A 55,066-nucleotide genomic window follows, 5' to 3' on the forward strand; every position below is an offset into this window, starting at 1 on the left:
CCACGTTCGCCTCGGTGGAAAAGTCGTGGGCCTACCGCCAGGACCAGCTCCCCACGACCCACCCGATCTTCGCCGAAATCAACAACCTGCATGACGTCGAGGTGAACTTCGACGGCATCACCTACGCCAAGGGCGCCTCCGTGCTGCGGCAGCTTGTGGCCTGGGTAGGGCCGGACAAGTTCATGGCCGGCGTGCGCGAATACTTTGCCAAGCATTCCTGGCGGAACACCGAGCTCGGCGACCTGATGATCGAGCTGGAGAAGGCCAGCGGACGCGACCTGGACCAGTGGGGCCGCCTGTGGCTGGAAACGGCCGGCGTGAACTCGCTCAAGCCGGAGCTGGCAGTGGATGCGGACGGCACCATCACGTCCTTCGCCATCCTCCAGTCCGCGGTTGCCGAGCAGCCCACCATCAGGCCGCACCGCCTGGCAGTGGGGTTCTATGACCTCACCGACGAGGGCACGCTGGAGCGGGTGCACCGTGAGGAGTTGGACGTCGACGGCGAACGCACCGAAGTGCCGGAACTGGCCGGCCTCAAGCGGCCGGACCTGATCCTGCTCAACGACGATGACCTCGCCTACGCCAAGGTGCGCCTGGACGAGCAGTCCCTCGCCACGGCCACGGCGCACCTGAAGGACTTCCGGGAGAGCCTGCCGCGGACCCTGGTGTGGGGCTCGGCCTGGGACGCCGCACGGGACGGGGAAAGCCCCGCCCGCGGATACGTGGACCTGATCCTGGCCAACATCGCCTCCGAATCTGATTCCTCGGTGATCCTGGTGCAGCTGCGGCAGCTGGCCACGACGCTCACTTTCTACGTGGCTGAGGAGCACCGCGAAGCCACCACCGTTGCCGCCGTCGACCGTCTTTGGGAACTGGCAAGGGACGTGCCGGGCGGGTCGGACGCCCAGCTCCAGTTCGTCAAGTCGTTCGCGCTCCTGGCCCGCAGCGGGCAGCAGCTGGACCAAATCGCCGGGCTGCTGGACGGCTCGGTCACCCTGGCCGGGCTGACCGTGGACCAGGATCTCCGGTGGGAGCTCGTGGCTGCCCTCGTGGCCGGCGGCAGGCTGGACCAGGCGGACATCGACGCGGAACTGGAGCGGGACAACACCTCCAGCGGTCAGAACGCGGCTGCGCTGGCCAAGGCTGCCATCCCCACCCCGGAGGCCAAGGCGGAGGCCTGGGAGTCGATCGTGGTCAAAGGCGATCTCTCCAACGCCATCCAGGCCTCGGCCGTCGCCGGCTTCACGCGGGTGCTGGACACAGCACTGCTCGAGCCGTACTCGGAGAAGTACTTCGAGGCCGTGCCCGGGATCGTCGCCGAACGGACACATGCGCTGGCCCAGCAGATCGTCATCGGGCTGTACCCGGCGCAGCTGACCAGCCAGGCCACCGTGGACCGGACCGACGAGTTCCTGGCGTCCCTGCCGGAGGAGAGCGCTGCGCTGCGCCGGATGATGCTCGAAAACCGCGACGGCGTGGTCCGGGCGCTGCGGGCCCGCGCGGCGGATGTCTAGGACGGAACCAATGGCTCTCGACGAACACCACTACGCGTTAACGGTCCGCTGGACCGGCAACCTGGGAAACGGCACGTCGTCCTACCGGGACTACTCCCGCGACCACGACATCGAGATTCCCGGGCTGCCGGTCCTGCAGGGCTCGGCCGACCCCACCTTTCATGGGGACCGCTCCCGGTACAACCCCGAGCAGCTGCTGCTGGCCGCGCTGGCACAGTGCCACATGCTCTCCTTCCTGCACGTCGCGGTGAGGCATGGGGTGGTGGTCCTGTCCTATGAGGACAACGCCACCGGCACGATGCGGCTGAACCGCGACGGCAGCGGCCAGTTCGAAACCGTCACCCTCCGCCCCCAGGTGACGGTCGCGGATCCCGGGCACGTTGCGTTGGCGGAGCAGATGCATCATGAGGCCAATCAGGTGTGTTTCATTGCCCGTAGCGTAAATTTCCCCGTACTGCACGCTCCCGTTACCACAGCCGGAAGTCCTTAGCCAGCGGCAGACCCGGCTAGGCTTAAAGGTGACCAAAGAGCGCCCGGCTTCCCCGGTAAGCGAGGAAACCGGCCGCCGCCGGACAGCAGCAAGGAGCCTTCCTGCAGATGTACAGCATGTTCACAACGCCCTCGGCCTCACTGGAGCCCACCGGACTTGACCTGGCCGGCGTGGCCATCAGCCTCGGCGCAGGCATCGTCCTGTGGCTGATCGCGAGTTTCCTGATCGCCAGGATCACCCGGCGCGTGGCGAACGGCACGACACTGTTCAAGAAGCCGCACTTCCGCTGGGTGGCTCCAGCGTTGCGCGCCCTGGACCATGAGCGGCGCGTGCAGCGGGCCCAAACGATTGGCTCGCTGCTGAAGAGCGGCATCGGCGTGGTCATCGCGGTCATCACCAGCATCTACATCCTGAAGAATCTCGACGTCGACGTGGCGCCGCTGCTGACCAGCGTGGGAATCCTCGGTATCGCCATCGGCTTTGGCGCCCAGCAACTGATCAGGGACTTCCTCGCCGGGATCTTCATCACCATCGAGGACCAGTACGGCATCGGCGACACCATTGAAACCAGCGAGGTAGTGGGCATCGTGGAGTCGATCGGGCTGAGGATCACGCGCGTCCGCGACGAAAACGGCGCCATCTGGTACCTCCGCAACGGTGAGATCCTCCGCGTAGGCAACCGGTCGCAGGGCAACTACGTGCCCCCGGCGGAGCCAGAGGAAACAGCCGTGGAAGCCGAGCACGCACCCCAGCAGAAGGCCGGAGAGTAGCCATGACCATTCCATCCCTTCCCACCCCGCCGGAGCCGGGCGTCCGCAAGCCGCTGATGCGCAACGACCCCTTCAGCCAGCCGGGTTACACGGACAACTTCTACGACGCCGTCGGCGGCCACGAGACGTTCGTGAAGCTCATCGACGTCTTTTACGACGGCGTCGCCACCGATCCGCTGCTGCGCCCCATGTATCCGGAAGAGGATCTGGGCCCGGCCAAGCGGCGGTTCCTGATGTTCCTGGAGCAATACTGGGGCGGCCCCACCACTTACGGCGAGGAGCGCGGCCATCCCCGGCTGCGGATGCGCCACATGCCGTTCCGGGTGACGCCCGAGGCCAAGGACCGGTGGCTGCACCACATGCGGACGGCGGTCGATTCCCTGGACCTGCCGCCGCTGTATGAGGGCACGCTGTGGGATTACATGGAACGCGCGGCTCTGTCCATGGTGAACAGCCCGTCCGACGCCCAGGGCTAGCGCCGGCGGCTACTCCCGGCAGCCTAGAGCAGGCCGGCGCCCGTCCGCGCCAGCACGTGTCCGCGGCTGCCGCTGAGCCGGAACCAGCGCCCGGAACGGTACAGCTTCTGTTCGCCCTCGCCCAGGAAACCCAGGGCGAGGGCGGCGAACGCCGCTCCCGCCGGCACGCCGTGCCGTCCCTCCAGCCCGCGTCCCCAGACGGCGGCCCGGGCATTGTTCACGATCATGGCTCCGGGCTTGTCGGGGACAATGCCTGCCACTTCGGCGATGCCGGCTTCGGCAACCTGCCGCAGTTCGGCATCGGGCACGGTGTCCACCAGTTCCCAGCCGCTGCGCGGCGCGCCCACGCCGGCCCATGATTCGGTAACGGTCGACGGCGGGACCGGAAGATCGGCGTCGTTCTCCCCGGCGCGGGCCAGCCGGTCCAGGACGGCTGCGAGCGGAACCGTGACGTCAACGGCGGACGCCTCGGCCAGTCCCATGGTACGCAGGCCGAGAATCGTGGGGGTGGACTCCCCCAGGATCCGGGGGCGCAGAATGCAGACGTAGGCTGCCAGTACCGTGCCGGCCGCCTGCAGCCGGATGGCGCCGTCATCGATGGCCTTGGCGCGGGTGACAAAGGTCTTCAGATCGGCGAGGTCGCGGGGGTCGGCGAAGCGGAAGGACTGGGTTAGAAGATCAGACACGTTAAGAACACTACCGGCTGGGGCTCGGTTGAGCGGTGCCGGGGCGCCGTCTAGAGTCAAACCATGACTGAAGCGGACGCCGGATTACAGGCCTTGCCCACGAATGACCCCACGAACTCCCTCCTGGAACTGCTTGACCTCGGCGAGCTGGAAGGCGCCCGCACCGACGAGGACATTTTCATGGGTCCGTCGCAGCGCCAGCCGCACCAGCGCGTCTTCGGCGGCCAGGTCCTGGCCCAGTCGCTGGTCGCGGGAATGCGTACCGTGGACGAGGACCGCACCGTCCATTCCATGCACGGCTACTTCCTCCGGCCGGGCGATGCGAACAAGCCCATCACTTTCGGCGTCCAGCGGCTGCGGGATGGCCGCTCGTTCTCGGCCCGGCGCGTGCACGCCTACCAGGACGGCACGCCGATTCTGTCCATGATCGCCTCCTTCCAGGCCGGGGATGACGGCATTGAACACCAGTCCGAGATGCCTGCCGGCATTCCCGATCCGGACACGCTGCCCAGCACGGCTGACCTGCTGGGCAAGTTCGACCACCCCGTCGCCCGGCACTGGGCGTATGAACGGCCCTTCGACATCCGCCATGTGGATCCCGCACTGTATGTGGCGGCCACGGGGAAGAAGGAAGCGCGCAACGCCGTGTGGATGAAGACCTTCAGCCCCATGCCGGACAACGCCAACACACACCGTGCCGCCCTGGCCTACGCCAGCGACTACACGCTGCTGGAGTCGATTCTCCGCAAGCACGGGCTGAGCTGGATCACGCCGGGCATGAGCGTGGCGAGCCTCGACCACGCCATGTGGTGGCACCGTCCCGTGCGCGTTGACGAGTGGCTCCTCTACGTGCAGGAATCGCCCAGCGCCCAGGGAGCGCGGGGCCTGGCGACCGGCAAGATCTTCAACCGGGAGGGCCTGCACGTGGCATCCGTAGCGCAGGAGGGCATGGTCCGGGTGCCGACGGACATCAAGAGCAAGGTGGCCGGCGCCGTGCAGACCAAGATCCTGCAGCACCAGATGCGCAAGGCCTGACGTACTCCGCATACGAAAAGGCCGGCCCCGGGTTTGATCTGTTCAACCAGATCAGCCCGGGGGCCGGCCTTTTCATGCCCAGCGCGTGATTAGTCGCGGGTCAGGCGGCGGTGCGTGACGCGGTGCGGCTTGGCAGCGTCGGGGCCGAGGCGCTGCACCTTGTTCTCCTCGTAGGATTCGAAGTTGCCCTCAAACCAGTACCACTTCGACGGGTTCTCCTCGTCACCTTCGTAGGCGAGGATGTGGGTGGCCACCCGGTCCAGGAACCAGCGGTCGTGGGAGACCACGACGGCGCAGCCCGGGAACTCCAGCAGCGCGTTTTCCAGGCTGCTGAGGGTTTCGACGTCGAGGTCGTTGGTCGGTTCGTCGAGCAGGAGCAGGTTTCCGCCCTGTTTGAGGGTCAGCGCCAGGTTCAGGCGGTTGCGCTCACCACCGGAGAGCACGCCTGCCTTCTTCTGCTGGTCCGGTCCCTTGAACCCGAACGCCGCAACGTAGGCGCGGGACGGCATTTCAACGTTGCCCACCTGGATGAAGTCCAGGCCGTCGGACACGACCTCCCAGAGGGTCTTGTTGGGGTCGATGCCGCCGCGGCTCTGGTCGGCGTAGGAGATCTTGACCGAGTCGCCGATCTTCAGCTCACCGCCGTCGAGGGGCTCAAGGCCCACGATGGTCTTGAACAGCGTGGACTTGCCCACACCGTTCGGGCCGATGACGCCGACGATGCCGTTGCGTGGCAGGGAGAAGGACAGGCCGTCGATCAGGGTGCGGTCGTCGAAGCCCTTCTGCAGGTTCTTGGCTTCCAGGACCAGGCCGCCAAGGCGCGGTCCCGGCGGGATCTGGATCTCTTCGAAGTCCAGCTTCCGGGTGCGGTCAGCCTCGGCAGCCATTTCCTCATAGCGGGCCAGACGTGCCTTGGACTTGGTCTGCCGGCCCTTGGCGTTGGAGCGGACCCATTCGAGTTCCTCGGAGAGCCGCTTGGCCTGCTTGGCGTCCTTCTTGCCCTGGATTTCGAGGCGGGCGCGCTTCTTCTCCAGGTAGGTGGAGTAGTTGCCCTCGTAGGGGTACAGGTGGCCGCGGTCCACCTCGGCGATCCATTCGGCGACGTGGTCCAGGAAGTACCGGTCGTGGGTGACGGCGAGGACTGCGCCCTCGTAGGAGGAGAGGTGCTGTTCCAGCCACAGCACGCTCTCGGCGTCGAGGTGGTTGGTGGGCTCGTCAAGCAGCAGGAGGTCCGGCTTCTGCAGGAGCAGCTTGCAGAGCGCCACGCGGCGGCGCTCACCGCCGGAGAGCAGGGTGACATCCGCGTCGGCCGGCGGGCAGCGGAGGGCGTCCATGGCCTGCTCGAGCTGGGAGTCCAGGTCCCAGGCGTCGGCGGAGTCGATGGCTTCCTGCAGGTGGCCCATCTCCTCGAGGAGTGAGTCGTAGTCTGCGTCCGGGCTGGCCATCTCCTCGGAGATGGCGTTGAAGCGCTGGATCTTGGCGTAGATCTCGCCCACGCCTTCCTGGACGTTGCCCAGGACGGTCTTCTCCTCGTTCAGCGGCGGCTCCTGCAGCAGGATGCCCACGGTGTAGCCGGGGCTCAGCCGGGCTTCGCCGTTTGAGGGGGTGTCCAGGCCGGCCATGATTTTCAGGATGGTGGACTTACCGGCACCGTTGGGGCCGACTACACCGATCTTGGCGCCCGGGAAGAAGGACATGCTTACGTCGTCGAGAATAAGTTTTTCGCCAACAGCCTTTCGGGCCTTGGTCATTGTGTAGATAAATTCCGCCATGGTTCCAAATCTAGTGGGTTGGCGGGCATATCTCACATTCGCGTCAGGCCGGGGCGCCTACGAAGCACTTCCCGTTCGACAGTGCCGGCAGCACGGCCACGGTCACCTTTCCATCCCGGATCTGGCCGATCACACATTCCTTGCCCTGGACCGCCGCCGCTTCCATGGAATCCACGTCGAGTCCGGTAGGTGTGCGCCCCGCCGATACCTCAAGGTTCCGCGCCGGAACACCCGCCGCTGTGAGGGCCGAGGTGATGTCCGCCGTCGCAGGTTTGGAATTGGCCGCGACAACGCTTCCCAGGACGTCGGTCATGGTCTGCTGCAGCTTGGCCGTGGTCTCCGCAGCCGCGGACGCTTTGGTGGCCGCCGCAGATGCCGGCGGTTTTGCCGGCGCCGAGGCCGATGCCGCCGTGGCTGACTGCCCGGCCGCCTGATCCCCTGGTGCCGTGCAGGCGGCGAGCGCCGACAGCAATACAGCCGCCAATGCGAGCCGGCCGGCAACGCCCTTGGCATTTCCCCGGGCACCGGTTGCCTCGCCGCGGAATGCCCTGTTCCGCCGGAGTGTCATCGCTCGCATCACGCTGCCATTCTGCCATGCGGCACCGCCAGGGGGTGCGGTGCCGCACGCCACCGGCGCTCAGGCAGCCGCTCCAGTGAGTTCGCCCGTTTCCGCATCGAGCCGCAACTCGTCGCCGGCACCGTCCACGAAGATGCCTGCTGCGGCCGGGTCTTCATCGGATTCGTCATCTTCCTCCCGGTCCTCGTCGGCTCCATCCCCATCCACAGCCGAGGACCCGGAAGCGCTGCGGTCGCCGTTAGCGGGACCAAAGGCGTCGGCGGCCTGCGGGTTGCCGGAATTGCGGATGAAGTTGGCGGTGCCCCATTTGAGGTCGTGGCCCACGGCGTCGGCGTCGATTTCGGCATCGTGGTAGATGCGGCCGTCCTTCTCCCAGCTGCGCATTTTCAGCTTGCCCACGATGATGACGCGCTGGCCCTTCTTGATGCTGCAGCCCATGTTTCCGGCCAACTGCCTGTACCCCTGGACGGTGAACCAGTTGATGTTGCCGTCCACCCAGGCGTTGGCGGCGCGGTCGTACCGCCGTTCGGCAGAACCGAGGCGGAACGAAGCGGTGGGGACGCCCCCTGGAGTGGTGGAACTGCGGATCTCCGTGGCAACGAAGCCGCGGACAGTAATGGTGTCGGTCATCTTGGTGTCCTGTCTCGAATTGTCGTGCCCCTTGCAGGCATTCCAAGCATCAACCGGCAGCAGCGGGACAGCGAGAGCCGATGTTCCGTATGTGGAAAACCGGAACGGCAAGTCCCGGGGCGCAAAGGGGAATCAGCGGGGCGCCTGACGCTGCTGGCGCGCAAGTCAATGTAGACTTTTTACGCGCCAGCAATGTGCCGGCCAGCCATTGCCCCAGTAGCTCAGGGGATAGAGCAGCGGCCTTCTAATCCGCCGGTCGGGGGTTCGATTCCCTCCTGGGGCGCAGAGAAAAGCGGCCCTGACCTGCGAAAACGCTTGTCAGGGCCGCTTCTCCTTTTTGCCTATCATTTCAGCAATCCACCGCTTACCCACCGCTGGGTGAGCCTACAAGAGACCCCGAATCGTCTCCAGTGCCTCCGCGTGCGCCGGCCCCCACGTCCCCAGTTCGATCCTCTGGCGCCTCCGATAGCCAGAAGGCAACGGGGCGGTGCAACTCCAACGTATGGTTGAATCCCGTGGAACTGGTGAGCAGTCACGTCTATGGCCAGATCCCCGTCCTCCAGCCAGTCGTGCCCCTGGATTCCACTCGGGCCGCTCGCGTTCACAATGTGCCAGCCAGCCTGCGGTTCGCGCTCGGCCAGCAAGTGCCCCAGGGCGAAGGATGCCCAAGTGCATAAGCCTCGAGGAAATTTGAAGGACCCGGCATGCGCCTTGGCCTCTGGCAACTCGGCGATCACCAGAAAGCGCTCAACGAGCTCGCGGATCCATTCCTCCCGCTTCGAGCTCATTGCCCACCGAACGCTTGAAGAAGCGCGGTCATGTCCGGGGCCTCGTGCGTCTTCTGGACGTAGTGTCGGCTTGTGATCTGCTCATTCGAGTGGCCCAGCTGCGCGGAGGCCGACGCCATACCCTCGGCGTTGGCCAAAAGGATGCCGACCGACTTGCGGAACGTGTGCGGAGGAACCCACTGGAATCCGATGTCATCACGGGCCGAGCGCCATTGCTTGCGGAAGTTGCCAGGGTCCCGCAAGGTGCCCGTGGACGAAGGGAAGACCACGTCCCATGGGTTTGCCCCGAGCTGTTGGACTTGACGACGCATGAGCATCTCCACGGCGAAGGGCGGCAGGAAGTATCGTTGCCGTGAGTTGGTGGACTTTGGGTGCTCTTGAATTGTCACCCCCTCCCCCGGCACATCGATGACGGTTCCTGTGACGGTGAGCGTTGGGCGCTCAGCCCTTAGATCGACGTCCTTCCACCTGAGCGCCAGGGCTTCGCCAATACGGGCGCCAGTGCCGAGCATGACGTCGACGACATCAAGCAGGTCATTCGGCCGCTTTCGGCCGCGGGGACTAGAGTCGAGCCGCCATTGGTAGAGGCCGGCCCGCAGCGCGGTCGCCTCTTCATTCGAGTGGTCATTCCCTAGTCGAAGGCGTCGGCGGCGGCGAGGCCACTGTTCTTCCCGATGCGAGGGTAGAGCACTCAGAGCTCGATTGCCCAGCCTTCCTGGTAGTCGGGGTGGTCCCTGTACGGCGAGGCCATGCACATGAGGACGAATTCGCTGGTTCCGCCAACCTCGCTGTCGATATCAGTAACGAGCGGGATGTTGGCCAGCATCTGCCGCTTGGCCACACATTCAGCAAGGATCCGGCCGGGGTTAAACTGGGCGATGTAGAGCCGGTCTTCGGGTTTGCAGGCGAGGTACCCGGGTGCGTGGTCTGCGTAGGCGTCGAGAACAGCTTTCTCGTCCGCCGAATAGAGCGCTGACGCGGGGGTTCCTGCTTCCCCGAACCATCCCCAGGGCGCAGGGGAAGCTGCCTGGGCGACAGCTTCGTCTTCACTGATCCGGGCTTCCAGGAAACCAATGATGTCCATGCCTTCATCCTGCCACCCAATAGGGTGCGGTGGCCCGCTCATTCCCCCAGACAGGAGCGGGCCACCCACCGAAGCCGTAGATACATCGAGACCCGTTACGGCGACGGTAACCGGATGATACGACAGGCTGATGAACAGCCGGATAACTGACCAGCAGGCTTATCAAGTTGAGTGACTAACTGAGAGCTGGGTAGCGTTATCAGTGGCAACCTCCGCAATTGCCCCCCAGCTGCGGAGGTTGCTTATTTTTTGGCCCCAGTGGGACGGAGGCATAACGCTAAGATCCAGGGCCCATGGACGACGAGGTTTTCGCCGTCAAGGAAGTGGCGGAAATGTTCAAGCTGTCGCCGAGCACCATCTATGCTCGCGTCTCAGGGTGGTCGCATCTCAGGATCACCCCGACCGACATCCGGTTCAGCAGGGCAGACATTGGAGAGTTCAAGGCAATGTCGCGCAAGACGCCGTCAGTGCCTGTGACGCAGGCAAGGAGTGCCCGGATAGGGACGGAGAGGCAGAAGGCCAGAAACCCTCAGGAACGGCCTCAAAGAGCCACCAGCGCCCCGCTAAGGAGTGGTGGCCCGCCCCGATTGGGGGCAGAGCGGGCCACCTACCGAAGCCACAGAAGGCGTGTAGTGGCGCCCGGCTCAAAGGACTATACGCACCTCATATCAAGGAAACCTCAAGTTTTCCGCAGCAAGAAGCCCCGGACCAGTTCACACTGGAGGGGGCTTCTCAGTTCTCAGCGGAGGCTTAGGCCTTCCGGCCGGCAAAGGCTTCCCCCATGCATCGGATCATCAGGGACACCCCGGTCTTCGGACCGGGGTGTTTTTCTTTGCCCATCAGTAATTGCAAAGCATGCTTACTATTAGGCGCAGACTGTGCCTATGATCGGACTGGGCGCCGGCGATGCGCACAGGCCGGCCAACCTGGACCAACAGTCGAGGAAGGAACACCCACATGCAGCACAGCCAGCCGGGCGACAGCCCCGCCAATCCGGAGACGCCCCGGCCCTCGAGCCCCGCGGCAGGTCAGCCAGGCTCCGCAGTGCCCCCTGAAGCGGCACCGGCAGGAGCGGCCGCAGGTACCGGCGCGGCGGGCCGCCATCCCGGCACCGCCGCCATCCCGGGTTACAACGGAACCACGCCGCCGCAGCCCGGCGCGGCCGAGCCCGATCGGCGCGTGACCCGTGCCGGGATGATCTGGGCGGCAGTGGCCTCGGCGCTGGTGGTCCTGGTGCTGCTGATCGCCTTCATCCTGCAGAACCAGGAACTCGTCCAGGTGAAGTTCTTCGGCCTGGAGGGAGCAGTGTCGCTAGGGATGTCCCTCTTCATCGCCGCAGTGGGCGGAGGTGTGCTCGTCGCGATGGCCGGCGCAGCCCGGATCATCCAGTTGCGCGCTGCAGCGCACCGGCGCAGGGTGCAGGCCGGCCGACAGCGGTAGAGCGGCAAGCCCCAGACCACGCAGTCAGTCCGCCAGGTACTCCTTGAGGTTGCCAAGCACCATGCCCCAAAGTTTTTCCGACTCCGCGGCCTCGCCATCACTCTTGTTGTTGCCCTGGGTGATGCTGACCCGCGTGCCCTCCGCCACGGGCTCCAGGCTGTACTCCACGGTGTGATAGTTGTCCGGCTCGTCGGGCAGACCCGACAAGGGGCTGTAGTGGGTGATGCGCAGAAGTTCATTGGGGCGGACTTCCAGCACGGTCCCCTTGTCCCGGTAGGACTTGCCCTGCCACTCCCCCTGGAACGTCACAGGTTCACCTTCCCGCCAGCTGGATGTGACATGCGTGCCGAGAAAGTATTCCTTGACGTCGGCCGGCTCCGTCAGTGCCTGCCAAACCCGCTCCGGCTGTGCGGCGACAACAATGTTCGCCTCGGCGTCCCTGAATTGTTTGTCCATGCTTTCCCCTCCTGGCGCCACCCTACCCGCGGACAGACACCGAAGTAAGGGCACCAGCAGTAAGGGCACAGTGGCCGAGGGCCAGACAGGGCGAGGTCCGGTCCCGTGTCGGGGACCGGACCTCTGCTTCTGCCAGGTTCTTGCCGGGGTTTAGGCGAAGGGCTGCACCAGTTCGGCGTACCGGTCCTTCATCCTGGCCAGGACCGCGTCGCCGTCGGCGTCCCAGATCTCCTGGTTGAAGATTTCCACTTCGATGTCGCCGGTGTAGCCGGCGTCCCGGACCCAGGTGCTGATCGTGGCGAAGTCAATCACGCCGTCGCCCATCATGCCGCGGGAAAGCAACGCGTCCGCCGCGATCGGAAGGTTGAAGTCGCACACCTGGTAGGAGGCGATCCGGTTCTCCCTGCCGGCGCGCTCGATCTGGGCTTTCAGTTCCGGGTCCCACCAGACGTGGAAGGTGTCGACGGCGACCCCCACAGCCCGGGCGTCGTACGGCGCCGCCAGGTCCAGCGCCTGCCCCAGCGTGGAGATGAGCGCGCGGTCGGCGGCGTACATGGGGTGCAGGGGTTCCAGCACCAGCCGGACGCCGTGCTCAACGGCGAACGGGACGAGGTCCCCGAGCCGGTCGGCCACGCGCTGGCGGGCAGCCACGACGTCCTTCTCCCCCGCCGCCAGACCCCCGACCACGAGGAACAGTTCCTGTGTGTCGAGCGCAACGGCCTCGAGGATCGCGGCCCTGTTGTCGGCGAGCGCTGCCGCCTGCCCGTCGGCGTCCGGAGCCGTGAGGAACCCGCCGCGGCACAGCGAGGAAACCCGCAGCCCGGCGTCCCTGATCAGCTTCGCCGCCTTGTCCAGCCCGGCGTCGGCCACGACGTCCCGCCAGGGCCCGATGGCGGGAATGCCTGCACGGGCACAGCCGTCAACGGCCTCGGCGAGCGTCCACTTCTTGGTGGTGGCGCTGTTGAGGGACAGCCGTGAAAAAGGGGACGGTTCTGAATTGAAGGTCATACTCCCACTCCGTTGATGCGAAGGAAATCGGACATCCGGAACGCTGCGAGGGCGGGGTCCTTCAGCAGCCCGGCTTCGTCGGCCAGTTCGAAGGTCTTCGCCAGGTGCACCACGGAACGGCCCGAGTGCAGCCCGCCCACCATCTGGAATCCCGGCTGCTTGCCGTTGAGCCAGGACAGGAAGGCGATCCCGGTCTTGTAGTAGAACGTGGGGGCGCTGAAGATGTGCTTGCCAAGTTCCCGGGTGGAGTCCAGGATGGCACGCGCTTTGGCGGCATCTCCGGCGTCGTAGCTCTGCAGCGCCGCGGACGCGGCCGGATAGATTGCCGCGAAGATCCCCAGCAGGGCGTCTGAGTGGAGGGTGCCGTCGCCGTCGATCAGTTCCGGGTAGTTGAAGTCGTCGCCGGTGTAGAGGCGGACACCCTCGGGAAGGGCTGCCCGCAGCGCCACCTCATGCGATGCGTCCAGCAGGGAGACCTTGACGCCGTCCACCTTGTCCGCATTCTCGCGGATGAGCGAAAGGAAGGTCTCCGTGGCCACGGAGACGTCGTCCGAGCCCCAGTAGCCGGCCAGTGCGGGGTCGAACATGGTGCCGAGCCAGTGCAGGATGACGGGCTGGTCGGCCTCCCGCAGCAGCGTGGAGTAGACCTTCAGGTAGTCCTCGGGACCGCACGCCACCCGGGCCAGTGCCCGGGAGGCCATGAGGATCACCTTGGGCCCGGCCTCGCTGACGACGGCGACCTGCTCGCGGTAGGCGGCGAGGACAGCCTGCAGGCCGGCTTCGCCGGACGGCAGTGTGGCGAGATCCAGCTGGTCGGTGCCGGCACCGCAGGCCACGAGGTCCCGGACAGTCATGCCGGCCGTGGCGGTCCCGCCGGCGGAAACCACGGAGGCCGCCTCCGCCCCGGTGCGCTTGATCAGCTGCTGGGTGGCGGGCCAGTCCAGGCCCATGCCGCGCTGGGCGGTGTCCATCGCGTCGGCGACCCCCAGCCCGTAGGACCAGAGCTCGTGCCGGTAGGCCAGGGTGGCCTCCCAGTCGAGACGTGCCGGGGCGCCGGGGGTGTTGTCGGCGGTGACCTCGGGGATGACGTGGGCGGCCGCGTACGCCCGGCGTGATGTCAGCGGTGCCGTCGGTTTGGCCCAGGTGGTGGCGGAGCGGAGGCGGTACTCCCGGGTTCCGCCGTCGGACGTGGGAAGGATCAGTGACGTCATCAGAGCGTGATCTCCGGGATGTCGATGGTGCGGCGTTCGTCGCTGGACTGCAGGCCGAGTTCGGCTAGCTGCACGCCGCGGGCGGCGGAGAGCAGCCCGAAGCGGTGCTCGCGGCCGGCGACGACGTCGCGCAGGAACTCTTCCCACTGCAGCTTGAAGCCGTTGTCCAGCTCAGCGTTCGCCGGGACTTCCTGCCACTGGCTGCGGAAGGATTCGGTGACCGGAAGGTCCGGGTTCCAGACAGGCTTGGGCGTGTGGGCCCGCTGCTGCGCAACGCACTTGTTCAAACCGGCGACGGCGGAACCGTGCGTGCCGTCGATCTGGAACTCCACCAGTTCGTCACGGTAGACCCGGACGGCCCAGGAGGAGTTGATCTGGCCGATGACGTCGTCTCCGCCCGGGGTAACCAGTTCGAAGATGCCGTACGAGGCGTCGTCAGCAGTTGCCTTGTACTCGTTGCCGGCCTCGTCCCACCGCGTAGGGATGTGGGTGGCGGTCTTGGCATTGACGCTCTTGACCTTGCCGATGATGCCTTCCAGGACGTAGTTCCAGTGGCAGAACATGTCCGTGGTCATTCCGCCGCCGTCCTCCTTGCGGTAGTTCCAGGACGGGCGCTGGGCCGCCTGCACGTCGCCTTCGAAGACCCAGTAGCCGAATTCGCCGCGGATGGACAGGATCCGGCCGAAGAACCCTTCGTCCACAAGGCGGCGCAGCTTGACCAGGCCGGGGAGGTAGAGCTTGTCGTGCACGACACCGGCGGTAACCCCGGCTTCCTTGCCTATGCGGGCCAGCTCGATGGCCTCCTCCAGGGTTTCCGCCGTCGGCTTCTCGGTGAAAATGTGCTTGCCGGCCGACATGGCCTTCTTCAGGGTCGCCGCCCGCAGGCTGGTCATGGAGGCATCGAAGACGACGTCGACAGTGGGATCGTTGATCACGCCGTCAAGGTCGGTGGTCCATTCCGAAATCTTGTGGAGCTCTGCGAGTTCGCGGATTTTCGCTTCGTTGCGACCGACGAGGATCGGCTCGACCTGGACTTTGGTGCCGTCCTCCAGGGTGAAGCCGCCGGCGTCGCGGATCGGGAGGATGGAGCGCAGCAGGTGCTGGCGGTAGCCCATCCGGCCGGTGATGCCGTTCATGGCGATACGGATCGTCTTTGTTTCGAAACCCATGAGTCCTCATTCTTTCGTGGTGGATAGCAAATCGGGAAAGCGCGTTCCCGCTGCTTCTATAGTGCAGAACCGGAGCCAATCTGGCAAGCGCTTTCCAGACTTTTCTGCAACTGCGATAATGTGGGCACCAGCCGAGTTTCCCGAAGCTGGGGCCTGTTGAAGAGGAGTTGCGCCTGTGGCTGCAAGCACGCTGACCGAAGTAGCCCGCCTGGCCGGAGTCTCCCCTGCCACCGCCAGCCGGGTCCTGAACGGTTCGGCCAGGACCCCCGGGCCTGACATCGCGGAGCGTGTCCGGAAGGCGGCGGACTCCCTGGGCTACATCCCCAACGCCCAGGCCCAGGGCCTCGCCAAGTCAAGCTCCGGCCTCATCGGGCTCATCGTGCACGACATTGCCGACCCCTACTTCTCGGCCATCGCCCGCGGCGTCCAGACCGCCGCCCGGCACCAGAACAAGATGGTGCTGCTGGCCACCACGGCGGGCAGCCCCGCCGACGAGCGGGCGGCCGTGGCAGCGTTTGCCGCGCGCCGGGCCGACTCGATAGTGATCGCCGGGTCGCGGTCTGCCCGGACGGCCGACAGGCAAGGCAACGCCGAACTGGCCGCCGAGCTCGACCGCTACTGCCGGAACGGCGGCCGGGTGGGCGTGGTGGGCCACGCCGTGGTGGGCGCCGAATCCGACGAGGGCTATCACGTGGTTGAGGTTCCCAACGAGGATCTCGCGGCCGCACTCGCCCGGGAGCTGGCCGCCTCGCACGCCGGGGAGTTCGTGATCGTCGCCGGTCCGGAGGGGCTCCTGACCTCCGACGACCGGGTTCGCGGCTTCCAGCGCGGCCTGGCGGATGCGGGGCTGCCGCCGGCGGACGTCCTGCACACGGGATTCGACCGCACGGGCGGTTACGAGGCGGGCCTGAAACTCGCAGCCCGCATCGGCGCGCCCGGCGGCAGCGGCGAGGCCGGTCCTGACGCCAGACAGGCGCGGCTCTGTATCTTCGCCGTCAACGACGTCATGGCGATCGGGGCCACGGCCGCGCTGCGTTCCCAAGGGCTGCGGATCCCCCGGGACGCCGCCATCGCCGGGTTTGACGACATCGAAACCCTGCGCGACTTCCGGCCGGCCCTCTCCACTGTCCGCCTGCCCCTGGAGGAGATCGGCAGGCTGGCAGTGCCCGGCGCGGGTCCCGGCCAAACGGCCGCCGCCACCGTCGGGGTCACCGGCGAAGTGACACTCCGCCGGAGCACCGAGCCGGCCGGCGAACCGGCTTCATAGATTCAGGAAAGACAGTCCCGCAGCTGGACAGTCCCCGGCGGCAAGGGAAGGCGGCCATGACAGACCCCGCACAGGAGGCAGCGGGCGGCATCACCACCGCGGCCGCCGAGTGGCCCGCTGTGGAGCAACTGTTCGGCGTCCGCGGTGAGCCCTCACGCTGCTGGTGCCGGTTCTTTGCCCTGCCGGGGGCCGGCTTCGCTGCCACGCCTCCCGCTGGCCGCAAGGCACAGCTGAAAGACAAGTTCGACGGCGGCGGGCCGGCACCGGGGGTCCTGGCGTACCGCGGTGGTTCCGCCGTCGGCTGGTGCGCCGTGGAACCGCGCGGGTGCTACCCGCGGATCCTCCGTTCCCAGGTGTTCAAGGCTGCTGGCGCGGCAGTCACAGAGGATGACAGCGGCGCAAAGAGTGTGTGGTCGGTGAGCTGTTTCGTCGTCGCCCCCGGCCACCGGCGCAGCGGCGTGGCCGCCGCCCTGCTCGCTGCCGCCGTCGACCACGCACGGGCCAACGGTGCCGCTGTCGTGGAGGGGTATCCGGTGGATCCCGCGCAACGGCCGAAGGCCGGGCCGGCGGACCTCTACCAGGGGACGCTCGGGCTGTTCCTGGCCGCCGGCTTCGAGGTGGTCAGCGACGCTGTACCCGGGCGCGCCGTTGTGCGCCTGCAGGTGGGATGACGCGGACGGCAGCGGCAACCTCGGCCCCGGGCTCCGCACTCCGGGTTTCAAGGACCGGCTATCTTGGCAGCATGGCAAATGAAGCGGTCCTGGCGTTGATTCGCTCCGAACTGCGGGCGGCGGCAGACCCCGGACGCGGCGCCGCGGCGCAGGCCTACATGAAGTCCGCAACACCATCCCTTGGCGTCCGTGTGCCGGAGGTGCGCCGAACAGCCAAGGCCGTGGCCGCCGCCCATCCCTTTGAAACCGCCGACGACCTGCGGTCAACGGTGCTTGTCCTGTGGCGTGACGCCCTCTACCGCGAGGAACGCTATGCTGCGATCGACCTGACCGGGCTGCGAAGCGTGGCCGGAGACCCGCTGATGCTTCCGGTGTATGAGGAGATCATCCGAACCGGATCATCCTGGGACTATGTGGACGGGGTGTCCCATCGGATCGGCGCCCTGCTCAAGGCCCACCGGGAGGAACTAACCCGCGTACTGCTCCAGTGGAGCGTCGACCGGGACTTCTGGATCCGGCGGGCGTCGATCACGGCACAGCTGGGAGCCAAAGTCCAGACGGACACCGGCCTGCTCACTGCCGTGATCGAGGCGAACATGGCCGACAAGGAATTCTTTATCCGCAAGGCCATCGGGTGGGCGTTGCGTGAGTACGCCAAAACCGACCCGGAATGGGTCCTGGAGTTCGTGGCACGTAACGGCCCGTCGCTCAGCCCGCTCTCGCGCAGGGAAGCCCTGAAAAACCTTCAGGTCATATAACGGGGCGTACCGTGACAGGCTGGTCCGCCTTGCTGAAAAGCAGCTTGGTGCTGCGGTCCAGAAAGATCAGGTACAGCGCAAACAGCAGGGCGATGATGGCGGCTGCGTTGCGGGCCAGCGCCAGGGCGAGGCCCAGGTCGTCTGTCTGCAGGTAGGGAAAGACCTCCAGCTGGTCCGAGATGGCATAGACCATGAAGAAGGAAACGATGAAGTACAGGGCCTTGACCTGCCAGTCGTCGCGGATGCCCGTGACGGCGAACAGCGGGATCAGCCACACCACGTACCAGGACTGGATCATGGGCGCCAGCACCACAACAGCCGCGAAGGCGAGCGTCAGGCGGCGCATGAGGCGGTCGTGTTCACCGCGGAAAATCTGCCAGGCGACGATGCCCACGGCAAGGAGCTTGCCGGCGTCGTACACCCACTTGGCCAGCCCCCAGCCGTCCAGGCTGAACGCGTTGGCGATGGATGCGACCACCAGGCCGAGCAGCCCCACGGGGGCGTACCAGATCCAGACGCTGCCGGGCGCCGAGAGGCCGTTGATCCAGCCGAACCCGAAGCCGTTGACCAGGCTCATTGCGTAGAGCAGGGCAACGCTGATCCCGGCCGTCAGACCCCAGAACACAAACTTCCGGGGCCAGCTGGCTCCCTTGCCGGCCCACAGCAGGCCGATGAACGGAAGGAACACCACGGTGATCGGTTTCACCGCGATGGAGGCCGTGACGAGGACAATGCCGAAAATGACCCGCCGCGTGGCGCAGTAGTACAAGCCAGCGAGGGCGAGCCCGATCATGAGCGAATCGTTGTGGACGCTGGCGATGAAGTTGGTCAGGAAGAGCGGATTCGCCGCCGTCAGCCACAGGGCACGGTGCGGGTTGACCCCGTGCAGTTCGGCAAGCTTGGGGACGTAGACGATGCAGAGCGCCACACCCGCCAGGGCGGCCAGGCGGAAGAGCATGATGCTGGCTTCCGGGTGGACATTGGTGGACCAGACCACGAACTGCTCGATCCACAAAAACACCTGGCCGTAGGGAACCGGGGCCTCGGTCCACATCTTGTCCGCGCCCAGCTGGAAGTAGTTGGACAGCGCCGAGATGCCGTTCTCGTACGGGTTGAAGCCCTCCACCATTAGCCGGCCCTGGCCGATGTACGCGTAGACGTCCCGGCTGAACAGCGGGACGGTGAACATCATGGGAAGGCCCCACGCGACGACAGCCTGCAGGGTGGCTTTGCGGGCCTCGCGGCCCCACACGTGGATGTGCTGGCCAAGCCTGAGCCACGCACGGACCAGCAGCATGCCGCCCACCGCAAGCAGCACAATGGAAAGCCCGACGCCGAACGCCTCGGTTCGCATCCAAATGAACAGCGGCATCCGCCGCAGCTCCGAGACGGGCGCCAGCCACCCGACGCCGAGGGAGCCGGTGAGCAGGAACATGGAACCGATGAAGCCGGAGAGGATCGGGGAGCGCGGGTTGTCCACTTCCGGGCGGGCCGGGTCCGTGGAAGTGCCGGTGGCCGTTTCCCCTATCGCAGGCACAGGCGCCGTCATCTCAGGATCGTCCAATCTCTTCTGCGCCTATTCTCTTTAGGCATATCTCATGTGGGCGTGCTGCCCCATCTGCAGCCAAGCTGAGCGGCCAGCCAAAAAGGGCGTCGCCGGGGACGCGGCGGCGCAATGAGGCGTTGCCACGTACCCGAAATGTTAGCACCGGAGCGCCTCTCCAAGGCTTGCACGCGGCTGAACGGTAGGCTGAACGGGTGCCTATTACTAACGAACGCATCGTCTGGATCGACTGCGAAATGACCGGCCTCGACAACGTCCACGACGCCTTGATCGAGGTCGCGGCCCTGGTAACCGACTCCGAACTCAACATCCTCGGCGACGGGGTGGACGTGGTGATCAAGCCGGACGACGCCGCCCTCACGCAAATGAACGACTTCGTCCGGGACATGCACACCCGGTCAGGTCTGCTGAACGAGCTTCCGGCCGGCAAGACAATGGCCGAGGCAGAGGCCCTGGTGCTGGACTACATCCGCAAGTGGGTTCCCGACCCCCGCAAGGCGCCCCTCGCCGGCAACTCGGTGGGAACGGACCGGGTCTTCCTCGCCAGGGACATGCCCTCGGTGGTGGAGCACCTGCACTACCGCATCATCGACGTCAGCACCATCAAGGAATTGTCCCGGCGCTGGTATGCACGCGCCTACTTCCAGGCGCCGGCGAAGCTCGGCGGCCACCGCGCCCTCGGGGACATCAAGGATTCCATCGACGAACTCCGGTACTACCGGGAAGCCGTCTTCGTGCCCGCACCGGGACCGGACAGCGCCACGGCCCAGAAGATCTCCCAGCGCATCTCGTCGTCGCCCTCCGCCGTCGGCCAGCCGGCCACGGAAAGCATGACGCCGCCCGCTGCGGAGCAGCCCGGAAAGTAATCTCCGCCACGTTTGAGGAAATTTTTGCCGAAACGGCCAAAAGTGGCAAAAGCATCCCCCAACAGCAGGTAAGCTATTTGTCGTTGCCTTTTCGGAAGGCCGGGAAACCGGACAGTCTGCAGGGCACATGGTGGGCGTAGCTCAGTTGGCAGAGCGCCTGGTTGTGGTCCAGGAGGTCGCGGGTTCAACCCCCGTCGCTCACCCGCACCGAGGACGGCAGTTTATTGCCGGCCAGCAACAAAGGCCGTACCGGTTATCCGGTGCGGCCTTTGTTGGTTTCACCCCCAGCCGGCTCGCCCGGCAAAGCGCCGAAGGAATTCCCTGACATGACTGTTCTGCCCATCACCATCTGGGGTGAGCCGGTGCTGCACCGCCGGGCTGCTGAAGTGGAGGAGTTCGACGACGGGCTTCGCCAGCTGATTGCCGACATGTTCGAAACAAACGACAAGGCGAACGGCGTCGGACTGGCCGCGCCGCAAATCGGCGTGGGCAAGCGGATCTTCGTGTACAAGTTCGAGAACGAGGACGGCGCTCCCCCGGCCGGCGTCGTGGTAAATCCTGTGCTGACCCTCTCCAAGGTGTCCGGGGCGCTGCCGGATCCGGACGAGGAAGTGGAGGGCTGTCTCTCCTTCCCCGGTGGGCAGTATCCGCTCAAGCGTGCCGAATGGGTACGGGTGCAGGGCTTTGACGGGGACGGAAAGCCGGTGGATTTCGAGGCGACCGGCTGGTTTGCGCGCATCATCCAGCACGAATACGACCACCTGGACGGCAAGCTGTACGTCAACCGGCTCATCGACAGGTATGCCCGCAAGGCGATGAAGCAGGCCAAGAAGAGCGGCTGGGGCGTCCCGGGCCTGACTTGGATGCCGGGCGTGGACCCGGACCCGTTCGGCCACTGATACCGGCGCTGTTTCTGCCCGCTGAGGCCCTACCGGGGCATCACCGTCTGCTGCTGCGGGCATGAATCCAGCACGCGGGCCATGGCGTCCCTTTCCGGCTGGGTGACCCAGAGGCCGTACGCTGCCTTCACCGAGATCTGCCGCGCCACATAGTGGCACCGGAGTGCCTTGTTCTTCGGCAGCCAGGTGGCGGCGTCCGACGCGCTTTTCTCCTGGTTGGCGTCACCGTCCGCGGCGATGAGGTTTAGCGGATCGTTGGCGAGGTTCTGCCGTTGCTGCGGCGTCAGCTGCTGGGCCCCCTTCTGCCAGGCGTCGCCCAGCGCGACGACGTGGTCGATCTGCACGTCCTTGCTGGAATCTGCCCCGCGGACGAACCTGACCACCAGCCCCACGTACGGCTCATGCATGGTGCCGGCGGCAACCTTGCACTTTGATCCCTTGGTGAACGCAACGTCGTGAAGGTCCCGGCGCAGGATGTCGTTGCGGGTGTCGCAGCCGTTGTGGTCGGCGTCCTGCCAGGCCTGGCCGAAGGCAGACCGGTCGTAGTCGCTGCCGGATGCCCTGCCCTTCACGGCCAGGGCTCCCAGTGCGGCGGCCGCGCTGCCCCGCGGGACCGGGTACGGGGGTGTCACGGGCTTCATCCAGGCGGCATCGAACACCGGAGCCTCGCTGGGCCCGGACACTGCGGGCTCGGCGGCGATGAACTGGCCTGCCGCAAAAAACCACACGCTGGCGGCGACTACCGCTGCCGCCGCGACACCTAGCACTGCCCAGGCCTGCCGGGAGCGGCGGCGGGCACGCCGGTAGCCGGCCCAGCTGACACTCACGGGGCCGCCTCTGGGCAGGACTCCGGGGCAGGATGCGGGTACACATCCAGGAGCCTAGGCGAAACCGCCCGCCGCTGTGCGGATATCCACAGTGTGGAGGACAGGTGCCCTGTGGAGGGCGGGCGGCCTACTGCTCGCGCATGACCCGATGAAGATCGGTGTTGGCGAGATCAAGCAGCCGCTCCAGCTGGGCCACCCTGTCATCGCCGATTTCCCCTGCCGCATGTGCAGTGCGTGCCTGGTCCAGAAGCCGTTGGGCTTCTTTCTGGTTGGCCTTTGCAACGTCGAGGGCATGTTCCAGGGTTGTCTCATGCTGGAGTGTCGGGTTCTGTTCCATGACACAAGTTTGTGCCCGTTTACCGGCTGATTCCAGAGAATTGCCCGGGAAGTTCCCGGGAACGGGTCAGCCCCGCCGGCACAGGTGTGCCGGCGGGGCTGACGGAACGCTTCGGTTAGACCGGGGCTGCCACGGCCAGGACCGGGGCTGCGTCCTTTGCGGAGTCCTTGGCCGGGAAGGTCGGCGGGTTGACCCCGGCCATTTCCTCCATGACGCGGACCACCTGGCAGCTGTAGCCGAACTCGTTGTCGTACCAGACGTAGACGACCAGGTTCTTGTCGTTGGCGATGGTGGCGAGGCCATCGACGATGCCTGCACGTCGGGAACCGACGAAGTCGGTGGAGACGACCTCCGGGGAGTCAATGTAGTCGATCTGCTTGCGCAGGTCAGAGTGCAGCGACATCTCGCGCAGGTAGTTGTTGACCTCATCCTTGGTGGTGCCGTGTTCCAGGCTGAGGTTCAGGACAGCCAGGGACACGTCCGGGGTTGGGACCCGGATGGAGCTGCCGGTGAGCTTGCCCTGCAGTTCCGGAAGAGCCTTGGCGACGGCCTTGGCCGCACCGGTTTCGGTGATCACCATGTTCAGCGCGGCGGAGCGTCCGCGGCGGTCGCCCTTGTGGAAGTTGTCGATCAGGTTCTGGTCGTTCGTGAACGAGTGGACGGTCTCCACGTGGCCGTGGATCACGCCGTACTTGTCGTTCAGGGCCTTCAGGACCGGCGTGATGGCGTTGGTGGTGCAGGAGGCGGCCGTGACGATCCGGTCCGCGTCCGTGATGTCGCGGTGGTTGATGCCGTGGACGATGTTCTTCAGGTCGCCCTTGCCGGGCGCGGTCAGGAGCACGCGCGACACGCCCTTGCTCAGCAGGTGCTGGCCGAGGCCCTCGGCGTCGCGCCAGCGGCCGGTGTTGTCCACCACGAGGGCATTGTTGATCCCGTAGGCGGTGTAGTCGATGGTGGCCGGGTTGTCCGAGTAGATGACCTGGACCTGGACGCCGTTGGCCGTGATGGTGTTGGCGTCGGTGTCCACCTTGATGGTTCCTTCGAAGGAGCCGTGAACGGAGTCGCGGCGCAGCAGGCTTGCCCGCTTGGCCAGATCGTTGTCGGAGCCGCGCCGGACCACGATGGCGCGCAGGCGCAGGCCGTGGCCGCCGCCCGCCTTTTCGATGAGCAGGCGCGCCAGCAGGCGGCCGATGCGGCCGAAGCCGTAGAGCACGACGTCGGTGCTGGTGCGGTCGTCGGCGCCCCGCTTGCCCACGACCTCAGCCAGCTCGGCGCGGAGGAATTCCTCCAGAGTCAGGTCGCCGCCGTCGGACTTGAACTTCTGGTTCAGGCGGGCGATGTCGATGGCAGCGGCACCCAGCTCCAGCTGCGCCAGCGTGTTCAGCAGCGGTGCCGTCTCCTCCAGGAGCAGCTCATCCTTGCTCATCCGGCGCGCGAAGCGGTGCGCCTTCAGGATGTTCATGGTGGACTTGTTGATCAGGCTGCGTCCGTGGATGGAGGTAACCACGTTGTTTTCACGGTACAGCCGGCCGATAACCGGGATCATGGCCTCGGCGAGCGCCTCACGGCCCATCCACGTATCAAGACAAGAATCTGACGTCTGGCTCACAGAACTACCTTCCTTGGTTCAACCGGCTACGTCCTCGTAAACCGGATGGCGGCCACTGGAAGTTATCCAGGGCAAGCTGGCACCGGCAGGGTTTCGGTCCACCCCGGATGCCGTTGACCGTGCAAAGAAAAACCGCCGGCTGCGAACGCAGATCCGGCGGAAGAACTTCTACGTTCACCATCCATTCTAGGCGGGCCCGGGGGCTTCTCTTGCCCCGGAGCCCGTGAAATCACTCACACCGGGTGTGATACCTGTCGCCTGGGATGCGGGATTGTTATCGACGCAATCCCGGCAACCACTATCCGCACGCCTTCAGGGGGCCATAAGCTGACGGCCCTGACGGCGATGCACTCGTAAAGATGCCGTCTGCGAAAGAAAGGCCAAACGATGTATGAAATGGTCGCCCTGGGAGCCGGGAGTGCATGGCAGCGCCCAACCAACCGGACACCCGGATGCACTTGTGCACCTTGGCGGTACAGTCCGCAGCATCCCCGCCCCACCAACCCGGACTGTCCCGCTCACGGAGTCGCCGGCCAAGACGCAGCATGAGGTCCAACCTGCTGCTGGCTTTGAGTGGATGGGTTGACCGATACGCCGGGTTCTGTGCTCCCGCGCTGTTGCCGGCGCGGGAGTAGCGGCCATCCATCTACGAGCGCCGTTGCCGGCGCCCTCCAGCGGCCTACCCGGACACTCGGGCGGGCAGCCCTCAAACGTGTCCTGTCTGGCCTTGCTCCGGGTGGGGTTTACCTAGCCTTCCCGGTCACCCGGGAAGCTGGTGGTCTCTTACACCGCCGTTTCACCCTTACCTGCTTCGTGCCGCTTTCAAATCGGCGCGACGCAGGCGGTCTGTTTTCTGTGGCACTGGCCTGCGGGTTACCCCGAGTGGGCGTTACCCACCACCCTGCCCTGTGGAGCCCGGACGTTCCTCGAGCCACTTGCGTGGCGCGCGGCCGCCTGGTCAACCCATCCGCAGTCCAGTTTACGGGCTTTCCGGCGGACCCGGACACGCGCCCGGCGCGGGGTCTAAAATCGGGAAATGGACCAGCCGTCCTTCACACGGCGACGCTTGCTGCATTTGACAGGTGTCGCTGCCGGGCTGACCGCCGCATCCGCCTGCACGGTGCCGCCTGCACCGGTTCCCGGCCCCACGACGGCCAGTTCGCTGCCCGATTCGGCCGGAACACCTACTTCGCCGGGAACAACGACGGCGGCCATCCCGCCGGCTCCCCCGTCTCCGCCTTCCACAGTGTCGACCCGGACAGGCGCATTTGTCTCCCGCTTCCGTCCTGGGGTCGCCACGCACTGGTCCCTGGCGGTGCCGCTTCCGGACGAGGCAGGCCAGTTGCTGCCCGTGGCCGTCTTCCTGCACGGGCTGGGCGGCAGCAGTGAAGTTCTGTTGGGCGATCTCGCGGCGGACCGGGCCCTGCAGCGCCACTTGGACGACGGCGGCCCGTCCTTTGCGGTTGCCGCCGTGGACGGCGGCGATTCCTGGTGGCATGCCCGCGCTGACGGCAGCGACACGCAGTCGATGCTGGTGCAGGAGTTTCTGCCCTTCTTGGGCGATCAGGGGCTCGACCTCGGAAAGGTCGGCATCTTCGGCACGTCGATGGGCGGGTTCGGCGCCCTTCTCCTCGCGTCGCGGGGCAGGGTGTCCGGAGTTCGCGCCGTTGCAGCCATGAGCCCGGCCGTCTGGTCCAGCTATGAAGAGGGCATGGAGGGCGCCTTCGACGGCCCGGCCGATTTCAAGGCGAACGACGTTTTTGCGCTCCGGCCGAGACTTGCAGCGATTGGCAAAAGGATCGACTGCGGCAGTGAGGACAATCTGGCCCCCACGGTGCGCAACTACCGTTCGGGACTTCCCGGCAGGGTGGAGGGCGGTTTTCAGCCCGGCGGCCATGACGCCTTGTATTGGCGGTCCATCCTGCCGGACGTGCTGGACTTCCTGGGCCGTTCCCTGGGCTGAGCTCCGCACCTCCATTTGATCCCGCCCCTCAGCTGATCCCGCACCCGGCCGGTAAGATCGTACGGTGCTGATTCTGCTCCCCCCATCCGAAGGCAAGACTCCGGCCGTCCGTGGAGACGCCATGGACTGGACTTCGTTGAGTTTCCCTGTGCTGAATACCTACCGGGCAAAGGTGCTCGATGCGCTGGGGACAGTCAGCGCACATGAGGATGCGCTCGCCCTGCTGGGCGTCGGAGCCTCGCTCAAGGACGACGTCGAACGCAACACGCGGCTCCACGCCGAACCGGCGGCGCCGGCACACCAGGTGTACTCCGGCGTGCTGTACGACGCCCTGGGCTACAAGTCGATGACGCCGGCGCAGCGGCGCCGGGCGGATGAGTCGGTGCTGGTCATCTCCGCACTGTGGGGCGCCATCCGGTTCGCCGACTCAGTGCCCGCCTACCGGCTGTCCATGTCAACGGCCCTGCCCGACGTCGGACGCCTTGCCTCATTCTGGAAACCGCAACTGACCGACGCCCTCGGCGAAATTGCCGGCGGCCAGCTCCTGGTCGATTGCCGGTCCAGCACCTACGCGGCCGCCTGGACTCCCCCGCCGGCGGACACCGTGACAGTCAACGTGTTCACTGAGGTGAACGGCGCGCGCAAGGTGGTCAGCCACTTTGCCAAGCACACCCGGGGCGAGCTGGCCCGGCACCTGCTGACGCGGGGCGGCAAAGCCCCGGCGACGCCGGAGCAGCTGCGGAAGGCGGCAGCCGAGAAGTGGCAGGCCGAACTCGTTCCTGGCACCGCGCGCAAGGCCCACGCCCTCAACATCATCCTGCCGGGCTGACCCAACGGGCTGGCAGTTGATGCCGTTTCGAGAGCCCAAAACGGCATCAACTGCGAGTTACTTGCGTCAGACCCACTCGGCGGAGCGCACCAGGATGCAGCCGGAGTCCGGGCAGAACACGATGTCATCCTCGGCGGCGGCCCTGATCTCGGCCAGGTCGCCGGGGCTCAGCTGCATGCCCGACCCTTCCGACGTTCCGTGGAAGAGCCGCGCCGCGCCCACGCCGCGCCGGGCCAGCGTCTTCTCGTAAACCGCAAGCATTCCGGCGTCCAGCCCTGCGGCGAACTCTGCTCTTTGGCCGCGAACTACGGTCTCCTCAGCGTTGATCTCCGCCAACTGCTCGTCGAGTTCGGCCCGGATTCCGCCGAACGAGCCCTGGATATCGTCCACGATGCTCTGTTGGGCCGCCTGCCGTTCGCGCAGGACATCCAGCCGCTCCAGGACCTCCAGCTCGACGTCCTCCAGGTCTGAACGGCGCTTGTTGAGCGAGGCGATGTCCTTCTGCAGGGCGACGAGATCCTTGGAGAGACCCGTGCCGCTGTTGAGCCTGGCCTCGTCCCGTTCGATCCGGGTTGCCACCTGCTCCACATCTGCCTCGGCCCGCTTCAGTTCGGCTTCGGCGTCATGGACGGCGAGTTTCGCGGCGCCCAGTTCCCCGTTGGCAACGCTAAGGGCGGCTTCGAGATCGGTTATCCGCGGATCAGTTTCAAGGCTGCGGCGGCGGTTCGACAGTGACTTCAGCCGGGCATCCAGGCCCTGGAGCTCGAGCAACTTCAATTGTTCCGCCGGTGCTGCCTTGGCCACGTTTTACCTCCGCTTGATCCCATCCGGCCCTTGGCCGGCACCCCTGTGGGGTCTTCTAGACTCTAGTCGCCGCCGGGAGTCAGTATGAAGTCCCACGGATCGCTGTTGGTGGTGCTGACCTTGATTTCGACGTCGAGGCCCTGGTCCGCGAGCACGTTGCCCAGCGCCTCGGCGGCGGCAGGGAGCCACAGCCATTCGCTGGCAAAGTGCGAGACATCGATGAGGTAGGGGCGGCCGTTCACGGCCGCCTCCCTGGCTTCAGAAGCCGGGTGGTGGCGCAGGTCGGCGGTGATGTACAGGTCCGCGTTGCTGGCCCTGACCTCGTCGAAGAGGGAATCCCCGGCCCCGCCGCACACGGCAACCCGCTGCACCAGCCCGTCCTTGTCCCCGGAGACGCGCACGCCGCCAGCCACCGAGGGAAGGATGCCGAAGACCCGCGCGGCGAAATCGCCCAGCGTCATGGACTCGTCGAGGTCCCCTACGCGCCCGATGCCTTCCTCCGGAAGGCCGTCGGCTGCCGGGGTCAGTGGCGATACGTTCTCCAGCCCCAGGGCGTCGGCAAGGACGTCGGAAACGCCGCCCACCGCTGAGTCTCCGTTGGTGTGGACTGTCAGCAGTGCCGTGCCGGACTCGATCAGGCGGTGGACCGCGCGGCCCTTGGGTGTGTTGGCGGCAACCGAGGTGACACCCTTGAGCAGCAGCGGGTGATGGGTGATGAGCAGTTCCGCGCCCCATTCGATGGCCTCGTCAATGACCTCGAGCGTGGGATCCACGGCGAACATGACGCGCGTGACTTCAGCTGACGGATGGCCGGCCACGAGCCCCACCTCGTCCCATGCCTCTGCAAGGGACTCCGGCCAGAGCTCCTCCACGGCCAGCATGAGTTGCCCCAGCGTTGCAGCGGCGGGTGACTCGGCGGCGTCGGGAGCTTCTTCCGGTTCCGCTGCAACGTCACTGTTCACAGGTTCCATACTCATACTTTTACCCTACAGTCGGCTCTGGCCTCTGACCGGCATATGACCCTAGGGTGGGCTGGGGGAATCATTGGCGCGTGCGAACCATTGAAGAGGACATGAAAACTTTTGTGCTTGGCGGGGGTTGCTTCTGGTGCCTGGACGCCGTCTACCAGAAAACAATGGGCGTCTCGTCGGTGGTTTCGGGATACACCGGCGGCCATGAACGCCACCCGGACTACTATTCCGTCTGTTCCGGCACCACCGGGCACGCTGAGGTGGTTGCTGTGACCTTCGATGAGGATGTCATCCCGGCCGAGGTCATCCTGGACATGTTCTTCGCCCTGCACGACCCCACCACGCTCAACCGCCAGGGGTACGACGTCGGAACGCAGTACCGCTCGTCAATGTTCTATGAGACCACCGAGGAGAAGATCCTCTTCGAGGAGGCGATCGAACGGAACCAGGCCCTGTGGTCCCGGCCGATTGTGACAGAGGTCAGCCGGCTCCCTGTGTTCTATCCGGCGGAGAACATTCACCAGAACTACTACGCCAAGTTCCCGGAGCAGGGGTATTGCCAGGTCATTATTAACCCGAAGCTGGCCAAGGCACGGAAATATTACTCTGCATGGCTTAATGCTTAGCAGGGGCGCTGACCCCATCGTTAGGCTGACCAAAGTATTCCCTCCTGAGAGATAGGCGCAAGTACACATGGCACGGATCTACGACGATGTAACACAGCTGGTGGGCGGCACCCCGCTGGTCAAGCTCAACCGCCTGACGGAAGGCCTGGACGCCACCGTTGCGGTCAAGCTTGAGTTCTACAACCCGGCCAACAGCGTCAAGGACCGTATCGGCGTCGCCATCATCGACGCAGCGGAGAAGTCCGGCGCGCTGAAGCCCGGCGGAACCATCGTCGAAGGCACCTCCGGCAACACGGGCATCGCCCTGGCCATGGTGGGCGCAGCCCGCGGCTACAAGGTCATCCTGACCATGCCGGAAACCATGTCCACCGAGCGCCGCGTCATGCTCCGCGCCTTCGGTGCCGAGATCGTGCTGACCCCGGGCTCCGAGGGCATGCGCGGTGCCGTGGAAAAGGCCCAGGAAATCGTGGCCAACACCGAGAACTCCATCTGGGCACAGCAGTTCGCCAACGAAGCCAACCCGGAGATCCACCGCAAGACCACCGCTGAGGAGGTCTGGGCCGACACCGACGGCAAGGTTGACATCTTTGTCTCCGGCATCGGCACCGGCGGCACCATCACGGGCGTCGGCCAGGTCCTGAAGGAACGCAACCCGGACGTCCAGATCGTTGCCGTGGAACCCAAGGACTCCCCCATCCTCAACGGTGGAGCACCCGGCCCGCACAAGATCCAGGGCCTTGGCGCCAACTTCATCCCGGAACTCCTGGACACCAATGTCTACGACGAGGTCCTGGACGCCACCCTGGAGGACTCCGTGGCCGTCGCCCGCGAGCTCGGCGTCAAGGAAGGCATCCTGGGCGGCATCTCCTCCGGCGCCATCGTTTGGGGCGCCCTGGAACTGGCGAAGCGCCCGGAGAACGCCGGCAAGCTGATCGTCGCCGTGGTCTGCGACTTCGGCGAGCGTTACATCTCCACGGTGCTCTATGACGACATCCGCGGCTAGACCTTAGCCAGCTGCTTTCCGTTTCCTGTAGAAAGATCTTTGTGGGTTTCTTCGCAAGACTTAAGGAAGACCTCGATGCCGCCCGGTCCCACGACCCGGCGGCTCGAGGTTCTTTTGAGAACTTTTTCGCGTACTCAGGGCTGCACGCCATCTGGGCGCACCGCCTGACGCACAAGCTGTGGCAGAACCCGTCCACGCGGTTTCCGGCACGGCTCATCTCGCAGCTCACGCGGTTCCTGACCGGCATCGAGATCCATCCCGGCGCCACCATCGGACGCCGCTTTTTCATCGACCACGGCATGGGTGTGGTCATCGGCGAGACGGCCGAGATCGGTGAGGACGTCATGATTTACCATGGCGTCACGCTCGGCGGCCGTTCCCTCGCGAAGGTCAAGCGCCACCCCACCATCGGGGACCGGGTGACGATCGGCGCCGGCGCCAAAATCCTGGGGCCGATCATCATCGGCAACGACAGCGCCGTGGGGGCGAACGCCGTCGTCGTTAAGGACGCACCGCCGGAGTCCATCGTCACGGGCATCCCGGCGAGCTGGCGGCACCGCGACGCACAGCGGGAGACCAAGCCCGCCGTGGACCCGGCAGAGTATTACATCGAATACCGGATCTAGCGGGCAAACCGCTTGTAGATCGTCCACAGCACAACGTCGAACATGGTGTCGGGCAGGAGCCTGCGCAAAGTCAGGATTGCGCGGGCACCCTTGCCGGCCGGGTAGCGGGTTTTCGGCCGCGGCGCCGTTGCGGCATGAACAATGGCATCGGCAATGACGCCCGGATGCGTCGCCATGCTTGAACTTGAAGTGGAAGCCAGCGCACCGGCGACGATTTTCGCCTGGTCCCCGTACGGTCCGTGCCCGGAGGTTGCCAGCAGGCTCTCGCCCGAGATGCCGCCCCATTCCGTCTGTGTACCCGCCGGTTCGATGATCGACACCGTGATGCCGTGCGGCTTGAGCTCCAGCCGCAGCGAATCGCTGAGACCTTCCACGGCGAACTTCGTGGCGTGGTACCAGGCACCGAGGGGCTCGTACATCTTGCCGCCGATGGAGGACACGTTGATGATCCTCCCCTGCGCTGCGGCACGCATGGCGGGAAGCACCAGCTGGGTCATGCGTGCCAGGCCGAAGACATTGACTTCAAACTGCCGCCTGCCCTCGGCCAACTCCACTTCTTCAAGCGATCCGTAGGAGCCGTAGCCTGCATTGTTGACCAGGACGTCAATCCTGCCGTGGGCTTCGAGGATGGCCGCGACAGCTCCTGCCATGGACGCCTCGTCCGTCACGTCCAGGGCCAGAACATTGACTCCGCCGGCCTTCAGCGGTTCCATCTTTTCGACCCGCCGCGCCCCGGCGTACACGGTGAACCCGTGTTCGCTGAGCTTCCGGGCGGCTTCGAAGCCGATGCCGGTGGACGCACCGGTGACAAACGCAATTGGCTGGGACATGTGCTGCACTCCTTGGACACGGCAACGACGGACAGCTGGCACGCAAGGTCGCTTCCGTTAAACGGCAACGGCCGGCGCTCCCCAGACTAGCGGGGAAGCGCAGGCCGTTGCTGCGTTACATCGCGGGTGTGGCTAGTGGGTGTCCACTGCCTCGATTTCGGACTTGTCCTCGCCCCAGAGGGTGTGGAACGTGCCCTCGGCGTCAACGCGGCCGTAGGTGTGCGCACCGAAGAGGTCGCGCTGGCCCTGGATCAGGGCAGCGGCGACGCGCTTGCGGCGCAGGCCGTCGTAGTACGCCAGGGAGGAGGAGAACACCGGTACCGGGATGCCCAGCTGCACGGCGGTGGCCACAACGCGGCGCCAGGCCGGAAGGGCGTCGGCGATGGCCTTGGTGAAGGCCGGGGCGAACAGCAGGTTGGCGGGCTTCTCGTCGGCAGCGTAGGCCTTGGTGATGTCCTTGAGCAGTTCGGCGCGGATGATGCAGCCGGCGCGCCACAGCGAGGCAATCTCGTCCAGCTTCAGGTCCCAGTTGTATTCCTTGGCTGCCGAAGTCAGCATGTCCAGGCCCTGGGCGTAGGAAACGAGCTTGGAGGCGTAGAGCGCCTGGCGGACGTCCTCAACGAAGGTCTCGGGGATTTCGACGGCGGCTTCCTCGCCGGCGAGCAGCTCCTGGCCCAGCTTGCGCTGGTCGGCCTGGGAGGACAGCGCACGGGCGAAGACGGACTCGGCGATGCCGGAAACCGGCGAGCCAAGCTCCAGTGCCGAGATGACCGTCCAGCGTCCCGTTCCCTTCTGGCCCGCTGCGTCCACGACGACGTCGACGAACGGCTTGCCGGTCTTGGCGTCAACGTGGCCCAGGACCTCGGCGGAGATTTCGATCAGGAAGGAGGACAGCTCGCCCTTGTTCCACTCGGTGAAGATCTTGGACTGCTCTGCCGGCTCGATACCGGCACCGGAGCGCAGCAGGTCGAAGGCTTCGCCGATGACCTGCATGTCGGCGTATTCGATGCCGTTGTGGACCATCTTGACGAAGTGGCCTGCGCCGTCGGTGCCGACCCATGCGCAGCAGGGCTCGCCGTCGACCTTCGCGGAGATCTTTTCGAGCAGCGGGCCGAGGGCTTCGTAGGATTCCTTGGAGCCGCCGGGCATGATGGAGGGGCCGTTGAGGGCGCCCTCTTCGCCGCCGGAGACACCGACGCCCACGAAGTGCAGGTCCTTCTTGGCCAGCGCGGCTTCGCGGCGGCGGGTGTCCTCGTAGTGCGAGTTGCCGGCGTCGATGATGATGTCGCCGGCCTCCAGCAGCGGTTCGAGCTGCTCGATCACGGAGTCAACCGGCTTGCCGGCCTTGACCATGATCAGGACGCGGCGCGGCTTTTCGAGGGAGTTGACCAGTTCCTCAAGGGACTCGGTCCTGACGAAGTCACCCTCGTGGCCGTGCTTTTCGAGCAGGGCGTCGGTTTTGCCGACCGAGCGGTTGTGCAAGGCAACCGTGAAGCCGTTCCGGGCAAGGTTGCGGGCCAGGTTGGCGCCCATCACCGCAAGGCCGGTGACACCGATGTGTGCTGACATCAAAAACTCCCATTCACTGTGTGCAACGTGTGTGCGTCGGGTCCCGCATGTCCTGCGGGGCACCCTTCAGAAAAGTAGATTGTGAATAAAGCATATATATTCGCAGTCGACGGCGAAAGCGGGTGACCACTCCTTGGACGCAAACTGCGCCATGAAGAGTCTATGGGGCGTTCCTGCGGCGCCGTCCAGACTGCCGTGGTTGCTGGGCACCAAAGCCTCCCCGCCCGATTATGCTTACCTCTATGTCAACCAGCCTCCACCACCGTGCCGTCGAGCACCTGGGTACCAGAATTGTCGACGGCAGCCTCCCGCCAGGGCATGTGATGCTGGCGGAGCAGCTGGAGGACGAACTGCAGGTATCCCGGTCTGTGATCCGGGAGGCTGTCCGTGTGCTGCAGTCGCTTGGCCTGGTGGAGACCACCAAGCGCGTCGGCATCAAGGTCCTGCCGGCGCACCGCTGGAATCCGTTCGATCCGCTCGTGATTCGGTGGCGGCTGGCCGGGGAAGGGCGCGGCGCCCAGCTGCGTTCCCTGGCGGAACTCCGCTCCGCGGTCGAGCCCGTGGCCGCCGAACTCGCGGCGGTCAACGCACCGCAGGAACTTCGGCAGGAGCTGCTTGACGTGGCTTTGGCGATGCGCGAGGCCGGCAAGGCCGGCGACGTGCCGCGCTTCCTGGAGCTGGACATCCAGTTTCATTCCCTGCTGCTCAGCGGTTCCGGCAATGAGATGTTTGCCAACCTCGTGGGCCAGGTGGCCGAAACCCTGACCGGCCGCACCGTGCACGGCCTCATGCCCGACCGCCCCCGGGACCTCACGCTGCAGTGGCACCTCGATGTGGCTGAAGCCATCTTTGGTGGCCACGCTTCGGAGGCCCGGGAGGCATCGAGCAGGATCATGCGCCGCACCATCTCGGAGATGGAGCCCGTCTGGGTGGAGCAGCCGAGGGTTTTCGTTCCGCTGCAGCGGCGGACGCAGTCCGCCTAACTCTGGCTAGCCGGTGAAGTTGAGGAGGACTTTGCCGGATTGGGCGGAGTTGCGGGCGATGTCGAAGGCTTCGAGGGCGTTGGTGACGGGGTAGTCGTGGGTGATGACCGGGCCGATGTGCAGGGTGCCGTCGGTCAGGGCGGTGATGACCTCGTCGATTTCGTCGTTGAACCGGAACGAGCCTTTGAGGTCCAGTTCCCGGGTGATGGCCAGGGAGATCAGGACCGGCTGGGCTCCGGTGGGCAGCAGCCCGACCATGACCACGGTCCCGCCCCGGGCCGCGCCCTGGATCGCGGAGGCCAGGCCGTGGTGGTTCCCGGAGGACTCGATCACGACGTCGGCCTGGACCGCGGCGATCGCCTCCGCGTCGGCCGCGTGCAGGACCTCGTCCGCGCCCACCGCCGCAGCGATCTCCAAGGGTTTGGCGTGCATGTCCACCGCGACGATCCGGGCAGCACCGGCGCGTTTGAGGACCGCGACCGCCAACGCCCCGATCGGACCGGACCCGATGACCAGGGCGGTTTTGCCCGCCACGTCCCCGGCCCGGGACACCGCATGCCAGGCCACACTGGCCGGTTCGATCAGCGCCGCCGTCCGCAAGTCCAGGGTTTCGGGCAGGGCACGGAGCATCCGAGTGGGGAGGTTCACGTACCGGCTGAACGCCCCGTCCGTGTGCGGGAACCTCGCCGCGGAGCCCAGGTACGTGCACCCCGGGGACAGGTTCGGCCGCCCCGCCGGATACCGCGGCGCGTCAGGACCCGCACCCGGGCCCGGAGTGGCCGGATGCACCGCCACCGGCGTCCCCGCTCCCGGGCCGGTCCCGTCCCCCGCGGCCCGGACCACCCGCCCGGAAATCTCATGCCCCAGCACCAGCGGCGCCTTCAGGATCGACTCGCCCGCCGCGCCGTGCAGCCAGTAATGCAGGTCCGACCCGCAAATCCCCCCATACAGCACCTCCACCACGGCCTCGTCCGGCGCCGGCACCTTCAGCGGGATCTCCTCGATCCGCAGATCCCCCTTGCCGTGCGCCACGACCGCCGGACCCGAAACCGGCAAAGCGGTTTGCGCCGCCGTCGACGATGCTGCTGTTGTTGCTCCTGCTGTTGTTGTTTCTGCGTGTGTCATCAGACCACCACCGTCATTCCGCCGTCGATAAAGATCGTCTGCCCGTTCACGAAATCCGACCCGGACGAGGCCAGCCACACCGCCGGACCCGCCAAATCCTGCACCGTGCCCCACCGCGCCGCCGGGGTCCGGCCCAGGATCCAGGCACTGAACTGCTCATCATCCACCAGGTTCTGCGTCATCTCGGTATGGATGTACCCCGGCGCGATCCCGTTGATCTGCAGCCCCGACCCCGCCCACTCCGCGGTCATCGCCCGGGTCAGGTTCCGCAACCCGCCCTTCGCCGCAACATACGGCGCGATCGTGGGCCGGGCCAGGTCCGTCTGCACCGAACAGATGTTAATGATCTTCCCCCTGCCCCGCGGAATCATGTGCCGCGCCGCTTCCCGGCCCACCAGGAACGCGCTGGTCAGATCCGTGGAAATCACCCGCTCCCAGTCCTTCACATCCAACTCCAGCATCGGCACCCGGTGCTGGATCCCGGCATTGTTCACCAGCACCTCCAACGGACCCACATGCTCCTCCACCCACGCCACACCCGCCGCGGCCGCCGCATCGTCCGTGACATCAAACGCCACACTGTGCACCCGCCCCGGCGCGTACCCGGCCGCCATCACCGCCTCCGCAGCCTTCAACCGCTCAGCATTCACACCATTCAGCACCACCGTCGCACCCGCATCAGCCAACGCCCGCGCCAACGCATTACCAATCCCCCGACTCGAACCAGTCACCAACGCAACCCGCCCGGTCAAATCAAAAAGTGACGTCATGAATGGGTCCTTTCTGTGGCGCTCACGGCGCCCGTGCCGCTGAGGTTTGAAATGGTTTGCCGGACGACGGCCAGGTCCTGGTCCCCCAGCCCCTGGCGCTTCAGTTCGGCATAAAGTTCGACGCCGGCGCGCGCCATCGGAACGGCGGACCCGGCGGCGTCGGCCGACTCCACGACGAAGGACAGGTCCTTGTGCATGAATTTTGCCGGGCCGGTGGGCGTGTAGTCCTTCCGGGCAATCCGGGGGCCGACCTGGTCCAGGACGCGGCTGCCGGCGAGACCGCCGGACAGGACCTCATAGAGGGCCGCGACATCGACGCCCGAGCGCTCGGCGAGCTCGGCCGCTTCGGCGAGCGCCGCCGTCGTTGTTCCGACCACCAGCTGATTGCACGCCTTGGCCAGCGATCCGGCTCCAAGCGGTCCAAGGAGCTTCACGGTGGTGCCCATGGCCTCGAAGAGCGGAAGCAGCCGGCGGAAGTCGGCGTCGTGGTCAGCGCCGGCCATGATGGCCAGGGTCCCCTCGATGGCACCCTTCGTCCCGCCGCTGACCGGTGCGTCCAGCACCACGGCATTGCCTGAACTGGCCGCCTGGACCCTGCGCCCGAAATCCTTGACCGCGGTGGGGGAAACGCTGCTCATCACCGCCACCGCGGTGCCGGCCGCCGGCGGTGACGTCCGCCAGCTCGCGAGCAGTCCGGACGCCGCGTCCTCAATGTAGGCAAGGTCAGGCAGCATGAAGACGATCACGGGCTCGTCCCGGAGTTGTTCCACGGTGTCTGTAGCGGATCCGCCGAGCCGGCGTAGATCCTCCAGCGCGGCGGGCGACCTGTTCCAGGCGGTTACCGCCCACCCCTTCCGGACCAGGTTCGCCGCCATCGGCGCCCCCATCAGGCCGAGGCCCACGAAGCCTGCTCTCTGTACATTCATCTGCAGGGGAACCTCACTACGTTGTGGTCAATGTTGGTCAATCCTTGGAAATCTGTTCAGTATTCTAGCCCCTATTCAGTATGATGAACAGCATGACGACTGAAACCACCGTCGCGATCGCCGTCCCGCTCGAAGCCGAGTTCGTGGACCGCATCCGCGCCGTAGATCCCTCTGTTACCGTTCTTTACGAGCCCGACCTGCTGCCGCCCGAACGGTTCCCGGCAGACCACGCCGGCGACCCCGACTTCAAGCGCACACCTGAGCAGGAGGAGCGCTACTGGGAGATGCTGGGTAAGGCCGACGTGCTTTACGGCTTCCCGAACGAAAGCCCCGCGGGCCTGGCACGGATCGCGAAAGAAAACCCGCACCTGCAGTGGATCCACGCCATGGCGGCGGGCGCCGGCGGTGCAGTCAAGGCCTCCGGGCTCGATGCGGAAACTCTGAACAAGTTCAAGGTGACCACGTCCGCAGGGGTGCACGCCCTGCCCCTCGCGGAGTTTGCGGCACTGGGCATCCTCAACGGTTTCAAACGGACCGCGGAGCTCGCCCAGGACCAGGCCGCCAAGGTGTGGCCGGAACTGCGGATACCCACCAAGCTGGTCAACGGCTCCTCGCTGGTGGTCACGGGGCTCGGGGAGATCGGACTGGAAACCGCCTGCATCGCCCGCGCACTCGGCATGAAGGTCAGCGGCACAAAACGTTCCGTGGAGCCGATCGAGGGCATCGAGGAAGTGGCGGACAACGGTGGACTGGGCGGGCTGCTCGCCTCGGCGGACGCTGTGGTGAACACCCTTCCGGGCACCCCCTACACAGAGAAGCTTTTCAACCGCGAGGCCTTCGCGGCCATGAAGCCCGGCACCGTATTCGTGAACGTCGGCCGCGGAACTGTTGTGGACGAAGACGCACTGCTCGAGGCCCTGGAAAACGGACAGGTGGCCTACGCCTGCCTGGACGTTTTCGCCGTCGAGCCGCTGCCGCAGGACAGCCCGCTCTGGAGCCACCCGCGCGTCATGGTGTCTCCGCACACCTCGGCCCTGGGCGCGGCCGAGAACCGCCTTATCGCCGAACGCTTCTGCAGCAACCTCAGGACGTTCCTGGACGGCGGCGAACTCCCCCACCTCGTGGATACGGTCCACTTCTACTAAACCCCACTTCACGGGAATCACCGGAGAGCCGGGCAGCCACATGGTTGCCCGGCTCTCCCTTTGCGCCCTCCCCCGGGCGCGAACGTACACTTGCGGCCCACCCCGTGTAGGGAAGGGCCGCAAGTGTAAGTTCGCGCTGTATGTTTCGTGGCTGTGTGGCGCCTAGTGGGCGTCCTCGATTGAAACCAGATCCCGGCCCCTGGTTTCCGGCGTGAAGAAGGTGCTCACGAAGGAGATCAGCGCAAGGACCAGCGAGTAGAGCGCCAGGACCAGCCAGGAGTAGCCGGTGGCAGCCAGCAGTGCCGCGCCCACCAGCGGAACCAGGCCGCCGGCCAGCACGGCGGAGAGTTCGCGGGACATGGCCACACCCGTGAACCGGTACTGCGATCCAAACAGTTCAGGCAGCAGCGGGCACTGGGGTCCCAGCATGGACTGCACGCCGAGCGCGATGCCAACCACCATGACGACCCATACCAGGGTCACATTGCCCAGGGTCACGAGGTAGAACGCCGGGAAGGCGATGACCGCCTGGAACAGGGCGCCGTAGCGGTAGACCGGAACGCGGCCAAAGCGGTCGGACAGCGCACCGAAGGTGACCACCATGACGGCGGCGAAACCGGCGGCGATCAGGAGACCCACGGGACCGATGAACTTGTCGCCCGGGAAAACGCCAGCCGGGGCCGCCAGGAACGCCACCAGCAGCGCCGAATAGATGGAGGAGTTCCCGTTTTCACCCATGCGCAGGCCGATCCCGACGAGAACGTTCTTCTTGGAGTGCTTCCAGAGCTTGCCCACGGGGTTCTTGACGACGTTCTTGTGCTTCTCCAGCTCCTGGAACACCGGGGTTTCCTTGAGCCGCAGCCGGATGAACACCGCTATCGCGATGAGGATCACGCTGGCCAGGAACGGCACACGCCAGAGCCAGCCTTCGAGCACGGCCTTGTCTGCGGTGGCGATGAGGGCGAAGGTGCCGGCGCCCAGGAGGGTGCCCAGTTGGATCCCCACGAACGGCAGTGAGGCAAAGAAACCACGACGGCGGGGCGGGGCCACTTCGGAGATCAGCGTCGTTGCGCCGGCCTGCTCAGCGCCGGCGCCGAGGCCCTGGACGATCCGGAGGATGACCAGGAGTACCGCGCCGAGCATTCCTGCCTGCTCGAATGTCGGCAGCAGGCCGATGGCGAAGCTTGCGGCGCCCATCAGGCCGATGGTCAGGATCAGCACCATTTTCCGGCCGAACCGGTCTCCAATGTAGCCGAAGACGATGCCGCCGAAGGGGCGGGCAGCGAAACCCACGCCGTACGTGGCGAATGATGCGATCAGCGCACCCTCTTCGCCGAGCGGCTTGAAGAACAACGGCCCGAAGATGAGTGCCGAAAGCCAGTCCGTAGATATAGAAGTCGTAGTACTCCAGAGCGGAGCCTACGGAGCTGGCAAGTGTTGCCCTTCGCAGCTGTTCCGGATCGACGACGGCGCCGTCCGCTTCAGCCAGCGGTGAATCAGTACGAGTTGTCACTAGCACTCCCTCAAAGACACATCAGGCCCCCGTTGGCCTGGTGAGTAGTGACACCACCATTGCGTCGGTCACTATGTTGAACAGAGTACAACATGATGAACGACGAGCCAATAGCGCCGGAGTTTCGCCTAGCCCATGGGGTTGCCCAGGGATCTGGCCAGCTCATTCAGCTCTTTAACCATCTGCGCGCCCTGCTCCTGCGAGTAGGTTGCCTTCAGCGCAGTGACAGACAAGCCAAGACTGGGGCCATGCGCTCCGCGGGTGGGTACACTCACGGCGAGACACACCACGCCCGTGGTGGATTCCTCGTCTTCAAATGCGTAGCCCTGCTCGCGGATCTGCTGCAACTGAGCCTTCAGTTCCGCTCCCGTCCGCAGTGATTTGGGCGTCAGGACTGGGAGCTCCGCATCGTCAGGGAACATCGCGTCGATGTCGTGGTCATGGAGCCTGGAGATCAGGGCCTTGCCCACCGCACAGAGCGACACCGGCATCTTGTCGCCGATATTGGAGGTCAGCCGGACGGCCGGATGGCCCTCGTAGCGCGCCAGGTAGATAACGTTGGTGCCATCCAGCATGGCGATGCGCACCGTTTCACCTGACAGCGTGGGCGCCTGCTCGCAAAAACGGTAGAACTCCTGGACCTCGTCGAGCCGGCTCAGGTAGGCGGCACCCAATTCAACGAGCTTGCGCCCCAGCGTGTATTCGGCGCCCTGCCTGCTGATGAGCCTGGCCTCCTCAAGAGCCAGCAGAAGGTTGGACGTTGACGATTTGGGGATTCCGAGGTCCCGGGCGAGATCGCTGAGGGTAAGCCGGCCAGTGGCGGACGCCGCAAGAGACTCCAGCACGGCGGCAGCCCGTGTGACAGCGGGCGCCGGGGACGCGCTGCCCAGTCCGTCATTGGCTTTGGGGGTACGGGAATCGGCCATGATTCTCCTTTTCATACGCGCTCAGGCAGCGGGGGTCAGCAGATTGCATCGCGCCCGAAACACCGGCGACGATGCCAAATCGTCCAGTCAACTGAACAGCTACCATCATACTGGCGTAGTGGCCACTCCTGAAGGCAGGCCGGCATCAGCGGCATGCGACCGGAGCGGGAAGCCACGCCCGGACGGCCACCTTCTAAATAGTTTCGTGTTTCCGAAAGTTCACGGTATATTCAAACGCAAGCCTTCCACCGCGGCATCCCCCAATAGTCGCGGTGGAAGGCTTATCCAATTCCCAGGCCCCTTAGCATTTCGGGCCTTTCCGGCTTTCCAGCCCTTTGCCTTTCCTGCCTTCTGCTCAGGCCGCATCCGCGATTGCGCTTTCCGCGGTGTTGTCCGCCACAGCGCTCCGCAGTCTCCACCCGCCGCCAAGTCCGTCGCGCACGATCTCCATGGTGGTCAGCGCCGATCCCGCATTTCTCCCCAGCCGGGTCTGCAGCCGCCACACTTCGACGTCAACGCGGCTAAGTCCCAGCGGCATCCGGCGCTCCGCTTCCCACCAGCTGACGCGTTCAAACCAGCGCAACGGCTCCGCGCCCACCGTCCATTCCTGCCCGCCGCGGATGACAGCCCCGGGCTGCCCGTCGGCAGCAGTCCTCACAAGTACGTGTTCCATGCCCGCAGGCTATGGCCGGGCACAGACATTAAACAGAAAACCCCGCCAGACCAGGCCCAAGGACTTGGTCAGACGGGGTAATGAGGGTGGGTCCTACCGGGATCGAACCGATGACATCCACGGTGTAAACGTGGCGCTCTACCAGCTGAGCTAAAGACCCAAAGAGTGGTTTTTCGCACCGAAGCGCTCGAACCAACGAACATAGACTCTACCCGAACAATGCCCTGAAACGCCAATCGGGTCAGGCCGCAGCGAGCGGGGGCAATTCTTGGGCAAGCCAGGCGAGGGACTCACTTACTCCGGCTTCCAGCTTGATTGTGGCGAGGTCGTCGCCGCGCGTCTGGCCGCGGTTGATGATGACAACAGGTTTGCCTTGCTTGGCTGCGTGACGGACAAACCGCAGCCCGCTCATGACGCTGAGTGAGGAACCGGCAACGAGCAGGGCTTCGGCTTCATCCACCATTGCGTACGCGCGCTCCACGCGTTCCTTGGGGACGTTTTCGCCGAAGTACACAAAGTCCGGCTTCAGTACGCCGCCGCACGCGGGGCAGCGGGCGATCACAAAACTGCGGATCAGTCGCAGGTCCTCCACAGTGGCGTCGGCATCGGGGGCCATCTCGACAAGGCCGGACTTCATGGCATGGTCCAGAAAGTCCGGATTCAGCTCTTCCAGAACCCTCGCGAGCAGTTGCCTCGAGTACGTGCGCCGACACTCCAGGCAAATTACCTGGTCGAAGCGTCCGTGAAGGTCCACCACGTTGACGCTGCCGGCATCCTCATGGAGGCGGTCCACGTTTTGGGTGATCAGTCCGGTCAGGAGTCCGCGCCGCTCGAGGACGGCGACGGCGGCGTGGCCAGCGTTGGGATTGGCCCGCCTCAGGTGGGACCAGCCAATGTGGTTACGCGCCCAATATCGCTGCCGGTTGGCAGCATCGCCGACAAACTCCTGATAGGTCATGGGTGAGCGCGGGGGCGAATCCGGCCCGCGGTAGTCCGGGATGCCCGAGTCCGTGCTCAGGCCGGCCCCGGTCAGTAGCGCCAGCGGCAGCCCGGCAAGCACGTCACATATCCCGCTTAGCGCGCCGAGGTCGCTGGCCGCTGACTCGGCGGGCGGGGCAGGAGGCAGACTGGCGAACCCTGTCAGGCCGATGCCGGTCCGCCGCTGATCCATGGGTTGGCCTGACGCTTAACCCTGGGCCAGTTCTGCGAGGATGCGGCGGTATTCGGCGAGCTCCCGGGCCTGGCCCCGCGGATTCACAACGACGTAGCGGACCGTTCCGCCGGCGTCGATGATGAACGTCCCGCGCCGTGCCATTCCGCTTTCCTCGTCGAACACGCCGTACTCCCGGGCTACGGCGCCGTGCGGCCAGAAGTCCGCGAGAAGACTGAAGCCGTAGCCTTCCTGCTCGGCGTACGCCCGGAGGGCAAACTTGCTGTCCACCGAAACCGCCAGCACCTCGGCGTCGGCATGGTCGAAGACTGCGAGGTTGTCCCGGATCTCACACAGCTCGCCAGTGCAGATGCCGGAGAACGCGAAGGGGTAAAAAACAACCACCACGTTGCGTCCGCGGAAGTCGGCAAGACGGACGGGTTCCCCGAACTGATTGGCCAGGGTGAAGTCCGGCGCCTGCTGCCCAACCGCGGGCACCCCGGCCAAGTCCACTGATACGACAGCGGCCTGTCCGGTCATTTGTTCTTCCTGGTCACCAGGCGCGTGGCGCTCCAGTCCTTGGAAACGCCCGCGGACGTGGTGCAGTGCAGCCCCGCGGTGGGGGCCGCGTCCTGGATGTCGGAGGGCGAAACATATCCGGGGCGGCCGGACTTGGGCGTTAGGACCCACACCACGCCGCCCTCGGTGAGCGTCGTGAGGGAGTCGACCAGGGCGTCCACGAGGTCACCGTCGCCGTCCCGCCACCAGAAGATGACGGCGTCCACGACGTCGTGATCATCCTCATCCAGAAGCTCCGACCCCGTCAGATCCTCTATGTCATCACGCAAGTCGAAGTCGACGTCGTCGTCGTAACCGAACTCCTGAATCAGATCCCCGTCTTTGAAACCCAATTTTTCCGCCACATTTACCGAAGTGGCGGCGTCGGCCTCGCTCACGTGTTCCTCCTGTGCATAGTGATGTCAATTACTCCAAGCCAACACCCTTTGGGCGTGTGCTTCAAGCTGCATGCGCCGCGGTGCGGCTTATTGTGCGTCACACAACAAGTATGACGGTCAAATAGGGCTGCGGGTTCAAGCGCGGCTACGCATCCGCAGGCCGTCGGAGCTACAGTGACTGTTGACAACTATGCCTAGAGGGGCGACCGCCCCCAACGAATAGGCAGTCATACACACGAGATAGAACCTGCCCGGCGCACATGACCGGGCTGTTGTAACCGATATGACGCACACGACGCGTTCACGCCGGGCAGCTACCCTGCCGGACCTGAGTGCGCCGGTGAATGCGCGCAAAGAGAGGTTGGACGTGGCTGCAGGAGAAGATACCTCCCATATCCTCAGCGGGTTGACTAACCAGCTGCCTGATCGTGATCCGGAAGAGACCGCCGAGTGGGTTGAGTCCCTGGATGCGCTGATCAGGGAACAGGGCACGGAGCGTGCCCAATACATCATGCGCAGTCTCCTGCAGCGTGCCGGCGCGCAGAGCGTCGGGGTTCCGATGGTGACCACCACGGATTATGTGAACACGATCCCGGTGGACCAGGAAGCGGAATTCCCGGGGAACGAGGAGTTCGAACGCCGGTACCGGGCGTACATGCGCTGGAACGCGGCGGTGATGGTGCACCGGGCGCAGCGGCCCGAGATCGGGGTGGGCGGGCATATCTCGACCTACGCCGGTGCCGCGACGCTGTACGAGGTCGGGTTCAACCACTTCTTCCGCGGCAAGGACCACCCCGGCGGCGGGGACCAGGTGTTCTTCCAGGGCCACGCGTCCCCGGGCATGTACGCCCGGGCGTTCATGGAAGGCCGGCTCTCGGAGGAGGACCTGGACGGGTTCCGGCAGGAAAAGTCCAAGGAAGGCCACGCCCTGTCCTCCTACCCGCACCCGCGGCTGATGCCGCACTTCTGGGAGTTCCCGACCGTCTCGATGGGCATCGGCCCGATGAACGCGATCTACCAGGCCCAGTCCAACCGATACCTGCACAACCGCGGCCTGAAAGACACCTCGGACCAGCAGGTCTGGGCGTTCCTGGGCGACGGCGAAATGGACGAGCCCGAGTCCCGCGGCCTGCTCCAGCTCGCCGCGAACGAGAACCTGGACAACCTGAACTTCGTGATCAACTGCAACCTCCAGCGCCTCGACGGCCCGGTGCGCGGCAACGGCAAGATCATGCAGGAACTCGAGGCGTTCTTCCGCGGCGCGGGCTGGAACGTGATCAAGGTCGTCTGGGGCCGGGAATGGGATGACCTGCTGACCCGCGACACGGACGGGTCGCTGGTGCAGATCATGAACGAAACCCCGGACGGGGACTACCAGACCTACAAGGCCGAATCCGGCGGGTTCGTCCGCGAACACTTCTTCGGGAAAACCCCGCAGACCAAGGACCTGGTCGCTGACCTGACCGATGACGAGATCTGGAACCTCAAGCGCGGCGGGCACGACTACCGCAAGGTCTACGCCGCGTACAAGGCCGCGACCGAATTCAAGGGCAAACCCACCGTAATCCTGGCCAAAACGGTCAAGGGCTACGGCCTGGGCCCGCACTTCGAAGGCCGCAACGCCACCCACCAGATGAAAAAACTCACCCTCGACGACCTGAAGAAGTTCCGCGACCACTTGCGGATTCCGGTCACGGATGAGCAGCTGGAGAAGGACCCGTACCGTCCGCCGTACTACCACCCGGGCACCGATGCGCCGGAAATCAAGTACCTGCTTGAGCGCCGCGCGGCCCTGGGCGGTTCGGTTCCGGAACGGCGTTCGAAGCACTCGGACATCGAGCTGCCCGAGGCGAAGACCTATGAGGTGGCCAAGCGCGGTTCGGGCAAGCAGCAGGCCGCCACCACCATGGCGTTCGTCCGCCTGCTCAAGGACCTGATGCGGGATAAGAACTTCGGCAAGCACATCGCGCCGATCATCCCGGATGAGGCCCGCACGTTCGGCATGGACGCGTTCTTCCCGACCGCGAAGATCTACAACCCCAAGGGCCAGAACTACCTGTCCGTGGACCGGGACCTGGTCCTGGCCTACAAGGAATCCGCGCAGGGACAGCTGATCCACCCCGGCATCAACGAAGCCGGCGCCGTGGCAGCCTTCACCGCCGCCGGCACCGCCTACGCCACCCACGGCGTGCCCCTGGTCCCGGTCTACGTGTTCTACTCCATGTTCGGCTTCCAGCGCACCGGCGACGCCTTCTGGGCCGCCGCCGACCAGATGACCCGCGGCTTCATCATCGGCGCCACCGCAGGACGGACCACCCTCACCGGCGAAGGCCTCCAGCACGCCGACGGACACTCCCCGCTGCTGGCCTCCACCAACCCCGCCGTGGTCACCTACGACCCCGCCTACGGCTACGAAATGGGCCACATCGTCCGCGACGGCCTCGAACGCATGTACGGGCACGACTCCGCAGACCGTAACCTCATGTACTACCTCACGGTCTACAACGAGCCCATCACCCAGCCCGCCGAACCGGAGAACCTCGACGTCGAAGGCGTCCTCAAGGGCATCTACAAGCTCGCGGCCTCCACCACCGAAGGACCCAAGAGCCAGATCCTCGCCTCCGGCGTCTCCGTCCCCTGGGCCCTCGAAGCCCAGCGGATCCTCGCCGAAGACTGGGGCGTCTCCGCCGACGTCTGGTCCGTCACCTCCTGGAACGAACTGCGCCGCGACGGCCTCGCCGCCGAAGAGGAAGCCTTCCTCAACCCCGGCCAGGACGTCCGCGAACCGTTCGTCACCAGGCAGCTCGCCGGAGCCCAGGGCCCCGTCGTCGCCGTCTCGGACTACATGAAGGCCGTCCCGGACCAGATCCGGCAGTTCATCCCGAACGACTTCGCCACCCTCGGCGCCGACGGCTTCGGCTTCTCCGACACCCGCGCCGCCGCCCGCCGCTACTTCAAAAACGACACCCACTCTGTCGTCGTCAAAACCCTGCAGCTGCTGGCGGCCAAGGGTGAGGTTGACGCACAGGCACCGGCGAAGGCGATCGAGAAGTACCGTCTGCTCAACGTGAACGCCGGCACCACGGGCAACGCCGGAGGCGAGTCCTAACCCGGCTGCCTGAGCCCGAACGAACGACGGCGGTCCCCACCCAACGTGGGGGCCGCCGTCGTCGTCTGCGGTACTTCAGCGGCCCTTCGGGAGGCGCCGGACGACCTGTGACGCAGCGCAACGGCAGTTGTAGCCTTTGCACAAAATGGAGCTTGCCCCGCAGGCACCGTATGCTCGAATCATGCCCGAGCCGTCCCCCGCCCCTGCAGCACGCAAACCGCCCTCCCGGACCATGACTCCGGAGAAGACGGAGACCCTGAAAAAGCTCAGGGCAAGCGTCGGTCAGCTGTCCACCACCACCATGCGCCAGCTGGAGAAATCCCTGCCCTGGTACAGCCGGCTCAGTTCGGACGAGCGCTCCGCGCTGGGCCTCGTGGCGCAGAACGGCATCGCGGCGTTCGTCACCTGGTATGAGCGCCCCAGTTCCCCGTCCTGGATCCTGTCCGACGTTTTCGGCACCGCCCCGACGGAACTGACCCGGTCCATCAGCCTGCAGAAGGCGCTCCAGCTCATCCGGATCGTCGTGGAGGTGGTGGAGGACCAGGTTCCGGTCATCGCGCCCGAAGCGGACCAGCCCTCCCTGCGCGAAGCCGTCCTCCGGTACTCGCGGGAAGTGGCTTTTGCCGCCGCCGACGTATATGCCCGAGCCGCGGAATCCCGGGGATCCTGGGACACGCGGCTCGAAGCCCTGATTGTGGACGCCATCCTGCGCGGCGAAAACACTGACGCGCTGCGCTCCAGGATTGCAGCGCTCGGCTGGAAGGCGCAGGAGCGCTTCACCGTGATGGTGGGGAACTCGCCGTCGGAACCCAGCGCCAGCTACGTCAGCGAATTGCGCCGCATGGCCGGCCGGTACGCGGAGGATGCCCTCGTGGGAATCCAGGGCGACCGCCTCATCCTGATCCTGGGCGGCGTGCACGACCGGGAAACCGCGTATGTGAAGCTAAGCGAAATGTTCGCGCCCGGTCCGGTGGTTTACGGAGCCGAAGCCAGCTCCCTGCTGGAAGCCAGCGGCTCGGCGCAGTCTGCCTTCGCCGGCCTCACGGCAGCCCGCGCATGGCCCGCCGCTCCGCGCCCGGTGGCAGCCGACGATCTCCTGCCGGAACGGGTCATCTCCGGGGACGATGCCGCCCGGCGGTCGCTGGTGAAAAACATCTACCGGCCGCTCCTCGCGGCGTCGAACGGGCTGGTGGAAACGCTCGGCACGTACCTGGAGCTGGGGCATTCACTCGAGGCGACGGCGCGGGAACTCTTCGTCCATGCCAACACGGTGCGGTACCGTCTCAAGCGTGTCTGTGATGTGACAGGCTGGGATCCGCTGCTCCCGCGCGAGGCTTTCGTGCTCCAGGCAGCCCTTGTGGTGGGGCGGCTTTCCACTCCGCCGAAGCCCGCCGTCGAGCGTGTTGCCGCGCGGAACACGAATTGAACCGTTGTAGACTTCCTACAACCTGACCCCGTGAGCTTGGTGTACGGAAACACCAATGGATCACCCGGTAATTTGGAAAGCTGGATACGTGCTTGCAATCGTCTGCCCTGGACAGGGCTCACAGACCCCCGGTTTCCTGGCCCCTTGGCTGGAGCTGCCCTCCGTAGCAGGCCATCTGGCCTCCCTGAGCGAAATTGCAGGCATTGACCTCACTGCGCACGGGACCACCTCTGACGAGGAAACCATCAAAGACACCGCCGTCGCGCAGCCGCTCATTGTCGCGGCCGGGCTCGTGGCCGCCAAGTCGCTGTTCGACGTCGAACTCAGCACGCTGCCGGTCATCCTGGCCGGGCACTCGGTGGGCGAGATCACGGCGTCCGCGCTGGCCGGCGTGCTCACCGAAAAGGAAGCCATGACGTTCGTGCGCGAACGTGCCAACAGCATGGCCGCGGCAGCTGCGGTCACGCCCACCGGGATGAGCGCCGTGGTGGGTGGCGACCCCGCCGAGGTCCTGGCCGCCATCGAGGCCGCCGGCGCAACGCCGGCAAATGTCAACGGCGCGGGCCAGACCGTCGCCGCGGGCACCTTCGAACAGCTCAAGGCGCTGGCCGAGAATCCGCCGGCCAAGGCCCGCGTGATTCCGCTGAAGGTTGCCGGGGCATTCCACACCTCACACATGGCTCCCGCCGTGAGCGCCCTCGAAGCGCTCCGCCCGGAGCTGCAGCCGCAGGCACCTGCCGTTCCGCTGCTGTCCAACTTCGACGGCCAGGAGGTCACGGCGGGCACCACGGCCGTCGACAGCCTGATCGCCCAGGTCTCGCGGCCGGTCCGCTGGGACCTCTGCATGGAGACCCTCGTGAACCGCGGCGTTACCGGCGTCATCGAGCTCGCTCCGGCGGGAACCCTGGCCGGACTGGCCAAGCGCGGCATGCCGGGCGTCAAGACCGTTGCTGTCAAAACGCCGGACGACCTGTCCGCGGCCCTGGCACTCTTCGCAGAACTGGAAGGACAGGCATGAGCAGCACGCCGGTACTGAAGCAGACCCCGCTGAACGAGCACACCCGGATCCTGGGCATCGGCGCTTACCGCCCCGACGTTCTTGTCACCAATGAGGACGTGTGCCAGTGGATCGATTCCTCGGACGAGTGGATCCGCCAGCGTACCGGCATCGTCACCCGCCACCGCGCACCCGCCGACGTCAGCGTGATCGACATGGCCGAGGGCGCCGCCCGTGAGGCCATGCAGAAGGCAGGCATCGAGGCATCCCAGCTCGGCGCCGTCATCGTCTCCACGGTGACCCACCCGTATGCCACGCCGTCGGCGGCCGCGAGCCTTGCCGACCGGCTGGGCGCCACTCCTGCCCCTGCCTTTGACATCTCCGCGGCCTGCGCCGGCTACTGCTACGGCGTAGCCCAAGGGGACGCGCTGGTCCGCTCGGGGGCCGCAAAGTACGTCCTTGTTGTCGGCGCGGAGAAGCTCTCCGACGTCATCGACAACCGCGAACGCACCATCTCGTTCCTGCTGGGCGACGGCGCTGGCGCCGTTGTCATCGGCCCGTCGGACACCCCCGGCATCGCCCCGTCGGTGTGGGGATCGGACGGCAGCAAGTGGGACGCCATCGGCATGACCCGCTCCATGCTGGACGTCCGGGATCTTGGCCTGGCGGCGCGCCGGTCAGACTCCACCGGCGACCTCGCGCTCCTCGAAGAGGCGCAGGAGCTCTACCCGACCCTCCGCCAGGACGGCCAGACGGTGTTCCGCTGGGCGGTCTGGGAGATGGCGAAGGTTGCCCAACAGGCGCTGGACGCCGCCGGCATCCAGGCTGAGGACCTGGTGGCCTTCATTCCGCATCAGGCCAACATGCGGATCATCGATGAGATGGTCAAGAAGCTGAAGCTGCCCGAGACCGTCACCGTGGCCCGGGACATCGCGGATGCGGGCAACACCTCCGCGGCCTCGATCCCCCTGGCCACGCACCGCCTGCTCCAGGAAAACCCCGCGCTGAGCGGCGGGCTGGCCCTGCAGATCGGCTTCGGCGCCGGACTGGTCTTCGGCGCCCAGGTGATTGTCCTTCCGTAGCAATTCCGATAACCAAGCCGCAACCGCGGTTTGCCCATTTCCGGCATCCCCTGCCGGCAATAACAAGAAAAGGAGCCATCAATGGCTAGCAACGAAGAGATCCTGGCCGGACTGGCTGAAATCGTCAACGAAGAGACCGGCCTGGCCCCCGAGGCCGTCGAGCTGGACAAGTCCTTCACCGAGGACCTGGACATCGACTCCATCTCCATGATGACCATCGTGGTCAACGCCGAAGAGAAGTTCGGCGTCCGCATCCCGGACGAAGAGGTCAAGAACCTCAAGACCGTCGGCGACGCCGTGGACTTCATCTCCAACGCCCAGGCGTAAGTAAGACATCAGCCTTCACTGGCTTCAGCCTTTTACAGGCTCCAGCGTCACCGCTGAACCCGGCTGGCCGGGCCCGGACCTTCCGGGACCGGCCAGCCGATGCACCACCCCTGAATTTTTTTGAAGACTTCCCCCGCACGCCACCCACTCCGGCCTCCGGCCAGCAGCACAGGACACGGCAAGCGCACCGACAGAGAGTGATCCCATGACACGCAAAGTAGTCATTACAGGTCTGGGTGCCACCACGCCCATCGGCGGCGACGTACCCACAATGTGGCAGAACGCGCTGAAGGGTGTTTCGGGAGCCCACACCCTTGAGGATGACTGGGTTGCCAAATACGAACTGCCGGTCCACTTCGCCGCCCGGTGCTCCACCCCCGCACTCGACGTCCTGAGCCGGGTTGAGGCCAAGCGCATGGACCCGTCAACCCAGTTCGGCGTCATCGCCGCACGCGAAGCATGGGCCGACTCCGGCATCACCGAAATCGACCACGACCGGCTCGCCGTTGCCTTCGCCACCGGCATCGGCGGTGTCTGGACGCTCCTGGATGCGTGGGACACGCTGAAGGAGAAAGGCCCCCGCCGCGTCCTGCCCATGACGGTTCCGATGCTCATGCCCAACGGCGTGGCCGCCGCTGTCAGCCTGGACCTCGGCGCCCGCGCCGGTGCGCACACCCCGGTGTCCGCGTGCGCTTCGGGCACCGAAGCCCTGCACCTCGGACTGGACCTGATCCGCTCCGGCAAGGCCGACGTCGTCATGTGCGGCGGCGCCGAAGCCGCCATCCACCCGATGCCGCTGGCAGCGTTCTCGTCGATGCAGGCGCTGTCCCGCCGCAACGACGATCCCGAGGGTGCCTCCCGCCCCTACGACCTGGACCGTGACGGTTTCGTCATGGGCGAAGGCGCTGGCGCCCTGGTGCTGGAAGCCGAGGAGCACGCCCTCGCCCGCGGCGCACGGATCTACGGCGAGCTCGCCGGCACCTCCGTGACTGCCGACGCATACCACATCACAGCACCGGACCCCCAAGGCCTTGGCGCCACCCGGGCACTCAAGGCAGCCATGTTCGATGGCCGCATCCAGGCGGAAGACGTGGTCCACGTCAACGCCCACGCCACCTCGACGCCGGTCGGCGACAAGCCGGAGTACACGGCCCTGAAGGCGGCGCTCGGCAATCATGTCGAGAATGTTGCCGTCTCGGCCACCAAGTCGCAGATGGGCCACCTGCTCGGTGCCTCCGGCGCCGTCGAGGCCGTGCTCACCGTCCTGGCTGTCCACGAACGCAAGGCTCCCCTCACCATCAACCTCGAAAACCAGGATCCCGAGATCCCGCTCGACGTCGTGACCTCCGCCCGCGCCCTGCCGGCCGGCGACATCGTGGCGCTGAGCAACTCGTTCGGCTTCGGCGGGCACAACGCCGTCGTTGCCATCCGCAGCGTCTGATTGCCCTGAATGAACGCTGAAGAAGCCCCCGCCGGTTGGCGGGGGCTTCTTCGTTGCTATGGGGAATTGCTGCGGCTGGCGCGTGTCAGCCGCCTCGGGCGTCAGCAGCCCCTGGCGGGCCAGCCGAGCAGGCGGGTCAGCCGGTCTTGCTCGTCAGCCGACCTGGTGCAACCAGCGCACGGGTGCGCCTTCAGCGGCGTGCCTGAAGGGTTCCAGCTCCTCGTCCCACGCCTCGCCGAGGGCAAGCGAGAGCTCGTGGTAGACGGCGGAGGGGTCGCCGGCACCGGCCTCATAGGCGTAGCGGATGCGGTCCTCTGACACCATGATGTTGCCGTGGACGTCCGTCACGGCATGGAAAATGCCCAGCTCAGGTGTGTGGGACCAGCGTCCGCCGTCCACGCCCTGGCTGGGTTCTTCGGTGACCTCGAAGCGCAGGTGTGCCCAGCCCCGGAGGGCAGACGCAAGCTGCGCACCTGTCCCCTGCGCGCCGGTCCAGGAAAGTTCCGAGCGGAACATTCCGGGCGCGGCGGGCTGAGGTGTCCATTCCAGGTCCGTTCGCTTGTCCACGACGGATCCGATGGCCCACTCAACGTGAGGGCACAGTGCGGTAGGGGCCGAGTGAATAAACAGCACACCGCGGGTCATTGCAACAGACATTCCATCCTCCATAGCTGTAGGTACGTCTTCCCCAACGACCTGCATGGATGGATGATTGCTGCTCCGGGCGCCGCATGGTGCCGGTAATTCCTGCCAATCTATGAAATTATCTGCCGGACTGACAAAGGGGCGCCTGGAGACAAGTGCTTCAAGCACAACTTGAAAGTTGCCGAACTTGGATCTTATTGTGCCGTACGCCGTCTAATTACGCCAGTGCAATTCGGCGTGGTGTAGAAGACGCGCCGGAGAAGGGGCCTAGGCCCGCGGGTGGGCCTGCTGATAGCTCTTGCGCAGGCGGTCCACGGATACGTGGGTATAGATCTGGGTGGTGGCGAGGCTGCTGTGGCCGAGTATTTCCTGGACCGCCCGAAGGTCTGCGCCGCCGTCGAGCAGATGCGTGGCGGCGGTGTGCCGCAGGGAGTGCGGGCCTGTGGCGGACGTATCACCCAGCCCTTCGAACAGTCCCTTCACCACACTGCGGACCTGCCGCTGGTCCACGCGGCGGCCGCGCGCCCCGAGGAACAGGGCCGGTCCGCTGTCCGCGGCAGCGAGCTTTCCCCGTCCGCGGCGCAGCCAGTCGTCGACGGCGAGCGCAGCCGGGAGCCCGTAGGGCACCGTCCGTTCCTTGTTGCCCTTGCCGAGCACGCGCAGGGTTCTGCGGTCCGGATCAAGGTCGTCGACGTCCAGACCCGCCAGCTCGCCGACGCGGACACCGGTGGCGTAGAGCAGCTCAACCATGGCCCGGTTGCGCAGCGCCATGGGATCACCGTCTTTGGCCGCCTCGTTGAGGTCGGCCAGCAGCCGGGCGAGCTGCTGCTGCTGCAACACCCCCGGCAGGGAAGCATCGCGCTTGGGGGCCTGCAGGCGCAGGGAGGGATCGGTTTGGATCAGTTCTTCCCGCAGCGCCCACGAGGTGAAGGCCCGCGCCGTGGCGGCACGGCGGGCAAGGGTGGAACGCGAAGCGCCGGCCTCGCTCTGGCTGCCGAGCCAGCGGCGGAGGGTGCCCAGTTCCAGCCCGGTAGGATCGGTGATTCCTTCACCGGCCGCATAGCCCAGCAGGCTGGCGAGGTCGGACAGGTATGCGCGCACCGTGTGTTCGGACCGGGCCCGCTCACCCGTCAGGTACCTTTCGAAACCCGTGACAGCCCTGGCGAGGGCGGCCGGCAGTTCCTGTTTCTCCACTCCCCCACTGTCCCAGCATTTGGCCCGGAATCAACGAACGGCACAGCTAATCGGGAAACTGCACGGCGCTAATCGGGGAACTACACGCCGAGCCGCCCGGCGAGGGGGACGTCGCGCGGGCGGCAGCTTTATGTTGATTGCCTGGTGCGCTTCCAGCCTCCCTTCTCGGATGCGGCCAGTCCCAGCAGGGCCAGCCTGCCAAGGCCCGCGCGCACCGATTCAGCGCCCAGACCGGCAACAGTGCAGAGTTTTTCGACGCTGCTGGCGGCCCGCAAGGGCAGGGCGTCCAGCAGGATCAGGTCCTCAAGTGTCAGGCCGTCATGGTCGGCGGACTGTCCGCTCTTCTCGTCGGCCAGGGACTGGCCGCTGGGCGACGCAAGCTCGGCGACCTCCCCCGCATCAGTGACGCAGACGGCGCCGCCGTCGCGCAGGAGCCGGTGGCAGCCGGCCGAGTTGGCGCTGTGCACCGAGCCGGGAACGGCTCCGACCGCACGGCCCAGGGTTTCCGCGTGATGGGCGGTGTTCAGGGCTCCGGACCGCCATCTGGCCTCCACCACCACCGTGACGGAGGCGAGGGCGGCGATCAGCCGGTTCCGCTGAAGGAACCGGTACCGGGTGGGGGCTGATCCGGGCGGAACCTCGGCAAGCACGGCACCCTGGTTGGCTACAGCGCGCAGGAGATCCTCGTTCCCGGACGGATAGAAACGGTCCACCCCGCCCGCCATGACGGCGATGGTCGGCATGGCCCCAGAGCCCCCGGCCAGGGCTGCCCGGTGCGCGTGGGCATCAATCCCGTACGCGCCGCCTGACACCACTGTGAATCCCCGCTGCGCAAGCGAGTAGGCAAGGTCACCGGTGACTGACGCACCATAGCTGGTGCTGTCCCGCGAGCCCACCAGGGCCACCGCCCTGGCCGCCGGGGGAAGTTCGAGCTCAATGCCCCGCCACCAAAGGCAGATCGGCTGGTGCAGGCCAAGGTCGTCCAGTTGCCGCGGCCACAGCCCGTCCGTGGGGATGAGAACACGGCCGCCCAGGCGATGCATCGTGGCCAGGTCGCGCTCCGGGGCGAGTTCGGGAATTCTCGGTGCCCAGCGCTTCAGCGCGGCACCAAGGCCGGCCCAGGAATTCACCGAACTGTGCTCTGCCAGCAGCCCGGTGATGTCCTGTTCCAGCCCCGGCCCGTAGCTGACCTGGCCGGTGGCTATCCTCAGGGCGTCCTCAGCCCCGGCAACGTGCACCAGGGCCAGGCCCGCGACGTCCTGTGGCTCCATCAGCCTCGACAGTGCGGCACGGGCAACTCTCTCGTTGTGCATGCGGGTTCCTTTCACGCTGCAGCCGAAGCGGTCTGGCGAAGGCTCAGGGCCTGTCCGATGTCGTTCCCGTCCGGCTGCTCACGGCCACCAAGGTCGGCCAGCGTCCAGGCGAGAGCATGGATAGTGTTTCAGCGGAAGTGAAATTCAGCTAATATCGCAGCGGCGGGCAACAAACTTCGCGGTCTCCGCCCGTCTTCGATGCATCACATAAGAATCCCGTGGGGGGAAAATAATGGGTTC

Annotated in this window: 54 protein-coding genes, 3 tRNA genes, 1 other RNA gene and 1 pseudogene (1 of these 59 cut by a window edge); 26 read left to right on the forward strand and 33 right to left on the reverse strand. The window is 66.0% G+C overall.

Annotated features, from left to right (window positions below; translation table 11 throughout):
* The 4 genes from pepN to QF036_RS15880 form a co-directional block, all read left to right on the forward strand.
* A protein-coding gene (gene pepN, locus QF036_RS15865) for an aminopeptidase N (protein WP_307103374.1) crosses the window boundary here: on the forward strand, positions 1-1,514 show its 3' portion. It extends 1,039 nt beyond the left edge of the window; 1,514 of the gene's 2,553 nt are visible here — the last part of the coding sequence; its start codon lies off the left edge, out of view; it ends in the stop codon at positions 1,512-1,514.
* Positions 1,515-1,524: 10 nt separating this feature from the next.
* On the forward strand, positions 1,525-2,004 hold the full coding sequence (locus QF036_RS15870) for an OsmC family protein (protein WP_307103376.1): 480 nt from the start codon (positions 1,525-1,527) through the stop codon (positions 2,002-2,004).
* A gap of 107 nt (positions 2,005-2,111) precedes the next feature.
* Positions 2,112-2,774: a mechanosensitive ion channel family protein gene (locus tag QF036_RS15875; protein WP_307103378.1), complete on the forward strand. Its 663-nt coding sequence runs from the start codon at positions 2,112-2,114 to the stop codon at positions 2,772-2,774.
* A 2-nt stretch (positions 2,775-2,776) separates the two neighbouring features.
* Positions 2,777-3,250, forward strand: coding sequence for a globin (locus QF036_RS15880; RefSeq protein WP_307103380.1), 474 nt, complete (start codon positions 2,777-2,779; stop codon positions 3,248-3,250).
* Between the two features lie 23 nt (positions 3,251-3,273).
* On the opposite strand, the gene QF036_RS15885 is transcribed toward QF036_RS15880, so the two are convergent.
* Positions 3,274-3,936 (reverse strand): hypothetical protein, encoded by a 663-nt coding sequence (locus tag QF036_RS15885; protein ID WP_307103382.1) that lies wholly within the window; start codon positions 3,934-3,936, stop codon positions 3,274-3,276.
* Positions 3,937-3,999: 63 nt separating this feature from the next.
* Between QF036_RS15885 and QF036_RS15890 the strand changes: the two genes are divergently transcribed.
* On the forward strand, positions 4,000-4,971 hold the full coding sequence (locus QF036_RS15890; protein ID WP_307103384.1) for an acyl-CoA thioesterase: 972 nt from the start codon (positions 4,000-4,002) through the stop codon (positions 4,969-4,971).
* An 89-nt stretch (positions 4,972-5,060) separates the two neighbouring features.
* Here the strand turns inward: QF036_RS15890 and ettA are convergent, their stop codons facing one another.
* The 3 genes from ettA to QF036_RS15905 are packed head-to-tail and all read right to left on the reverse strand — an operon-like array spanning position 5,061 to position 7,950.
* A complete protein-coding gene (ettA, locus tag QF036_RS15895; RefSeq protein ID WP_307103385.1) occupies positions 5,061-6,743 on the reverse strand; it encodes an energy-dependent translational throttle protein EttA in 1,683 nt (560 codons plus the stop codon).
* 43 nt (positions 6,744-6,786) lie between these two features.
* Positions 6,787-7,320, reverse strand: a complete 534-nt coding sequence (locus QF036_RS15900; protein ID WP_307105948.1) for a DUF6993 domain-containing protein — start codon at positions 7,318-7,320, stop codon at positions 6,787-6,789.
* Positions 7,321-7,380: 60 nt separating this feature from the next.
* Positions 7,381-7,950, reverse strand: coding sequence for a single-stranded DNA-binding protein (locus QF036_RS15905; protein ID WP_307103387.1), 570 nt, complete (start codon positions 7,948-7,950; stop codon positions 7,381-7,383).
* Between the two features lie 210 nt (positions 7,951-8,160).
* Between QF036_RS15905 and QF036_RS15910 the strand changes: the two genes are divergently transcribed.
* Positions 8,161-8,233: transfer RNA gene (locus tag QF036_RS15910), tRNA-Arg, on the forward strand.
* 501 nt (positions 8,234-8,734) lie between these two features.
* Here the strand turns inward: QF036_RS15910 and QF036_RS15915 are convergent.
* Together QF036_RS15915 and QF036_RS15920 are read right to left on the reverse strand one after the other, a co-directional pair.
* Positions 8,735-9,250, reverse strand: a complete 516-nt coding sequence (locus QF036_RS15915; RefSeq protein ID WP_307103388.1) for a site-specific integrase — start codon at positions 9,248-9,250, stop codon at positions 8,735-8,737.
* Between the two features lie 179 nt (positions 9,251-9,429).
* Positions 9,430-9,822 (reverse strand): DUF6221 family protein, encoded by a 393-nt coding sequence (locus QF036_RS15920; protein WP_307103390.1) that lies wholly within the window; start codon positions 9,820-9,822, stop codon positions 9,430-9,432.
* A gap of 957 nt (positions 9,823-10,779) precedes the next feature.
* Between QF036_RS15920 and QF036_RS15925 the strand changes: the two genes are divergently transcribed.
* On the forward strand, positions 10,780-11,262 hold the full coding sequence (locus QF036_RS15925) for a LapA family protein (protein WP_307103392.1): 483 nt from the start codon (positions 10,780-10,782) through the stop codon (positions 11,260-11,262).
* A 24-nt stretch (positions 11,263-11,286) separates the two neighbouring features.
* Here the strand turns inward: QF036_RS15925 and QF036_RS15930 are convergent, their stop codons facing one another.
* The 4 genes from QF036_RS15930 to QF036_RS15945 all read right to left on the reverse strand — a co-directional run bounded on the left by QF036_RS15930 (position 11,287) and on the right by QF036_RS15945 (position 15,106).
* On the reverse strand, positions 11,287-11,718 hold the full coding sequence (locus QF036_RS15930) for an SRPBCC family protein (protein WP_307103394.1): 432 nt from the start codon (positions 11,716-11,718) through the stop codon (positions 11,287-11,289).
* A 150-nt stretch (positions 11,719-11,868) separates the two neighbouring features.
* Positions 11,869-12,726, reverse strand: a complete 858-nt coding sequence (locus QF036_RS15935; protein ID WP_307103396.1) for a sugar phosphate isomerase/epimerase family protein — start codon at positions 12,724-12,726, stop codon at positions 11,869-11,871.
* Complete coding sequence (locus QF036_RS15940; RefSeq protein ID WP_307103398.1) at positions 12,723-13,937, reverse strand: dihydrodipicolinate synthase family protein; 1,215 nt, start codon at positions 13,935-13,937, stop codon at positions 12,723-12,725. Before QF036_RS15940 ends, QF036_RS15935 begins: the two co-directional genes overlap by 4 nt.
* Positions 13,937-15,106 carry a Gfo/Idh/MocA family protein gene (locus tag QF036_RS15945; protein ID WP_307103400.1) on the reverse strand — a complete coding sequence of 390 codons (1,170 nt, stop codon included), beginning with the start codon at positions 15,104-15,106 and terminating at the stop codon, positions 13,937-13,939. The genes QF036_RS15940 and QF036_RS15945 overlap by 1 nt, the downstream gene beginning before the upstream one ends.
* A 175-nt stretch (positions 15,107-15,281) precedes the next feature.
* Here QF036_RS15945 and QF036_RS15950 point away from each other — a divergent pair, with 175 nt between their 5' ends.
* The 3 genes from QF036_RS15950 (at position 15,282) to QF036_RS15960 (ending at position 17,802) form a co-directional block, all read left to right on the forward strand.
* Entirely contained in the window at positions 15,282-16,373 is a 1,092-nt protein-coding gene (locus QF036_RS15950) for a LacI family DNA-binding transcriptional regulator (RefSeq protein WP_307103402.1), read from the forward strand.
* Positions 16,374-16,429: 56 nt separating this feature from the next.
* A complete protein-coding gene (locus tag QF036_RS15955; protein WP_307103404.1) occupies positions 16,430-17,044 on the forward strand; it encodes a GNAT family N-acetyltransferase in 615 nt (204 codons plus the stop codon).
* 71 nt (positions 17,045-17,115) lie between these two features.
* Positions 17,116-17,802: a DNA alkylation repair protein gene (locus QF036_RS15960; RefSeq protein ID WP_307103406.1), complete on the forward strand. Its 687-nt coding sequence runs from the start codon at positions 17,116-17,118 to the stop codon at positions 17,800-17,802.
* Here the strand turns inward: QF036_RS15960 and mptB are convergent.
* A complete protein-coding gene (gene mptB, locus QF036_RS15965; protein WP_307103409.1) occupies positions 17,795-19,351 on the reverse strand; it encodes a polyprenol phosphomannose-dependent alpha 1,6 mannosyltransferase MptB in 1,557 nt (518 codons plus the stop codon). The two genes, QF036_RS15960 and mptB, sit on opposite strands and share 8 nt — an antisense overlap.
* A gap of 209 nt (positions 19,352-19,560) precedes the next feature.
* On the opposite strand from mptB, the gene orn reads away from it, so the two are divergent.
* The 3 genes from orn to def all read left to right on the forward strand — a co-directional run bounded on the left by orn (position 19,561) and on the right by def (position 21,131).
* Positions 19,561-20,232 carry an oligoribonuclease gene (gene orn / locus QF036_RS15970; protein ID WP_307103411.1) on the forward strand — a complete coding sequence of 224 codons (672 nt, stop codon included), beginning with the start codon at positions 19,561-19,563 and terminating at the stop codon, positions 20,230-20,232.
* Positions 20,233-20,362: 130 nt separating this feature from the next.
* A tRNA-His gene (locus QF036_RS15975) sits at positions 20,363-20,435 on the forward strand.
* Between the two features lie 123 nt (positions 20,436-20,558).
* On the forward strand, positions 20,559-21,131 hold the full coding sequence (gene def, locus QF036_RS15980; RefSeq protein WP_307103413.1) for a peptide deformylase: 573 nt from the start codon (positions 20,559-20,561) through the stop codon (positions 21,129-21,131).
* A gap of 29 nt (positions 21,132-21,160) precedes the next feature.
* On the opposite strand, the gene QF036_RS15985 is transcribed toward def, so the two are convergent.
* The 5 genes from QF036_RS15985 to QF036_RS16005 form a co-directional block, all read right to left on the reverse strand.
* Entirely contained in the window at positions 21,161-21,958 is a 798-nt protein-coding gene (locus QF036_RS15985) for an HNH endonuclease family protein (RefSeq protein WP_307103414.1), read from the reverse strand.
* 127 nt (positions 21,959-22,085) lie between these two features.
* Entirely contained in the window at positions 22,086-22,295 is a 210-nt protein-coding gene (locus tag QF036_RS15990) for a TolC family protein (RefSeq protein WP_307103416.1), read from the reverse strand.
* Positions 22,296-22,410: 115 nt separating this feature from the next.
* Positions 22,411-23,904, reverse strand: coding sequence for a glyceraldehyde-3-phosphate dehydrogenase (locus QF036_RS15995; RefSeq protein ID WP_307103418.1), 1,494 nt, complete (start codon positions 23,902-23,904; stop codon positions 22,411-22,413).
* 574 nt (positions 23,905-24,478) lie between these two features.
* An RNA gene (gene rnpB / locus QF036_RS16000) (RNase P RNA component class A) lies at positions 24,479-24,870 on the reverse strand.
* 57 nt (positions 24,871-24,927) lie between these two features.
* Entirely contained in the window at positions 24,928-25,119 is a 192-nt protein-coding gene (locus QF036_RS16005) for a hypothetical protein (protein ID WP_307103420.1), read from the reverse strand.
* A 31-nt stretch (positions 25,120-25,150) separates the two neighbouring features.
* Between QF036_RS16005 and QF036_RS16010 the strand changes: the two genes are divergently transcribed.
* Together QF036_RS16010 and QF036_RS16015 are read left to right on the forward strand one after the other, a co-directional pair.
* Positions 25,151-25,867, forward strand: a complete 717-nt coding sequence (locus QF036_RS16010) for an alpha/beta hydrolase (protein ID WP_307103422.1) — start codon at positions 25,151-25,153, stop codon at positions 25,865-25,867.
* Positions 25,868-25,931: 64 nt separating this feature from the next.
* Positions 25,932-26,696, forward strand: a complete 765-nt coding sequence (locus QF036_RS16015) for a YaaA family protein (RefSeq protein ID WP_307103424.1) — start codon at positions 25,932-25,934, stop codon at positions 26,694-26,696.
* A 66-nt stretch (positions 26,697-26,762) separates the two neighbouring features.
* Here the strand turns inward: QF036_RS16015 and QF036_RS16020 are convergent, their stop codons facing one another.
* Both QF036_RS16020 and QF036_RS16025 read right to left on the reverse strand, forming a co-directional pair.
* A complete protein-coding gene (locus QF036_RS16020) occupies positions 26,763-27,500 on the reverse strand; it encodes a zinc ribbon domain-containing protein (protein WP_307103425.1) in 738 nt (245 codons plus the stop codon).
* A 62-nt stretch (positions 27,501-27,562) separates the two neighbouring features.
* Positions 27,563-28,471, reverse strand: coding sequence for a Nif3-like dinuclear metal center hexameric protein (locus QF036_RS16025; RefSeq protein WP_307105950.1), 909 nt, complete (start codon positions 28,469-28,471; stop codon positions 27,563-27,565).
* Between the two features lie 101 nt (positions 28,472-28,572).
* On the opposite strand from QF036_RS16025, the gene msrA reads away from it, so the two are divergent.
* The 3 genes from msrA to epsC all read left to right on the forward strand — a co-directional run bounded on the left by msrA (position 28,573) and on the right by epsC (position 30,726).
* Positions 28,573-29,097, forward strand: coding sequence for a peptide-methionine (S)-S-oxide reductase MsrA (msrA, locus tag QF036_RS16030; protein ID WP_003803334.1), 525 nt, complete (start codon positions 28,573-28,575; stop codon positions 29,095-29,097).
* A 67-nt stretch (positions 29,098-29,164) separates the two neighbouring features.
* Complete coding sequence (gene cysK / locus QF036_RS16035; RefSeq protein WP_003803333.1) at positions 29,165-30,100, forward strand: cysteine synthase A; 936 nt, start codon at positions 29,165-29,167, stop codon at positions 30,098-30,100.
* A gap of 41 nt (positions 30,101-30,141) precedes the next feature.
* Positions 30,142-30,726, forward strand: a complete 585-nt coding sequence (epsC, locus tag QF036_RS16040) for a serine O-acetyltransferase EpsC (RefSeq protein ID WP_307103428.1) — start codon at positions 30,142-30,144, stop codon at positions 30,724-30,726.
* Here epsC and QF036_RS16045 read toward each other — a convergent pair.
* Both QF036_RS16045 and gndA read right to left on the reverse strand, forming a co-directional pair.
* Positions 30,723-31,556 carry an oxidoreductase gene (locus tag QF036_RS16045; RefSeq protein WP_307103429.1) on the reverse strand — a complete coding sequence of 278 codons (834 nt, stop codon included), beginning with the start codon at positions 31,554-31,556 and terminating at the stop codon, positions 30,723-30,725. The two genes, epsC and QF036_RS16045, sit on opposite strands and share 4 nt — an antisense overlap.
* A 132-nt stretch (positions 31,557-31,688) precedes the next feature.
* On the reverse strand, positions 31,689-33,125 hold the full coding sequence (gndA, locus tag QF036_RS16050; protein ID WP_307103432.1) for an NADP-dependent phosphogluconate dehydrogenase: 1,437 nt from the start codon (positions 33,123-33,125) through the stop codon (positions 31,689-31,691).
* Positions 33,126-33,367: 242 nt separating this feature from the next.
* On the opposite strand from gndA, the gene QF036_RS16055 reads away from it, so the two are divergent.
* A complete protein-coding gene (locus tag QF036_RS16055) occupies positions 33,368-34,108 on the forward strand; it encodes a FadR/GntR family transcriptional regulator (protein ID WP_307103434.1) in 741 nt (246 codons plus the stop codon).
* A gap of 6 nt (positions 34,109-34,114) precedes the next feature.
* Here QF036_RS16055 and QF036_RS16060 read toward each other — a convergent pair whose 3' ends face one another.
* Genes QF036_RS16060 through QF036_RS16070 form a run of 3 tightly spaced genes read right to left on the reverse strand, consistent with a single transcriptional unit; the run spans position 34,115 to position 36,929 of the window.
* Complete coding sequence (locus QF036_RS16060) at positions 34,115-35,233, reverse strand: L-idonate 5-dehydrogenase (RefSeq protein ID WP_307103436.1); 1,119 nt, start codon at positions 35,231-35,233, stop codon at positions 34,115-34,117.
* Positions 35,233-36,003: an SDR family oxidoreductase gene (locus QF036_RS16065; protein WP_307103439.1), complete on the reverse strand. Its 771-nt coding sequence runs from the start codon at positions 36,001-36,003 to the stop codon at positions 35,233-35,235. Before QF036_RS16065 ends, QF036_RS16060 begins: the two co-directional genes overlap by 1 nt.
* Positions 36,000-36,929, reverse strand: coding sequence for an NAD(P)-dependent oxidoreductase (locus QF036_RS16070; protein WP_307103441.1), 930 nt, complete (start codon positions 36,927-36,929; stop codon positions 36,000-36,002). The genes QF036_RS16065 and QF036_RS16070 overlap by 4 nt, the downstream gene beginning before the upstream one ends.
* An 80-nt stretch (positions 36,930-37,009) precedes the next feature.
* Here QF036_RS16070 and QF036_RS16075 point away from each other — a divergent pair, with 80 nt between their 5' ends.
* Entirely contained in the window at positions 37,010-38,074 is a 1,065-nt protein-coding gene (locus tag QF036_RS16075) for a D-2-hydroxyacid dehydrogenase (protein WP_307103443.1), read from the forward strand.
* Positions 38,075-38,236: 162 nt separating this feature from the next.
* On the opposite strand, the pseudogene QF036_RS16080 reads toward QF036_RS16075, so the two are convergent.
* The 7 genes and pseudogenes from QF036_RS16080 to QF036_RS16110 all read right to left on the reverse strand — a co-directional run bounded on the left by QF036_RS16080 (position 38,237) and on the right by QF036_RS16110 (position 43,292).
* Positions 38,237-39,587: pseudogene (locus tag QF036_RS16080) on the reverse strand (MFS transporter).
* 128 nt (positions 39,588-39,715) lie between these two features.
* On the reverse strand, positions 39,716-40,513 hold the full coding sequence (locus tag QF036_RS16085; RefSeq protein ID WP_307103445.1) for an IclR family transcriptional regulator: 798 nt from the start codon (positions 40,511-40,513) through the stop codon (positions 39,716-39,718).
* A 355-nt stretch (positions 40,514-40,868) separates the two neighbouring features.
* Positions 40,869-41,186: a hypothetical protein gene (locus QF036_RS16090; protein ID WP_307103447.1), complete on the reverse strand. Its 318-nt coding sequence runs from the start codon at positions 41,184-41,186 to the stop codon at positions 40,869-40,871.
* A gap of 87 nt (positions 41,187-41,273) precedes the next feature.
* Positions 41,274-41,346 (reverse strand) — tRNA-Val (locus QF036_RS16095).
* An 81-nt stretch (positions 41,347-41,427) separates the two neighbouring features.
* A complete protein-coding gene (locus tag QF036_RS16100; RefSeq protein WP_307103449.1) occupies positions 41,428-42,357 on the reverse strand; it encodes an NAD-dependent protein deacetylase in 930 nt (309 codons plus the stop codon).
* A 15-nt stretch (positions 42,358-42,372) separates the two neighbouring features.
* The gene (locus QF036_RS16105) at positions 42,373-42,876 is read right to left on the reverse strand and encodes a peroxiredoxin (RefSeq protein WP_307103451.1); all 504 of its coding nucleotides are present in this window, start codon (positions 42,874-42,876) and stop codon (positions 42,373-42,375) included.
* Positions 42,873-43,292, reverse strand: coding sequence for a DUF3052 domain-containing protein (locus tag QF036_RS16110; protein ID WP_003802164.1), 420 nt, complete (start codon positions 43,290-43,292; stop codon positions 42,873-42,875). The genes QF036_RS16105 and QF036_RS16110 overlap by 4 nt, the downstream gene beginning before the upstream one ends.
* Positions 43,293-43,659: 367 nt before the next feature.
* On the opposite strand from QF036_RS16110, the gene aceE reads away from it, so the two are divergent.
* The 6 genes from aceE (at position 43,660) to QF036_RS16140 (ending at position 51,674) form a co-directional block, all read left to right on the forward strand.
* Positions 43,660-46,401: a pyruvate dehydrogenase (acetyl-transferring), homodimeric type gene (gene aceE, locus QF036_RS16115; RefSeq protein WP_307103455.1), complete on the forward strand. Its 2,742-nt coding sequence runs from the start codon at positions 43,660-43,662 to the stop codon at positions 46,399-46,401.
* A 181-nt stretch (positions 46,402-46,582) separates the two neighbouring features.
* Positions 46,583-47,827 (forward strand): PucR family transcriptional regulator, encoded by a 1,245-nt coding sequence (locus QF036_RS16120; RefSeq protein WP_307103456.1) that lies wholly within the window; start codon positions 46,583-46,585, stop codon positions 47,825-47,827.
* A gap of 88 nt (positions 47,828-47,915) precedes the next feature.
* Entirely contained in the window at positions 47,916-48,845 is a 930-nt protein-coding gene (locus tag QF036_RS16125; protein WP_307103458.1) for an ACP S-malonyltransferase, read from the forward strand.
* Positions 48,842-49,906: a beta-ketoacyl-ACP synthase III gene (locus tag QF036_RS16130; protein ID WP_307103460.1), complete on the forward strand. Its 1,065-nt coding sequence runs from the start codon at positions 48,842-48,844 to the stop codon at positions 49,904-49,906. The genes QF036_RS16125 and QF036_RS16130 overlap by 4 nt, the downstream gene beginning before the upstream one ends.
* A gap of 81 nt (positions 49,907-49,987) precedes the next feature.
* Entirely contained in the window at positions 49,988-50,233 is a 246-nt protein-coding gene (locus tag QF036_RS16135; RefSeq protein WP_003806076.1) for an acyl carrier protein, read from the forward strand.
* A gap of 205 nt (positions 50,234-50,438) precedes the next feature.
* Positions 50,439-51,674, forward strand: coding sequence for a beta-ketoacyl-[acyl-carrier-protein] synthase family protein (locus QF036_RS16140; RefSeq protein ID WP_307103462.1), 1,236 nt, complete (start codon positions 50,439-50,441; stop codon positions 51,672-51,674).
* A gap of 153 nt (positions 51,675-51,827) precedes the next feature.
* On the opposite strand, the gene QF036_RS16145 is transcribed toward QF036_RS16140, so the two are convergent.
* The 3 genes from QF036_RS16145 to dprA all read right to left on the reverse strand — a co-directional run bounded on the left by QF036_RS16145 (position 51,828) and on the right by dprA (position 54,826).
* Complete coding sequence (locus QF036_RS16145) at positions 51,828-52,331, reverse strand: DUF3145 domain-containing protein (protein ID WP_003806074.1); 504 nt, start codon at positions 52,329-52,331, stop codon at positions 51,828-51,830.
* Positions 52,332-52,586: 255 nt separating this feature from the next.
* Positions 52,587-53,513, reverse strand: a complete 927-nt coding sequence (locus QF036_RS16150) for a tyrosine recombinase XerC (protein WP_307103464.1) — start codon at positions 53,511-53,513, stop codon at positions 52,587-52,589.
* A 128-nt stretch (positions 53,514-53,641) separates the two neighbouring features.
* Positions 53,642-54,826 carry a DNA-processing protein DprA gene (dprA, locus tag QF036_RS16155; protein WP_307103466.1) on the reverse strand — a complete coding sequence of 395 codons (1,185 nt, stop codon included), beginning with the start codon at positions 54,824-54,826 and terminating at the stop codon, positions 53,642-53,644.
* Positions 54,827-55,066 lie beyond the last annotated feature (240 nt).

The sequence above is a fragment of the Arthrobacter globiformis genome, assembly GCF_030817195.1.
Taxonomy (GTDB): Bacteria; Actinomycetota; Actinomycetes; order Actinomycetales; family Micrococcaceae; genus Arthrobacter; species Arthrobacter globiformis_D.

Bases quoted from the DNA above. Each gene is read 5' to 3' on its own strand.
- QF036_RS15870 (WP_307103376.1), top strand. From the start codon at position 1,525: ATGGCTCTCGACGAACACCACTACGCGTTAACGGTCCGCTGGACCGGC.
- QF036_RS15875 (WP_307103378.1), top strand. From the start codon at position 2,112: ATGTACAGCATGTTCACAACGCCCTCGGCCTCACTGGAGCCCACCGGA.
- QF036_RS15880 (WP_307103380.1), top strand. From the start codon at position 2,777: ATGACCATTCCATCCCTTCCCACCCCGCCGGAGCCGGGCGTCCGCAAG.
- QF036_RS15890 (WP_307103384.1), top strand. From the start codon at position 4,000: ATGACTGAAGCGGACGCCGGATTACAGGCCTTGCCCACGAATGACCCC.
- ettA (WP_307103385.1), bottom strand. From the start codon at position 6,743: ATGGCGGAATTTATCTACACAATGACCAAGGCCCGAAAGGCTGTTGGC.
- QF036_RS15900 (WP_307105948.1), bottom strand. From the start codon at position 7,320: ATGCGAGCGATGACACTCCGGCGGAACAGGGCATTCCGCGGCGAGGCA.
- QF036_RS15905 (WP_307103387.1), bottom strand. From the start codon at position 7,950: ATGACCGACACCATTACTGTCCGCGGCTTCGTTGCCACGGAGATCCGC.
- QF036_RS15915 (WP_307103388.1), bottom strand. From the start codon at position 9,250: ATGCTCGGCACTGGCGCCCGTATTGGCGAAGCCCTGGCGCTCAGGTGG.
- QF036_RS15920 (WP_307103390.1), bottom strand. From the start codon at position 9,822: ATGGACATCATTGGTTTCCTGGAAGCCCGGATCAGTGAAGACGAAGCT.
- QF036_RS15925 (WP_307103392.1), top strand. From the start codon at position 10,780: ATGCAGCACAGCCAGCCGGGCGACAGCCCCGCCAATCCGGAGACGCCC.
- QF036_RS15930 (WP_307103394.1), bottom strand. From the start codon at position 11,718: ATGGACAAACAATTCAGGGACGCCGAGGCGAACATTGTTGTCGCCGCA.
- QF036_RS15935 (WP_307103396.1), bottom strand. From the start codon at position 12,726: ATGACCTTCAATTCAGAACCGTCCCCTTTTTCACGGCTGTCCCTCAAC.
- QF036_RS15940 (WP_307103398.1), bottom strand. From the start codon at position 13,937: ATGACGTCACTGATCCTTCCCACGTCCGACGGCGGAACCCGGGAGTAC.
- QF036_RS15945 (WP_307103400.1), bottom strand. From the start codon at position 15,106: ATGGGTTTCGAAACAAAGACGATCCGTATCGCCATGAACGGCATCACC.
- QF036_RS15955 (WP_307103404.1), top strand. From the start codon at position 16,430: ATGACAGACCCCGCACAGGAGGCAGCGGGCGGCATCACCACCGCGGCC.
- QF036_RS15960 (WP_307103406.1), top strand. From the start codon at position 17,116: ATGGCAAATGAAGCGGTCCTGGCGTTGATTCGCTCCGAACTGCGGGCG.
- mptB (WP_307103409.1), bottom strand. From the start codon at position 19,351: ATGACGGCGCCTGTGCCTGCGATAGGGGAAACGGCCACCGGCACTTCC.
- def (WP_307103413.1), top strand. From the start codon at position 20,559: ATGACTGTTCTGCCCATCACCATCTGGGGTGAGCCGGTGCTGCACCGC.
- QF036_RS15990 (WP_307103416.1), bottom strand. From the start codon at position 22,295: ATGGAACAGAACCCGACACTCCAGCATGAGACAACCCTGGAACATGCC.
- QF036_RS16005 (WP_307103420.1), bottom strand. From the start codon at position 25,119: ATGGCCGCCGTCGTTGTTCCCGGCGAAGTAGGTGTTCCGGCCGAATCG.
- QF036_RS16025 (WP_307105950.1), bottom strand. From the start codon at position 28,471: ATGGAACCTGTGAACAGTGACGTTGCAGCGGAACCGGAAGAAGCTCCC.
- msrA (WP_003803334.1), top strand. From the start codon at position 28,573: ATGAAAACTTTTGTGCTTGGCGGGGGTTGCTTCTGGTGCCTGGACGCC.
- cysK (WP_003803333.1), top strand. From the start codon at position 29,165: ATGGCACGGATCTACGACGATGTAACACAGCTGGTGGGCGGCACCCCG.
- QF036_RS16045 (WP_307103429.1), bottom strand. From the start codon at position 31,556: ATGTCCCAGCCAATTGCGTTTGTCACCGGTGCGTCCACCGGCATCGGC.
- gndA (WP_307103432.1), bottom strand. From the start codon at position 33,125: ATGTCAGCACACATCGGTGTCACCGGCCTTGCGGTGATGGGCGCCAAC.
- QF036_RS16055 (WP_307103434.1), top strand. From the start codon at position 33,368: ATGTCAACCAGCCTCCACCACCGTGCCGTCGAGCACCTGGGTACCAGA.
- QF036_RS16060 (WP_307103436.1), bottom strand. From the start codon at position 35,233: ATGACACACGCAGAAACAACAACAGCAGGAGCAACAACAGCAGCATCG.
- QF036_RS16065 (WP_307103439.1), bottom strand. From the start codon at position 36,003: ATGACGTCACTTTTTGATTTGACCGGGCGGGTTGCGTTGGTGACTGGT.
- QF036_RS16070 (WP_307103441.1), bottom strand. From the start codon at position 36,929: ATGAATGTACAGAGAGCAGGCTTCGTGGGCCTCGGCCTGATGGGGGCG.
- QF036_RS16075 (WP_307103443.1), top strand. From the start codon at position 37,010: ATGATGAACAGCATGACGACTGAAACCACCGTCGCGATCGCCGTCCCG.
- QF036_RS16085 (WP_307103445.1), bottom strand. From the start codon at position 40,513: ATGGCCGATTCCCGTACCCCCAAAGCCAATGACGGACTGGGCAGCGCG.
- QF036_RS16090 (WP_307103447.1), bottom strand. From the start codon at position 41,186: ATGGAACACGTACTTGTGAGGACTGCTGCCGACGGGCAGCCCGGGGCT.
- QF036_RS16100 (WP_307103449.1), bottom strand. From the start codon at position 42,357: ATGGATCAGCGGCGGACCGGCATCGGCCTGACAGGGTTCGCCAGTCTG.
- QF036_RS16105 (WP_307103451.1), bottom strand. From the start codon at position 42,876: ATGACCGGACAGGCCGCTGTCGTATCAGTGGACTTGGCCGGGGTGCCC.
- QF036_RS16120 (WP_307103456.1), top strand. From the start codon at position 46,583: ATGCCCGAGCCGTCCCCCGCCCCTGCAGCACGCAAACCGCCCTCCCGG.
- QF036_RS16130 (WP_307103460.1), top strand. From the start codon at position 48,842: ATGAGCAGCACGCCGGTACTGAAGCAGACCCCGCTGAACGAGCACACC.
- QF036_RS16135 (WP_003806076.1), top strand. From the start codon at position 49,988: ATGGCTAGCAACGAAGAGATCCTGGCCGGACTGGCTGAAATCGTCAAC.
- QF036_RS16140 (WP_307103462.1), top strand. From the start codon at position 50,439: ATGACACGCAAAGTAGTCATTACAGGTCTGGGTGCCACCACGCCCATC.
- QF036_RS16145 (WP_003806074.1), bottom strand. From the start codon at position 52,331: ATGTCTGTTGCAATGACCCGCGGTGTGCTGTTTATTCACTCGGCCCCT.
- dprA (WP_307103466.1), bottom strand. From the start codon at position 54,826: ATGCACAACGAGAGAGTTGCCCGTGCCGCACTGTCGAGGCTGATGGAG.